This is a genomic window from Granulicella sp. S156 (genome assembly GCF_009766105.1).
In the GTDB taxonomy this organism is placed as follows: Bacteria; Acidobacteriota; Terriglobia; order Terriglobales; family Acidobacteriaceae; genus Granulicella.
The window spans coordinates 540,162-588,827 of the sequence record NZ_LMUH01000005.1; the positions used below are offsets into that span (position 1 = coordinate 540,162).

The 48,666-nt window shown below is 58.3% G+C and carries 50 protein-coding genes; 26 read left to right on the forward strand and 24 right to left on the reverse strand.

Translation table 11 applies throughout. The features are described from left to right. The 4 genes from GSQ91_RS04400 to GSQ91_RS04415 form a co-directional block, all read right to left on the reverse strand. The coding region (locus GSQ91_RS04400; RefSeq protein ID WP_158820026.1) for a dienelactone hydrolase family protein at nucleotides 1–699 on the reverse strand (699 nt) is incomplete at its 3' end. 239 nt (nucleotides 700–938) lie between these two features. After that, a complete protein-coding gene (locus GSQ91_RS25655) occupies nucleotides 939–1,379 on the reverse strand; it encodes a DUF4870 domain-containing protein (RefSeq protein WP_158820027.1) in 441 nt (146 codons plus the stop codon). Nucleotides 1,380–1,521: 142 nt separating this feature from the next. Further along, nucleotides 1,522–2,277 carry a TIGR00266 family protein gene (locus GSQ91_RS04410; protein WP_158820028.1) on the reverse strand — a complete coding sequence of 252 codons (756 nt, stop codon included), beginning with the start codon at nucleotides 2,275–2,277 and terminating at the stop codon, nucleotides 1,522–1,524. A 199-nt stretch (nucleotides 2,278–2,476) separates the two neighbouring features. After that, nucleotides 2,477–4,195, reverse strand: a complete 1,719-nt coding sequence (locus GSQ91_RS04415) for a coagulation factor 5/8 type domain-containing protein (protein ID WP_254064354.1) — start codon at nucleotides 4,193–4,195, stop codon at nucleotides 2,477–2,479. An 87-nt stretch (nucleotides 4,196–4,282) separates the two neighbouring features. On the opposite strand from GSQ91_RS04415, the gene pyrH reads away from it, so the two are divergent. Then, a complete protein-coding gene (pyrH, locus tag GSQ91_RS04420) occupies nucleotides 4,283–4,987 on the forward strand; it encodes a UMP kinase (RefSeq protein ID WP_158820029.1) in 705 nt (234 codons plus the stop codon). 5 nt (nucleotides 4,988–4,992) lie between these two features. On the opposite strand, the gene GSQ91_RS04425 is transcribed toward pyrH, so the two are convergent. From GSQ91_RS04425 to GSQ91_RS04435, 3 genes are all read right to left on the reverse strand, one after another. Continuing rightward, nucleotides 4,993–6,024: a hypothetical protein gene (locus GSQ91_RS04425; RefSeq protein ID WP_158820030.1), complete on the reverse strand. Its 1,032-nt coding sequence runs from the start codon at nucleotides 6,022–6,024 to the stop codon at nucleotides 4,993–4,995. 171 nt (nucleotides 6,025–6,195) lie between these two features. Further along, complete coding sequence (locus tag GSQ91_RS04430; protein ID WP_158820031.1) at nucleotides 6,196–7,446, reverse strand: acyltransferase; 1,251 nt, start codon at nucleotides 7,444–7,446, stop codon at nucleotides 6,196–6,198. Between the two features lie 110 nt (nucleotides 7,447–7,556). Next, nucleotides 7,557–8,210: a DUF4230 domain-containing protein gene (locus tag GSQ91_RS04435; RefSeq protein WP_158820032.1), complete on the reverse strand. Its 654-nt coding sequence runs from the start codon at nucleotides 8,208–8,210 to the stop codon at nucleotides 7,557–7,559. Between the two features lie 469 nt (nucleotides 8,211–8,679). Here GSQ91_RS04435 and GSQ91_RS04440 point away from each other — a divergent pair, with 469 nt between their 5' ends. After that, complete coding sequence (locus GSQ91_RS04440) at nucleotides 8,680–9,207, forward strand: hypothetical protein (protein ID WP_158820033.1); 528 nt, start codon at nucleotides 8,680–8,682, stop codon at nucleotides 9,205–9,207. A gap of 259 nt (nucleotides 9,208–9,466) precedes the next feature. Here the strand turns inward: GSQ91_RS04440 and GSQ91_RS04445 are convergent, their stop codons facing one another. Next, nucleotides 9,467–11,095 carry an inorganic phosphate transporter gene (locus GSQ91_RS04445; RefSeq protein ID WP_158820034.1) on the reverse strand — a complete coding sequence of 543 codons (1,629 nt, stop codon included), beginning with the start codon at nucleotides 11,093–11,095 and terminating at the stop codon, nucleotides 9,467–9,469. Nucleotides 11,096–11,277: 182 nt separating this feature from the next. On the opposite strand from GSQ91_RS04445, the gene GSQ91_RS04450 reads away from it, so the two are divergent. Beyond that, on the forward strand, nucleotides 11,278–11,784 hold the full coding sequence (locus tag GSQ91_RS04450; RefSeq protein WP_158820035.1) for an O-acetyl-ADP-ribose deacetylase: 507 nt from the start codon (nucleotides 11,278–11,280) through the stop codon (nucleotides 11,782–11,784). A 255-nt stretch (nucleotides 11,785–12,039) separates the two neighbouring features. Here GSQ91_RS04450 and GSQ91_RS04455 read toward each other — a convergent pair whose 3' ends face one another. Next, nucleotides 12,040–13,104, reverse strand: coding sequence for a purine nucleoside permease (locus GSQ91_RS04455; protein WP_254064355.1), 1,065 nt, complete (start codon nucleotides 13,102–13,104; stop codon nucleotides 12,040–12,042). A gap of 159 nt (nucleotides 13,105–13,263) precedes the next feature. Here GSQ91_RS04455 and GSQ91_RS04460 point away from each other — a divergent pair, with 159 nt between their 5' ends. The 4 genes from GSQ91_RS04460 to GSQ91_RS04475 all read left to right on the forward strand — a co-directional run bounded on the left by GSQ91_RS04460 (nucleotide 13,264) and on the right by GSQ91_RS04475 (nucleotide 16,894). After that, nucleotides 13,264–14,115, forward strand: coding sequence for an aldo/keto reductase (locus tag GSQ91_RS04460; protein ID WP_158820036.1), 852 nt, complete (start codon nucleotides 13,264–13,266; stop codon nucleotides 14,113–14,115). A gap of 378 nt (nucleotides 14,116–14,493) precedes the next feature. Beyond that, nucleotides 14,494–16,302 (forward strand): alpha-glucosidase, encoded by a 1,809-nt coding sequence (locus GSQ91_RS04465; RefSeq protein WP_158820037.1) that lies wholly within the window; start codon nucleotides 14,494–14,496, stop codon nucleotides 16,300–16,302. A gap of 45 nt (nucleotides 16,303–16,347) precedes the next feature. Next, nucleotides 16,348–16,569: a DUF4160 domain-containing protein gene (locus GSQ91_RS26175; RefSeq protein WP_371417084.1), complete on the forward strand. Its 222-nt coding sequence runs from the start codon at nucleotides 16,348–16,350 to the stop codon at nucleotides 16,567–16,569. Further along, nucleotides 16,547–16,894 (forward strand): DUF2442 domain-containing protein, encoded by a 348-nt coding sequence (locus tag GSQ91_RS04475; protein WP_158820039.1) that lies wholly within the window; start codon nucleotides 16,547–16,549, stop codon nucleotides 16,892–16,894. The genes GSQ91_RS26175 and GSQ91_RS04475 overlap by 23 nt, the downstream gene beginning before the upstream one ends. Here GSQ91_RS04475 and GSQ91_RS04480 read toward each other — a convergent pair whose 3' ends face one another. Genes GSQ91_RS04480 through GSQ91_RS04495 form a run of 4 tightly spaced genes read right to left on the reverse strand, consistent with a single transcriptional unit; the run spans nucleotide 16,895 to nucleotide 20,876 of the window. Then, a complete protein-coding gene (locus tag GSQ91_RS04480) occupies nucleotides 16,895–17,965 on the reverse strand; it encodes a ScpA family protein (RefSeq protein ID WP_158820040.1) in 1,071 nt (356 codons plus the stop codon). A 2-nt stretch (nucleotides 17,966–17,967) separates the two neighbouring features. Beyond that, on the reverse strand, nucleotides 17,968–19,149 hold the full coding sequence (trpS, locus tag GSQ91_RS04485; RefSeq protein ID WP_158820041.1) for a tryptophan--tRNA ligase: 1,182 nt from the start codon (nucleotides 19,147–19,149) through the stop codon (nucleotides 17,968–17,970). Between the two features lie 47 nt (nucleotides 19,150–19,196). Beyond that, a complete protein-coding gene (locus GSQ91_RS04490; protein WP_158820042.1) occupies nucleotides 19,197–19,865 on the reverse strand; it encodes an O-methyltransferase in 669 nt (222 codons plus the stop codon). A 48-nt stretch (nucleotides 19,866–19,913) separates the two neighbouring features. Beyond that, on the reverse strand, nucleotides 19,914–20,876 hold the full coding sequence (locus GSQ91_RS04495) for a sugar phosphate isomerase/epimerase (RefSeq protein WP_158820043.1): 963 nt from the start codon (nucleotides 20,874–20,876) through the stop codon (nucleotides 19,914–19,916). Nucleotides 20,877–21,067: 191 nt separating this feature from the next. Here GSQ91_RS04495 and GSQ91_RS04500 point away from each other — a divergent pair, with 191 nt between their 5' ends. Genes GSQ91_RS04500 through GSQ91_RS04510 form a run of 3 tightly spaced genes read left to right on the forward strand, consistent with a single transcriptional unit; the run spans nucleotide 21,068 to nucleotide 23,907 of the window. Further along, complete coding sequence (locus GSQ91_RS04500; RefSeq protein ID WP_158820044.1) at nucleotides 21,068–21,940, forward strand: sugar phosphate isomerase/epimerase; 873 nt, start codon at nucleotides 21,068–21,070, stop codon at nucleotides 21,938–21,940. Nucleotides 21,941–21,974: 34 nt separating this feature from the next. Next, nucleotides 21,975–22,916 (forward strand): VOC family protein, encoded by a 942-nt coding sequence (locus tag GSQ91_RS04505; RefSeq protein ID WP_158820045.1) that lies wholly within the window; start codon nucleotides 21,975–21,977, stop codon nucleotides 22,914–22,916. 10 nt (nucleotides 22,917–22,926) lie between these two features. After that, nucleotides 22,927–23,907, forward strand: a complete 981-nt coding sequence (locus GSQ91_RS04510) for a VOC family protein (RefSeq protein WP_158820046.1) — start codon at nucleotides 22,927–22,929, stop codon at nucleotides 23,905–23,907. Here the strand turns inward: GSQ91_RS04510 and GSQ91_RS04515 are convergent, their stop codons facing one another. Beyond that, on the reverse strand, nucleotides 23,908–24,606 hold the full coding sequence (locus GSQ91_RS04515; protein WP_158820047.1) for a site-2 protease family protein: 699 nt from the start codon (nucleotides 24,604–24,606) through the stop codon (nucleotides 23,908–23,910). An 87-nt stretch (nucleotides 24,607–24,693) separates the two neighbouring features. On the opposite strand from GSQ91_RS04515, the gene GSQ91_RS04520 reads away from it, so the two are divergent. Then, nucleotides 24,694–25,893 carry a tetratricopeptide repeat protein gene (locus GSQ91_RS04520; protein WP_158820048.1) on the forward strand — a complete coding sequence of 400 codons (1,200 nt, stop codon included), beginning with the start codon at nucleotides 24,694–24,696 and terminating at the stop codon, nucleotides 25,891–25,893. Nucleotides 25,894–25,935: 42 nt separating this feature from the next. Here the strand turns inward: GSQ91_RS04520 and GSQ91_RS04525 are convergent, their stop codons facing one another. The 3 genes from GSQ91_RS04525 to GSQ91_RS04535 form a co-directional block, all read right to left on the reverse strand. Next, a complete protein-coding gene (locus tag GSQ91_RS04525; RefSeq protein WP_158820049.1) occupies nucleotides 25,936–26,685 on the reverse strand; it encodes an acyltransferase in 750 nt (249 codons plus the stop codon). Nucleotides 26,686–26,783: 98 nt separating this feature from the next. Next, on the reverse strand, nucleotides 26,784–27,527 hold the full coding sequence (locus GSQ91_RS04530; protein ID WP_158820050.1) for an SIMPL domain-containing protein: 744 nt from the start codon (nucleotides 27,525–27,527) through the stop codon (nucleotides 26,784–26,786). Beyond that, nucleotides 27,524–27,709, reverse strand: coding sequence for a hypothetical protein (locus GSQ91_RS04535; RefSeq protein ID WP_158820051.1), 186 nt, complete (start codon nucleotides 27,707–27,709; stop codon nucleotides 27,524–27,526). The genes GSQ91_RS04530 and GSQ91_RS04535 overlap by 4 nt, the downstream gene beginning before the upstream one ends. A 128-nt stretch (nucleotides 27,710–27,837) precedes the next feature. Between GSQ91_RS04535 and GSQ91_RS04540 the strand changes: the two genes are divergently transcribed. The 3 genes from GSQ91_RS04540 to GSQ91_RS04550 all read left to right on the forward strand — a co-directional run bounded on the left by GSQ91_RS04540 (nucleotide 27,838) and on the right by GSQ91_RS04550 (nucleotide 30,705). Then, nucleotides 27,838–28,212 (forward strand): hypothetical protein, encoded by a 375-nt coding sequence (locus GSQ91_RS04540; RefSeq protein ID WP_254064356.1) that lies wholly within the window; start codon nucleotides 27,838–27,840, stop codon nucleotides 28,210–28,212. 153 nt (nucleotides 28,213–28,365) lie between these two features. Then, nucleotides 28,366–28,650 (forward strand): hypothetical protein, encoded by a 285-nt coding sequence (locus GSQ91_RS04545; protein ID WP_158820052.1) that lies wholly within the window; start codon nucleotides 28,366–28,368, stop codon nucleotides 28,648–28,650. A 114-nt stretch (nucleotides 28,651–28,764) separates the two neighbouring features. Continuing rightward, the gene (locus GSQ91_RS04550; protein ID WP_158820053.1) at nucleotides 28,765–30,705 is read left to right on the forward strand and encodes a (Fe-S)-binding protein; all 1,941 of its coding nucleotides are present in this window, start codon (nucleotides 28,765–28,767) and stop codon (nucleotides 30,703–30,705) included. Nucleotides 30,706–30,734: 29 nt separating this feature from the next. On the opposite strand, the gene GSQ91_RS04555 is transcribed toward GSQ91_RS04550, so the two are convergent. Further along, entirely contained in the window at nucleotides 30,735–31,634 is a 900-nt protein-coding gene (locus GSQ91_RS04555; RefSeq protein WP_158820054.1) for a LysR family transcriptional regulator, read from the reverse strand. Between the two features lie 86 nt (nucleotides 31,635–31,720). Between GSQ91_RS04555 and GSQ91_RS04560 the strand changes: the two genes are divergently transcribed. Next, complete coding sequence (locus GSQ91_RS04560) at nucleotides 31,721–33,301, forward strand: MFS transporter (protein ID WP_158820055.1); 1,581 nt, start codon at nucleotides 31,721–31,723, stop codon at nucleotides 33,299–33,301. Between the two features lie 6 nt (nucleotides 33,302–33,307). Here GSQ91_RS04560 and GSQ91_RS04565 read toward each other — a convergent pair whose 3' ends face one another. Both GSQ91_RS04565 and GSQ91_RS04570 read right to left on the reverse strand, forming a co-directional pair. Continuing rightward, the gene (locus GSQ91_RS04565) at nucleotides 33,308–34,021 is read right to left on the reverse strand and encodes a rhodanese-related sulfurtransferase (protein ID WP_158820056.1); all 714 of its coding nucleotides are present in this window, start codon (nucleotides 34,019–34,021) and stop codon (nucleotides 33,308–33,310) included. Nucleotides 34,022–34,104: 83 nt separating this feature from the next. Further along, nucleotides 34,105–34,989, reverse strand: coding sequence for an aldo/keto reductase family oxidoreductase (locus GSQ91_RS04570; RefSeq protein ID WP_158820057.1), 885 nt, complete (start codon nucleotides 34,987–34,989; stop codon nucleotides 34,105–34,107). A gap of 89 nt (nucleotides 34,990–35,078) precedes the next feature. Between GSQ91_RS04570 and GSQ91_RS04575 the strand changes: the two genes are divergently transcribed. The 5 genes from GSQ91_RS04575 to GSQ91_RS04595 all read left to right on the forward strand — a co-directional run bounded on the left by GSQ91_RS04575 (nucleotide 35,079) and on the right by GSQ91_RS04595 (nucleotide 38,633). After that, nucleotides 35,079–35,720, forward strand: coding sequence for a TetR/AcrR family transcriptional regulator (locus GSQ91_RS04575; RefSeq protein WP_158820058.1), 642 nt, complete (start codon nucleotides 35,079–35,081; stop codon nucleotides 35,718–35,720). Nucleotides 35,721–35,886: 166 nt separating this feature from the next. Then, nucleotides 35,887–36,453 carry an isochorismatase family protein gene (locus tag GSQ91_RS04580; RefSeq protein WP_158820059.1) on the forward strand — a complete coding sequence of 189 codons (567 nt, stop codon included), beginning with the start codon at nucleotides 35,887–35,889 and terminating at the stop codon, nucleotides 36,451–36,453. A 14-nt stretch (nucleotides 36,454–36,467) separates the two neighbouring features. Beyond that, nucleotides 36,468–37,457 carry a GlxA family transcriptional regulator gene (locus GSQ91_RS04585; protein ID WP_158820060.1) on the forward strand — a complete coding sequence of 330 codons (990 nt, stop codon included), beginning with the start codon at nucleotides 36,468–36,470 and terminating at the stop codon, nucleotides 37,455–37,457. Nucleotides 37,458–37,633: 176 nt separating this feature from the next. After that, complete coding sequence (locus GSQ91_RS04590) at nucleotides 37,634–38,221, forward strand: PD40 domain-containing protein (RefSeq protein ID WP_158820061.1); 588 nt, start codon at nucleotides 37,634–37,636, stop codon at nucleotides 38,219–38,221. Nucleotides 38,222–38,246: 25 nt separating this feature from the next. After that, complete coding sequence (locus GSQ91_RS04595; protein WP_158820062.1) at nucleotides 38,247–38,633, forward strand: PD40 domain-containing protein; 387 nt, start codon at nucleotides 38,247–38,249, stop codon at nucleotides 38,631–38,633. Between the two features lie 102 nt (nucleotides 38,634–38,735). On the opposite strand, the gene GSQ91_RS04600 is transcribed toward GSQ91_RS04595, so the two are convergent. From GSQ91_RS04600 to GSQ91_RS04610, 3 genes are read right to left on the reverse strand one after another with little or no spacing between them, the layout of a single operon-like run. Then, a complete protein-coding gene (locus GSQ91_RS04600) occupies nucleotides 38,736–39,728 on the reverse strand; it encodes a GtrA family protein (protein ID WP_158820063.1) in 993 nt (330 codons plus the stop codon). Beyond that, nucleotides 39,725–40,423 (reverse strand): CDP-alcohol phosphatidyltransferase family protein, encoded by a 699-nt coding sequence (locus GSQ91_RS04605; RefSeq protein WP_158820064.1) that lies wholly within the window; start codon nucleotides 40,421–40,423, stop codon nucleotides 39,725–39,727. The genes GSQ91_RS04600 and GSQ91_RS04605 overlap by 4 nt, the downstream gene beginning before the upstream one ends. A 45-nt stretch (nucleotides 40,424–40,468) precedes the next feature. After that, nucleotides 40,469–41,302: a hypothetical protein gene (locus tag GSQ91_RS04610; protein ID WP_158820065.1), complete on the reverse strand. Its 834-nt coding sequence runs from the start codon at nucleotides 41,300–41,302 to the stop codon at nucleotides 40,469–40,471. 167 nt (nucleotides 41,303–41,469) lie between these two features. Here GSQ91_RS04610 and GSQ91_RS04615 point away from each other — a divergent pair, with 167 nt between their 5' ends. The 4 genes from GSQ91_RS04615 to GSQ91_RS04630 all read left to right on the forward strand — a co-directional run bounded on the left by GSQ91_RS04615 (nucleotide 41,470) and on the right by GSQ91_RS04630 (nucleotide 45,202). Continuing rightward, nucleotides 41,470–42,393 carry a winged helix-turn-helix domain-containing protein gene (locus tag GSQ91_RS04615; RefSeq protein ID WP_158820066.1) on the forward strand — a complete coding sequence of 308 codons (924 nt, stop codon included), beginning with the start codon at nucleotides 41,470–41,472 and terminating at the stop codon, nucleotides 42,391–42,393. 104 nt (nucleotides 42,394–42,497) lie between these two features. After that, entirely contained in the window at nucleotides 42,498–43,415 is a 918-nt protein-coding gene (locus GSQ91_RS04620) for a DMT family transporter (protein ID WP_158820067.1), read from the forward strand. Between the two features lie 33 nt (nucleotides 43,416–43,448). Then, entirely contained in the window at nucleotides 43,449–44,228 is a 780-nt protein-coding gene (locus GSQ91_RS04625; protein ID WP_158820068.1) for an electron transfer flavoprotein subunit beta/FixA family protein, read from the forward strand. Next, nucleotides 44,225–45,202, forward strand: a complete 978-nt coding sequence (locus GSQ91_RS04630) for an electron transfer flavoprotein subunit alpha/FixB family protein (RefSeq protein WP_254064357.1) — start codon at nucleotides 44,225–44,227, stop codon at nucleotides 45,200–45,202. Before GSQ91_RS04625 ends, GSQ91_RS04630 begins: the two co-directional genes overlap by 4 nt. Here the strand turns inward: GSQ91_RS04630 and GSQ91_RS04635 are convergent. Continuing rightward, nucleotides 45,173–45,841, reverse strand: a complete 669-nt coding sequence (locus GSQ91_RS04635; RefSeq protein ID WP_158820069.1) for a hypothetical protein — start codon at nucleotides 45,839–45,841, stop codon at nucleotides 45,173–45,175. The two genes, GSQ91_RS04630 and GSQ91_RS04635, sit on opposite strands and share 30 nt — an antisense overlap. Before the next feature lie 237 nt (nucleotides 45,842–46,078). Here GSQ91_RS04635 and GSQ91_RS04640 point away from each other — a divergent pair, with 237 nt between their 5' ends. Continuing rightward, entirely contained in the window at nucleotides 46,079–46,393 is a 315-nt protein-coding gene (locus GSQ91_RS04640) for a hypothetical protein (RefSeq protein WP_158820070.1), read from the forward strand. A 169-nt stretch (nucleotides 46,394–46,562) separates the two neighbouring features. Beyond that, nucleotides 46,563–48,666: TonB-dependent receptor (locus tag GSQ91_RS04645; RefSeq protein ID WP_158820071.1), on the forward strand; the 2,104-nt coding region annotated here is incomplete at its 3' end.

A 48,666-nucleotide genomic window follows, 5' to 3' on the forward strand; every position in this document is an offset into this window, starting at 1 on the left:
GGCCGGAGGCGGGGGGCCATAGAACACGAACGCCGCGTTCAGGTCTTTGCGATGGGTGGCAAATAGAAAGGTCTTGCCGCCGCCCCAGCAAAATCCCGCGACATACAATTTGCCGTTCGCCGAGGGCAGCTTCTTGCCGTAGTCCGCGGCGGCATCGAGGTCTCCCGTGACGACACTGGCATCCAGTGACGATACTGCTTTTACAACGGCATCCTGGTTGGGAAACGCCGCCGTGCCGCCGGGCGACATTGCCATATAGGCCGCGCCGGTTGTTGGCGCGGACATGTTCATGTGCGCGTGGTCTTCCGGCGTCGCCGTGCTGTTCGTGTCTGCGGCCTTTGGTTTCGTTGCGTCGCCTGGCAGCCCCGTCATCGGCGGCCCAAAGCCGCTTAGCAGATCTGGTTCGACCACGATGTAGCCGGCACCCGCGAGTTCATCGGCCATCTCTTTGGCCCAGTCGCTCTGGCCGAAGATCTCGTGGATCAGCACTACCACCGGGGCTTTGTCTTTGACCTCGGGGTATACGACGAACGCCTGCAGCGCGCGTCCACTCGGCTCTTTGATGGTGATGTACTCACCGTGCCGTGGGCTTTTGGAGAGCATCTGTTTGGCCCAGTCCTGGGCCACGCACGGAATAAGACATGTGCCCAACAGAGCGGCCGTTACAACAGCAGAGAAGGAGCGAAGGAGTCGTGTCATGCCAGCGAGTCTACTTGGCAAGTGCTTGCGGCTGCAATGCCGGGGCTGCATGCTGCGGGCGTTGCAAAAGCTTTGACGCAACGAGCGCGGCGGTCCGCAAAGGAACGCGACGGCATTTGTGTTTGGGAAAATGCTTCCCTAAGCACTACAGCCGTCGCGTATCGTAGCGAAACGTTGCGTCAAGATTCTTGTGGCACACCGCAGCAGAACGATGGCAGAACATGTCTTTGCAAGATCAGCTAGATCTGATAGCCGGACTGCTGTGCCGCGAAGTTTCCGATGACCGGTAGTTTGAACGCGCTACCCTGCGAAGCCTTGACGATGCAGAGGATCCAGGTCACCAGCAGAGCCAGAGAGCCGAGACCAAAGACGAGCCATCCCAGGATGGGAATGATGCCGATCACACCCAGGCAGAACCAGACAACGACTAACCCAATGCACTGGAAGGCATGGAACTTGATAAAGGGCTTCTGATTGTACGGCGCCATGACCAGGAAGATGATCGCCGGAATGATGGTGACATATGCCAGCGCGCCGGCAGCGTTATCACTCAGCCCTTCCCCCGAAGCCTGCGCCGGAGGAGGATATTGTGACGGTGGCGGCGGGTAGCTGGGGTTGGGGGTGCCCCAGGATGGGTCTGTGCCGGGCTGCTGTGGCTGGCCGTTCGGTGTCTCGTCCATGAACATTCTCCTCTGTAAGTTGCGCTAAATCTGTTTGCGAAGTAGGAGAGATTTGTACCACAATCAATTCTCAAAATTCGCGGTAATTCAGAACAATTCACAAATTCGAACAATTTTTCAGCCGAGCCCGAACGGCCCGCTTTTATCGGTCCAGCAGAGATCCAACGATTCCGCCAACAACTCCTGCAGTGCCCACGCGTTGGGAGCTGCCTTCGCTGGAGAGATAGGGTTGCAGGGCGTGGGCCATGTTGGCGAGTGGAAGAGTCTGCAGCCAGATGCGTCCCGGTCCGGTGAGTGCTGCGAGGAAGATGCCATCGCCCCCGAAGAACATGTTGCGAATGCCCTGGATGCGCGTGATTTGGAAGCTCACCGATGCCTGAAACGCACCGACGTGGCCCGGATGTACGCGCAGCGTCTCGCCGGGTTGCAGGTCGCGTATGACGACTTCGCCGCTCAACTCCAGCCAAGCTGTGCCATAACCCGAAACCTTCTGCAGCAGGAATCCGTCGCCGCCAAAGATACCCGCGCCCAGCGACTGTTGAAAGCCGACACCTAGCTGAATCTGCGGCGTAGCGCATAGAAACCCATGCCGATGGATCATGAACTCGTGCCCGGGGCCGACCTCGATGGGTACGATGTGCCCAGGGATCTTGGTTGCGAAGGCGACCTCGCCAGGATAGCCCTGCGCGGTGTACTCGGTCATGAACAGCGACCCGCCACCGGCCATGCGTTTGATTGCGCCGAAGAACCCGCCACCGCCCGCCATCTGCGTGTGCGTCGTCATCGCGATGGTCGCGGTCATCCAGCTCAGCTCGCCGGCTTCGGAGATAAGTGCCTCGCCTGGCTGCAGCAATGCCTCCAGCACTGGCATCGTGGTTCCTACAATTCTGCTTTGCATCTACGAATCCTTCCTTGCGACTGATTTTGGATGTTGCACAACATCGTACACTTGTGGCGCTTGCAAAAAAACGGGCTTGAGTTCTTTCTTAGCTGGTCCTACTTCCAGGGCTAAGTCCACGAATAGTAGTGTGAGGTATGGGTGGGATCGAAAAGAGCTACTTCACACGATTTGTGGAATTACCCCAAATCCGCCGACGCTATGGATAGTTTGTAACCTTAGGTGTTACTCGCGGGTCTGTCGCTGTTGCTCCGCCGGTTTTGTTGATGACGTTGCTGATCTCGCCCAGCTTGCCTAGAGCTACCGTAATCATGTGGTGAAATCGTACGCCGGGCTTCTCCGGCACCTCAATCGCGTGGCTCAATGTGACAGAGGGCTTTGTAAAGACGCTATAGATGCCGAGCCCCCACGCTTCATGCGCCGTCACGTTATCGGCAACCTTGTAGGAAGCCCACCCATTTACGCCTGGCGCGCTCGTATAGCTTGTCTGATTCGGCGGATCGTACGGAATCTCCGACTGATAGAAGTAGGTCCGTCCACGATTCCCATTCCACAGCACCTGGTACTCCTGGTGGTGTTCCACGAACAGTCCGTATACGGTCACATCGTTGCCATTCACGATGAGGCCGTTCGCGCTGAGATTCTTGTCCCAACCGACGCCTGTGCCGTGATCCGCGCGCCATATCCATGTGTGGTCGACGATAGTGTCGTTGCTGTTGATCGTGAGGTTGCTGTCTGTACGTCCCACCGCTGCGCCGCCCACACGAAAGAACACATCATGCAGCGAGATCGGGTTGTTACGGTGTCTCGTCTTGCTGCCTGCCGGTCCCACCTCCAGAAGAACAGGAGACTTTGTGGCTCCCGCATCGAAGAGCAGCCCCGCGATGATGATGCCGTCGGCATCCGCAGTCGTCATCGCCGCATTGCCTTGTGTTGGCCGGAGTGTTGCGAATCCCAGCCCCATCACCACGGTATCCGCCCGCGTTACGTGCAGAGCCTCGCTCAACTCGTAAATACCCGGCGTCAGCAATAGATGTTTGCCCTTCGCTAGTTGGGCATTGATGGTGGCTGCGGTATCGCGGTCTGCACGCGCGATATAAAACTCGTTCAGCGGAATCGTCTTTCCCGGCGTTACACCTGCGCGCCATGTGATGCCTTCACTGTTCCTGCGCAGCTGCGGCACGCGCACACTGTAGTTGCCCTTCGCATCCACCTGAAGAAATGGCTTCTCTCGAACCACCGGCGTCTGCGCGATCTTTGTAAACGGAGGCTTGGGCCATTCTCCCTCCGGAGCCCCGACCAGGCCGACGAACACCATGTTCCAGTTCGATCCGGTCCACTTCTGCCACTCGCTATTCCGTGCAATCCACTGTTGTTGTGGTCCGGCGTTCACGGTGCCGTCGATCAGGTCATCGGACATCCACCCACCACTGGCCCAGCCGCCATTCTTATGCAGCACCATGTCGCCGTGGATGTGCATTCGCCGGAAGGGGGCAGCCTGAGATACAGCCCAGCGCATGGTGCCGCCAGCCGGAGTCACGCTAAAACCTTCGGCTGTTCGCCAGAATGTTACCGTCGCGTTGGTCCCGCGTACGGGCTCGGCATGCACATCGCCTGCAATCCGGACATCGTCGGGCGACGCTCCCAACCCGATCGCCTCGGTATAAAACCCAATGGGTACGTCTACCTTGTATTCGCCAGGCAGGAAGAGAAGGGCATTGCGCTCCGGACCGAACTCATTCCTCTGCTGCACGGCGTACACCTTATCGATCTGCGCCTGAATATCCTTTGGCAGCATGGATGGGCTGAACACCTGGACGTTCGGCCCGAAATCGGGCGTCGGCTGCTGTGCGATCACCGACACACTGACCCCTGCGAACATCCCCAGAAGGAGCCCGACTCCAGTCAATTTACTCATGGTCATAAATTACCCTTCGCGCCTACTATATCTCGTAGGCGATGGGCTCTTGCGACCGCGTCAACATGCGATACTGACCAATAGCATATGTATAAACGTATCCTCCTCAAGCTCTCCGGAGAAGCCCTGGCCGCAGGCCGTGGTTTCGGCGTCGACGCTGTCTTTGTAAACGCGATTGCCAATGAGATCGCCGAGGTCGCCCGCACTGGCTGTCAGATTGCCATTGTCGTGGGCGGCGGTAACTTCTTCCGCGGTGTTGCCGAGCAGGCCGTGCACATGGATCGCGTCGCCGCGGACCACATGGGCATGTTGTCTACGGTCATCAATGCGATTGCCTTGCAGGACGCTATCGAAAAGACCGGCCTCTTCTGTCGTGTGATGAGCGCGATTGCGATGCACCAGGTCGCAGAGCCTTACATTCGTCGCCGCGCGATTCGGCATCTGGAGAAGGGCCGTATCATCATCTTCGCCGCAGGTACCGGCAATCCCTACTTTTCGACGGACACCGCGGCCAGCCTGCGGGCGATGGAGATCGGTGCCGAGGTTCTGCTCAAGGCCACCAGCGTTGACGGCATCTACACTGCCGATCCCAAGACGAATCCTGATGCCGTTAAGTTCGAAGAGATCACCTACATGGACATCCTCAAACTTGGCCTCAAGGTCATGGATACGACGGCGGTGTCACTGTGCAAGGACAACAGCCTGCCGATGATCATCTTCAGCATGCGCGAGAAGGGCAATATCGCACGCGTGGTGCAGGGCGAAAAGCTGGGCTCGCTGGTGACTGCGTAGAGCGGCTATTTTTTTACGCCAGTAGCTGCAGGTTCTTTCGCCAGAAAGCCCGTGTTGTGGGCGTATCCGTCGAATAGCGCAGAGAACGTTTCGTTCGATGCGGCGTTCGTCAGCACATAGTGTCCAGAGTCGGTTGTGGTGGACCACGTGTCCGCACCCGTGGCCGCATCTACTGTCAGTGTTCCCGGCGCGCTCTGTGTGAAGTAGGTTGTTCCCTCATAGGCCAGGCCTCGCGCCGCGAACAGTGCGGAGAGCATGTCCCACATCGGACGCTGGTCGGTTTCGGCAAGCTGCAGTGCGTAGCGTGTGGGATTGACTGTGGGAGACGCTGTGGCTGGAGCTCCTGCCAGTATGTAAAGTCCATTCGCAAAGCCGTTCAGATAGACAGGCGGATAGCCGTTCTGTCGCGTCCACTGTGCAAAGAGCTTGTGGAAGCCAGGCGCATCGCACTCGAAGTTCCATTCGGTGCCGGTTGGATATTTACCGCCCATTACGGAGAGCATCTTTACCTTCTGCTTAACTAGCTCCGCGCCGCTCAAAGGGCTGGTTGCATCGGCGGGGCTTGCGAGTAACTGATTGAGGCATGTCGCGAAGCCGGTCTCCACGATAGCTACGCTATGCTTCGGCTGCTGTGCCAGTGCACTGCGATAGACTGCAACGCAGTTGGGGTAATGGGAGCGCGTGTCGCCGGGATCGAAGCGAGCTACTAGCTTTTCGGTCCACTTACTTTCGTTGCAGGCGTCCTTCTTGCAGAGTGCATTTGCGGGTTCGCTGCTCTGGTTGGCACCGATTGGTGTTTGCGGATGTCCGGCGTAGTTGGCGAAGAGTTTTAGTGTGGGAGCCGAAAGCGGATTGGCTGAGTTGGCGACCATCGCGAGAATTCTGATCTCGCCGCGATCGGCGAGTGCGTGCAGGATGGGCAACGTCGCCACGCAATCGACGTCCTGAGAACAATCGTCGTCGTAGATGAGCCGCTGCTGGGCCGAGGCCGAGGCATGGAACAGCAGGAGAAAACAGAGGACGATCCAAACACGCATAGACATTCTCCGGGACGGTTTTACGGTAACACCAAGACTCTTAGTGTACGGAACCGTGAGCGGAAGTTGGAGCTTCTTCTGGAACGCGCTTCGCGCTATGCCTGCATAGTGTTCAGAGGTTAAATCAACCGACTACTATTTCATTCTTCGACGAACTAACGAGCCAGGACACTAACCTATCGCCACGGCTGCGCGTTCTTTTTGTGCTGCGCGTTTCTTCTTCCACCAAGCCCCAATCGCCACCTGTGCTGGATGCTCCACGAACTTTCTCGCGGCAAGGGCCAGCAGCACGACGAAGACATACGAGATCCATGGATCGAAGCGTTGTACGTGCAGACGCTCCGGTATGTGGTTCAGGTGCAGCAGAAGAAATACGTTGAAGTGCAACAGGTAGAGGCAGTAGGTCGAAGCGCCAATGGTTACCAGCGGTCGAATTGAAAATACTCGTGCCAGCGGGCTGGGGCCGGCGAGTCCGAGGATAATCGCACCGAAGATCGGTGTCAGCAGGCCGCCGTGGATCATGATGTAGGGCAGCCGTGTTACGAGGTGATAGGTCACAAACCATGCTGCCGTGAAGCCGCACAGGCCAAGAATCATGCGTCCGCGCACGCCTAGTTTTGCGGCCTCATGCAGACGTCCCAGCGTCAACCCTGCGAGGAAGGTGCAGACGTAGGGCAGCGGTGTGTACTTCAGCGTGTTGATCCAGAACCCATCGCTGTAGCGGTCGGCCATGTGTCCGAGGTGATCGGGATCGTGCAGGACATAGATCGAGTGCGGAATCAGTCCGATGACCCACAGCACAGCGAGCATGGCCAGCAGTTTGCCCCAGCTTCGCGGCCAGCGCAGGCGCATGAGCCAGGGGAATGCGATATAGAGCATCACCTCGCACGAGAGCGTCCACGTGACGGTGTTCCAGAACGTGGCCAGGCGCGGGAAGCAGCCCTGCAGCAACAGCGGTGTCAGGATCGCGCCCTCGTAGAACTGGGTGTGCGAACGAACGTGCCACTCTCCGATGAGCATGGGAATGGAGATGATGAGGGTTAACACGTAGACCGGGTACAGCCGCGAAAAACGCGCCATCCAAAAATCGACGGCGTTCAGCGGTGTGGGACGGTCCGCATAGTTGTAGGCGAGGATGAAGCCGGAGATCAAAAAGAAGAAGCTGACGAAGACATAGCCGATATCGATGAGCGGATACAGCGACAGCCAGGGGTGAGCCTCCCAGCGCAGGCCTGACGGCGTGAAGTGGAAGAGCAGGATCGTCAACGCCAGCAGCGTGCGGACGCCTGTGAGCGCTGGCAGCGCTGGCTTGCGCTCGCTGCGGACCTGAGCGGGTTGCAGGGCTGCAGCGGCTTCTCCCGTGGAGGTGGGAGCGGCTGGGAAGGTCGTTGGAGCGATCGGGGCCGGGGCTAGCTGATTCATGCAATGCATCCCGCAGGATGTTGGGGGTACGCTTCTGTGTCAGGCAAAGTTTCTAGGGCGTGTGGCGCGGTTTCGGAGAGGCGCCGGTCGATTGGGGTGATTCGCACTCGCTACTTCACCTCGACGTGCTCAAAGCCGAGGCCTTCAAGCATGGCTGTTACGGTTGTCCGCGCGTTCTTCGACGCTGTGTCGAGAATGCCGTCGGAGAGTGCTGCTGTCTGCAACTGTTGCTGTGCCTTGGCGCGCGTCTGGCTTTCGAGGTTGGGGTCGGCTGGAACCAGCAGGCCTGTGTCGCGTGAATACACTCGCGTATGGGCGTTGTCGATGGTGGTAAGAAATACCTGCGAAGGCGGCAGCGTCAGCTTGATCGAACGCTCGCCGGTGCCTTCGGTAATCTGTACGTCCTCTGGTTTCATCTGGCTCAAGTCGACGCCTGCGATCGTTTGCCCTTGCACGATCATCAGGATGCGGTCTCCTGCCAGCGCGTCGGGAAGAATCGGGTTTGACTTGTCTCCTTCCACTACCGTGTCCAGCGAATAGATGACGCTCTCCAGGCGGTTTAACCGCTGAATTCTTTCAATCACCATCGGAGCGGAGACGATGTTCAACGGCCTGCCGGTGATGAGGGACGCCAGCTTGCCGGGGAAGCCCTGCCGGGCATGATGGACGAACATCCCCAGTGCCACAGCGCCAAGTATGAGCGCCAGTACCAGGGCAGAAAAGATCCCGGGGCCGCGCCGGCCATAGTCGTACTGCGTCGTCATTCAGTCTCCCGAACTGTTGCTTTCATCATCGCAATAGTATCGTGTTGAATCGATTTTTCTGTTCGTCCTTTCCGATTTCCGTTCCGTACGACTAATGGACGATATAAGTGAGATGCAGGTTCCAGCTGTCGGTGCACTTATTGCAGACTTCGCAATGGGTGTTTCACGCAATTTACCTCAGCGCCGTCATTCTGAGAGTGGCATCTCGCGTTTTTGCGAGATGCTCAGGGGCCAGACTAAGGAGTCGATCCTGAAAAACCAACAAGGTCCCTATAAAACCTGATGAAAAGGGGTATTTGTTGATCTAGAATTTCCCCAAAGTCGTAGCAGAATGTGCTGGAAACTGGTAGAAAAACGATGCGGCCCAAGGGCGAACCAGATCAGCCACAGTGTGAGATGCAGGCAACGAGCACCATTGTTCACATCGGTGTCTCACACGCACTGGTGCCGAAGTTAGCTAGGTGTAGCCATGATTGATCTGGTCGATTACAAGATACTGGCCCATACTTCGCGACTGCTCGTCGTGGAAACTCCCACTTCGTACCAGTATCTGGCAATGATCTACCTGTTCCTTGTTCCCGTGCTCGCCGGTGGCGCCCTCTTTCTTTATTTCCGCGGGATCAACAGTCCCTCCGTCTCGCAGCGCCTTCGCCTCTTCATTTGCGTCGGCGTACCTGTCTTGTGTCTGCTTCCCGGCCTGGTGCTGGCGGATGTGACTCACCGCATGACACTCTCACGAGACACTGGCTCCGGTGTCTTCGTGACGCGGCTTGTCGGCCTTACCCTTCATACGCGAACAGTGAAGTTGTCGGACATCGATAGTTGCGTTGTGGCGTATGACCGCGGTGTCCCTGTCCTTAGACTCGTGCTCACCAATGGCCTCACAATGCGGCCGCTTGCCTTCGGTTCCGACCCAACTGTCGGAATCCAGCAAGTGCAATCCGTGATTTCGAAGTTTCTTGCGCAGGAATCAGAGACATCTCAGGAGTCCCCTTAGAACTCGGTGACCAAGCAATATTCAACAGGCATCCGCGCCGCTGTAATGATCGTGGCAACAGCGATCCTGTGCTCTCTGACTCAACCCGAAGATCCCTTTGCAGGCTGGACCAAATCTATGGACTCCAACATACTTTCAAATACGTCCCGGCATCTAATCTAAGGAGTTTTGCACCCCAGCATCTCCTTTGACGCGGCAGGCCCTCGTTAAAGAAAACTGCGGTAGCCGAGGCTACCGCAGTTCGCGATTGCAGCTGAGATTAGCCAGCGATCTTGTTGAACAGGAAGAAGAGGCAACCCGAGAGTGTCGCTGCTGCGGGAAGGGTAAAGACCCAGGCAAGGGCGATGTCGCGAACCGTCGACATCTGCAGGCCGCTGCCGCTGGATGCCATCGTTCCGGCGATGCCGGAGCTAAGCACATGAGTTGTGCTTACCGGTGCCCCGTAGGTGTCGGCAAGCCAAATGGTGATCATGGCGGTAATCTCAGCGGCAGCGCCCTGTGCGTAAGTCAGGTGCGTCTTGCCGATCTTCTCGCCGACGGTGACGACGATGCGCTTCCAGCCGATCATGGTGCCGAGGCCGAGGGCCAGAGCGACGGCAACCTTCACCCAGGTCGGAATGAACTTGGTCGACTTGTCGAGGAACTTCTTATAGTTGGCGAGGACCGCAGTGTCGCCGGCCGAGAGCTTGGGGCCGAACTTGGGCAGCAGGGTGAGGGTCGCGCTGGTCAAGTACATCTGGTTGCGGACGTTGGCCTGCATCTCGGCGGGTACGTTGCTGAGCGAACCGTAGCCGGTGGCTTCGTTGCGGATGTCGGTGACCATCTGCTCGAGGGCGAGCGTGGTCTCCGGCTGATACTTGTGATCGGTGACAAAGCGCTCGAGTTCGGCCTGTGCGTCGCCAACAACGGCGTTGGGGTCTTCGTAGTTGTGGAGCGCGCCGGCTACCTGGGTGGAGACAGCGGCGAAGGTTTGTACTTCGCCCTTGCCGACGGTGTGGTTGAGCGCGTAGGCCGTGGGAACGGTGCCGACGAGGATGAGCATGATGAGGCCCATGCCCTTCTGGCCGTCGTTGGATCCGTGGAAGTAGCTGACGCCGCCGCAGGTGAGGATGAGCAGTGCGCGGATGTAGAACGGTGGCGGCGCGGTGCCTTCAGGCGCCTTGTAGAGGCGCGGATCGCGGGCGACCAGCTTGAAGAGGAAGAAGAGCGCGGCGGCCATGGCAAAGCCGACGAGCGGAGAGACCAGCAGAGCCTTGAAGACCTTGGTGACCTGATCCATATCCACGCCGCTGACGCCGGACCGGCCATGAATGAGCTGGTTGGCAACGCCGACGCCGATGACCGATCCGATCATGGTGTGTGAGCTGGAGGCGGGCAAGCCTCTCCACCAGGTGGCGAGGTTCCAGAGGATGGCTGCAACCAGCAGGGCGAAGACCATCGCAAAGCCCGAGCCCTTGCTGACCTTCAGAATCAGTTCAACGGGCAGCAGTTGAACGATGGCATAGGCCACGGTGCCTGAGCTCAGAAGTACACCGATGAAGTTGAGGATGCCGGAGTAGACCACGGCGATGTGAGGCTCTAGCGAGTGCGTGTAGATGCAGGTGGCGACGGCGTTCGCTGTGTCGTGGAAGCCGTTGACGAACTCAAAGCCAAGCGCGATGAAGAGCGCGATACCCAACAGGATGAACGGAAATACTGACGCGGAGTGGACGACCGAAAGGTCCGAGCTCAAATGCGTTCCGATGTAGATCAAGCCTGCGACCAGCATGATGCCGAAGATGATTGCGCCCCACTTTCCGGGGGACGACTTCGACAGTTTGGCATCGAGCATGGAGCCTTGCGCGGAGCTTGAGGCTAGAACGGAAGCTTCGGATACGGGAGTTGCCATGTTGGGTCGCCTTGCGAAGTTCTGTCGAGGATAGATGCTAGTTGTCTCCAGCCTAGACCGCCGATTGGGCCTATAAATGAAAACCACGTTAACTTTTGATGAGTGGATGAGCTTACCAGTGAGTGTGGAAATCGCGTCCGGATAGGGGGCGGCATCTCAGTTCGGGAGTGCAGGGGGGTGCGATGGCCGAATTGAAGGTCAAAAGAGGAGACATTACCAAGCTTCAAGTGGACGCTATCGTCAATGCTGCCAACAGTTCGCTGCTTGGTGGAGGGGGTGTGGACGGGGCGATCCACCGTGCGGCGGGTCCGGATCTGGTGGAGGCCTGCCGAAGGCTGCATGGCTGCAAGACCGGAGATGCGAAGGCGACGCCGGGGTTTCGGCTGCCGGCCAGATGGGTTTTCCACGCAGTAGGGCCGGTTTGGAACGGCGGCGGCCTGGGCGAGCCGGAGAAGCTGGCCAGCTGCTATCGGCGGTGTCTTGAACTGGCCCGAGAGCATGGTGTGCGGACGATGGCGTTCCCGGCGATCTCGACTGGGATCTATCGGTATCCGAAAGAGCTGGCCGCGGATATTGCCGTGCGGGTGTGTCGGGAGCTGGCAGAGGCGTGCGGTGTGGAGAGGGTAGAGTTTTGTTGCTTTGGCGAGGAGATGGCTGAGGTGTATGAGCGGGTGTTGGGTGGGATTTAAAGCATCTTCTCGGATAGTTTAGCGAGGTCTTCTTCGGATCTATTCCTACTTTGTCATCTCGACCGGAGCATGATGGTTTTATCGTCATGCGTAGCGGAGAGACCTGCAGCTTGCTCGTATCAGCACGATTGCCTATTCCAGCAAACTGCAGGTCTCTCCACTGCGGCGGCAAAGGACGCCTCCTCCGGTCGAGATGACAGATTTAGGGTAGGTCAAAAAAAGCTTGCTTTTCATCGCACTCATCGTGAAGCCGCTTTAATTCCCTGGAATGTGGCTGTAGGTCGTATCCCAGTGCGCGAGGAGGTTGTGCAGCACCGTGCTGCCGCAGAGCCAGGCGGACTCCAAGGCGAGCTTGGTGCCGATGTAAGGCGCGGTGACTGACTCGACGGCATCGTGGCCGGGCCGCTGCATAGAGTAGTTGCTGCCTGTGCGCAGCACCATCACGCGGTTCGGGTCGACACGGTGCATGGGAGCGAGGCGTTCGATCGCGTTCATGAAGCCGGAGTCTTCCATCTCGGTCATCACGAAGGTGCCCTTGCCGCCGGTGTAGAGCTTGACCCAGTCCTCGGCGTACTGGGTCATGATCTTGCCGTGCCAGTAGTAGTCGGAGGCGAAGGTGTCGCCGATGAGGACGAAGGGCGGCCGCTGAGCGTTTGGATAACCGGTGAAGCCCTTGCGGAACTCCGCGACGGTGGGGTCATCGCCAAGGCTGAGGTCCTTGGTCTGAGCGAAGGCCCAGGCGGCGAGCTTAGGGTTCAGCGGGTAGAGATTCGAGTGCATCCACGTGGCTGCAGGCACAGTGGCTGGTTTCGGAGCGTGTGCTCCGTTGGGAAAGATGCCGTAGGGCCAGTCGGCGGGGGCCTCGCGCGGGTCGATCTCGCGGGCGACGTCGTTGACGACGTAGTTGGCCCAGGCGGCTGAGCCGATCGAAGCGCTGTTGGGGTCGACGCCCGCGATGCCGTTGATCAGGATGTAGGCGTGGCTGAGATCGAAGCGCGGATCGAGGCCCAGCGCCATCATGGAGGCGCTGGAGTTTACCAGCGTCGTTCCGCTGACCATGCCGAGGATAGTGTGTTCGGGATTGGTGCGCAGCGGGTGCACGCCGCCGGGGAAGTCGATGACCTCGGTCAGGTGTTCGCGTTCGACCCAGAACTGAAATTCGCCGGGGAAGTCGCCGGTGTCGTTGCCGACCTCAAAGGTAGCGATGACGACGGCGCGAATCGGCCAGGGCTTGGCTTCAGATTTGGCCTGGGCCGCAGGAGTGAGAAGCATCGCAAAAAGAAAGAGGACAACCGAGACACGAAGGGCGTGTGCGCGCAAGCGGGGCTCCTGAGGGAGGGAATGGCGTTTATGTGTTCAGACTAATGCATTTGCTTTCTTGAAGGAGCCGCTAATCGATAGCCGGAGAAGAAAGGCTGGCATCGAGTGACGCCCGGAAAGCATCAGAAAGTGGCAACAGAGTGTTGCCTGGAGAAGACAATGAGCACAGTGCAGAAGACGTTCAAGATTGGTGGCGACCTGGAAGTGAACCGCCTCGGCTATGGGGCGATGCGGCTGACCGGCAAGGGTATCTGGGGTGAGCCTGTGGATGCGGAAGAGGCTAAGCGCGTTCTGAAGCGCGCGGTAGCGCTGGGTGTGAACTTCTTTGATACGGCTGATAGCTACGGGCCGGACGTAAGCGAACGCCTGATCGGTGAGGCCCTCTCCCCCTATGCCAAGGGCGTAGTGGTTGCGACCAAGGCCGGTTTGACCAGGCAGGGGCCCGACCAGTGGCTGCCTGTGGGGCGTCCCGAGTATCTGACGCAGCAGGTTGAGATGAGCCTGCGTCGGCTGAAGACCGACACCATCGATCTATGGCAGTTGCATAGGATCGATGCGAAGGTGCCGGTAGAGGAGTCTCTGGGAGAGATTGCCAAGCTGCAGAAGGCAGGCAAGATTCGGCACATCGGCTTGAGCGAGGTGAAGCCGAAGGAGATTGAGCAGGCACGCAAGGTAGTCGAGATCGTCAGCGTGCAGAACATGTACAACGTCGGCGACAGGCAGCACGAGGACGTGCTCGAGTACTGCGAAAAAGAAGGCCTGGCTTTCATTCCGTGGTTCCCAGTGGCTGCCGGGAAGCTGGCTCAGCCAGGCGGCAAGCTGGATGAGTTGGCGAAGAAGCATGGAGCGACTGTGTCGCAGATCTCGCTGGCATGGCTGTTGCATCGCAGCCCGGTGATGCTGCCAATCCCTGGAACATCGTCGGTTGCGCACCTTGAAGAGAACCTGAAGGCTGCGGAGATCTCGCTGTCGGATGACGAGCTGAAAGAGATCGAGACGGCGGCGAAGTAATCTAAGGCTCGTTGAGATGCGATGTGTATGGGCCGCGGTAAACGTGGCCTATGCACTTCGCAAGATTTTTGATTTAGATCCCACACATACTGTGTCATCTCGACCGAAGGCGGCGTTCTTTGCCGCCGTAGTGGAGAGACCTGCAGCTTGTTCGTACCGGCACTATCGCCTGCGCGGACAAGCTGCAGGTCTCTCCACTACGCATGACGATAAAACCATCATGCTCCGGTCGAGATGACAGTTCTGTGGTGGTTCATCTACACACCACACCTGCGGTAGTTCATTCCTACAACACACTATTCGTGAAAATGCTCTAAGGTATCGGCAACTATTTCCTTCGCATGGTAAGGTTTCCTTCTAACAGGGACCTTCATGGAAATGCGACACCTTCTGCTTCGAACACGAAATCTCCTTCCTCTTCTTATCGCTCCGATGCTGTTCTGCGGATCCATCTCCGCACAAACACCCACCGCTGATGCCGGTGCTGTGAAGGCTGCTGCCACGCCTTCGAGTGACGAGACGTGGTGGAAACATGCTGTGATCTATGAGATCTATCCGCGGTCGTTTCAGGATTCCAATGGCGATGGTATCGGCGACCTGAACGGCATTACGCAGCGGCTGGATTATCTGCAGAAGCTTGGCATCGACGCGATCTGGATCTCTCCGATGTACCCATCGCCGCAGGTGGACTTTGGCTACGACATCTCGAACTACGAGAACGTCGACCCGCAGTACGGCACGCTGGCCGACTTCGATCACCTGGTGGCTGAGGCGAAGAAGCGCAATATTCGCATCGTGCTCGATATGGTGCTGAACCATACTTCGGACAAGCATCCGTGGTTCATCGAGTCGGCGAGTTCGCGTGGCAATCCGAAGCATGACTGGTATGTGTGGAATGACGGCGTACCGGGCACAGGCAAGAACGCGCACGAAGGACTGCACGGCAGTGTTGTGCCGCCGAATAACTGGATTTCAGGATTTGGTGGCTCAGCGTGGGAGTGGGTCCCGCAGGTCAAACAGTTCTACTATCACAACTTTTATAAGCAGCAGCCGGATTTGAACTGGCGCAATCCTCAGGTGGAGAAAGCCATGTTTGCATCTATGCAGTTCTGGCTTGATCGCGGCGTTGCGGGCTATCGTCTGGATGCGATTCCTTCCCTTTTTGAAGACCCGCAGTTGCGCAACAACCCGGAGACCGGGGGCACCAACGCGCAGGGCGACCCGAATGTGGAGTCCCTCTATACCGATAACCTGCCGGAGGTGCATGGGACGATTCGCCGCATGCGCGCGATGGTGGCGAAGTATCCTGGCAATCGCGTGCTGATTGGGGAGACCTATCTGCCGAACACCGCCGAACTCGACAAATGGTATGGCGGCGCGGCTCACAATGAGTTGCAACTGCCAATGGATATGATCGTCGGGTTTTCCGATAAGTTAAGCGCTTCGAACTTTCGTGATCGGATTGAAGAGGTCGAAACACAGGTGCACGGTTCACAGCCGTTGCTGGTCTTCGACAACCACGATAATGCGCGCAGCTGGGACCGCTACGGTGATGGCGTGCACAACGTGCAGATCGCCAAGCTGCTGGCGACGATGCTGTTTACCTCTCGCTCGACGGCGCTGATGTACTACGGCGAAGAGCTGGGCATGGTCACCTCAACGCCAACGCGCGTAGAGGACGTAAAGGACCCCATTGGCATTACCGGCTGGCCCAAGGAAAAGGGCCGTGACGGTGAACGCACTCCTATGCAGTGGAATGGTTCTACGGACGCCGGTTTCAGCACAGCTTCTACGACATGGCTGCCTGTGGCTTCGAACTACAGGACGATCAATGTGGAGGCCGAGGGCTCCGATCCCAACTCGCTGTTGAACTGGCACAAGGAACTGATTCGTCTGCGGCGCGATCTTCCCGCGCTGCACGACGGCGGTGTTGTGATGCTCGACCGCGCGAATGAGAACGTGCTGTCTTATGTGCGTACAGCGCCTGCAGGTGCGACCGCTGTCGTGGTGATGTTGAATATGTCGGCGCAGCCACAGACCGTCTCGCTTGACCTTTCGGAAGCAGGCGTGAAAGGCAACCGAGTAAAGACGATTCTGACGGATGAACCTTCGCTCAAGGGTGCGTCGTCGTTGACGAACGTCACGCTGCCGCCGTTCAGTTCGTGGGTTGGGTCGGTGGAGAGGTAGACAGGGCACGTGCCGACTATTTTGAGATTTCGCGGTTTTAGCGTCATGATCTTCACAGACGATCACGAACCGGCGCATGTACACGCTCGTGGGAGGGGCGTGCAGGCCGTTTTTCTTTTGAATTGTAGCGGTGGCCCAGTTGTCCTTCAAAGAAGCGAAGGAACGACAGCTGCCGAAGAGACCGCACTGGCTCGATTTATTACTGAAAATAGAGCTATTCTGTGTGGAGCATGGGAGGAGTTGCATGGTCACACAGGAAGAGCATGATCTTGCGGCAGAGCGCGGTCGCAAGATCAAAGAGAGCGGTCTTTACGCAGTCGCTGCTCGCTTTGATGCTGCGACTGGGCTGATGCATGTCACCTTGAAGAAGGGCTTCACTGTTTCCTTCCCGAAAGAGCGTTCGCAGGTAATGGCGAACGCGACTAACGAGGACTTGAGTGAGGTAGAGGTTTCAGGAGCAGGCTGGTATGTCATCTTCCCTAAGCTCGACGACGGCTTCACCGTTGAAGGCATGCTGGCGGGTCGCTTTGGCAATGATCACTGGGAACGTGAATGGGCCGAAAAGCATCCTGGCCATGTACTGGCAGCCTGATTAGCTCCAGTCGTCCCGTACCTGTGCCTGATCGGCGAAGACCTGTTCGAACTGGTCGGTCTTCTTGATGAGGATGTCGCCCAATTGCTCAGACTGGCGGAGCAGGATTGCCTGTAGTCTCACAAGTTCCAGCATGGCAAGGAACGTGCAGATCAGTGCGCGCTCAGAGTGCGTGCTGTGCAGCATGCGACGCAGGCTTACGGGTTTGTCTTCCATCAACAGGCGGCGCTTCACGTAGTCGATCATCTGCGCTACGGTGACGGAGTCCTCGTTGATGGAGTGCACCGGACGTTCGCGTAGACGCTGCAGAATGTCCTGAAACACGCGTACGAGGTCGACTGTATCGGCAGCGATCTCGCGTTCGCCGTCGACGGAATCCACGCCTTCATCGTGCAGAAAGGCCTTCAGGCCGGGCTTCGACCAGGTGGCTTCTTCGATCTGTTGTTTCTGCATCAGCATCTGCGCGGCGGCTTTGAAGCGTTCGTGTTCCAGCAGACGCTCAACCAGTTCGCGGCGGGGGTCTTCATCGATGCCCGCGGCAACTGCCAGCGGATCGCGTGGCAGCAGCGTCTTCGATTTGATGTGGATGAGCAGTGAGGCCACGTAGATAAACTCACCGGCGGCATCGACGTCGGTCTGCTTCAGGTGGTGCGTGTACTCCAGAAACTGCGCGGTGATACGCGCGATGGGGATGTCGTAGATGTCGATGTTCTGCTTGCGGATGAGATCGAGCAGAAGGTCGAGCGGACCGTCGTAGACCTGGCCGACGGTGACCGAGAAGGGCGACTGCGAGGCCTCCTCTTTGTCTTTGTCCTTCTGCGTCTGCTTCCTGGGTTCAGGCGGTGGAGGCGGTGTGGGAGGGTGCTCGAGCGCGAAGGGTTCAGAGGGCGCGATGACGTCATCGGACGCGGCAGCGGCTTTGCTGGTTGGAGCGGCATCCTCGGCCGGCGCCGCTGTTTCGGCATCCTGAGTCTCGGCGGTCTCGGCAACGATCTCCGGAGCATCCTGTTTGTGGGTGCTGATCTCTTCGCCTGCCTCGGTCGTTTGTTCGTCCTTCTGCTCTTCGCTCATCGTTATGCCAGCCCCATCGCCAACTGCACCTCGTGCAGCGTCTCCTGCGCGCGCTTGGCGGCGCGGGCGCCACCGTTGGCGAGTACGTCCTTGATGACGCCGGGACGCTTTTCCAGATCGCGGCGGTGCGCCTGAATCGGCGCAATGGTGGTGACGATCGCATCCGCAACCCAGCTCTTGCATTCGATGCAACCGATGCCTGCTGTGCGGCAGCCTTCGGCGGCTTCGGCCTGCACGGTTTCACTGGAGAAGACCTTGTGCAGATCGAAGACCGGGCAGATGTCTGGATTGCCGGGGTCGGTGCGGCGAATGCGCGCGGGGTCGGTGACCATTGTCTTCAGCTTCTCGCGCAGATCGGCTTCGGGCTCGGAGAGCATGATCGTGTTGCCGTAGCTCTTCGACATCTTGCGGCCATCGAGCCCCGGCAGTTTCGGCGAGGGCGTCAGCAACACCTTGGGCTCGGGCAGAATTTCACCGCGGCCAAAGCTGCCGATCTTCTTCGTCTGCCCCGCAGCTTCAAAGAGCTGGTGAGGGCTGAAGTCGGTGCGCGTCGAGTTCTTGGGCTCGCCCGCGAGCTTGCGGGCCTTCTCGAGAATGGCCTGCATCTCCCAGGGAGCGGCGTCGGGCGCGAGATAGAAGTCGCCGGGATAGAGCTGGTTGAAGCGCCGTGCGACCTCGCGCGTGAGCTCGACGTGAGCCACCTGGTCCGCGCCGACGGGCACGAAGTCCGGCTTATAGAGCAGGATGTCAGCGGCCTGCAGCAGCGGATAGCCGAGGAACCCGTAGGTGCTCAGGTCCTTGCTCGAAAGCTGCTGCTGCTGGTCCTTGTAGGTAGGTACGCGCTCCAGCCAGCCCAGCGGGGTGAACATGCTGAACAGGGTGAAGAGCTGGGCGTGCTGCAGCACATCGCTCTGCCGGAAGATAACGCAGCGGCCGGGATCGAGGCCGGCGGAGAGAAAGTCCAGCGTGATCTCGAGGATGTTGTTCTGTACGTTGCCCGGATCGGCGTAGTCGGTGGTCAGGGCGTGCAGGTCGGCGATGAAGAAGTAGCAGTCGTACTCCTGCTGCAGGCGCACCCAGTTGTAGAGGGCGCCCATGTAGTTGCCGAGGTGCAGCCTGCCGGTGGGGCGCATGCCGCTGAGAACGCGCGGGCGCGGTATCGATCGTGAAGATGAAAGGCTCATTGTTTCCGAGGTTAAGGATACATGGCTGGAGGCCCAGCCCCTATTTACTACCCTAGAACCAATGCCATGGCAAAACCGTCATAGCCTTTGCTGCCCACCGTCTGCAGGGCGGTGGCGGAAAGACGGGGCTCCGCCGCCATCAGTTCGAGAAAACGCCGCTGTCCCTGCACATTGGGATCGGTGCTGGATGGGTCAGCGACCTCGCCCTCGCGCACGATGTTGTCGCCGATGAGGAGCGTTCCGGGGCGTGAGAACTTGAGCGCCCAGGGCAGATAGTTGGGGTTATTCGGCTTGTCGGCGTCGATAAAGATCAGGTCGAAGGGCTCGGTGCCCTCTTTTTCCATGTTGGCGAGGGTCTCCAGCGCCGGACCGACCCGGATCTCGACGATCTTCTGCAGTCCTGCGCGCGCGATATTGGCGCGGGCGACTTCGGCGTGTTTGGGGCTGAACTCCAGCGTCGTAAGGTGGCCGTCCGCAGGCAGCGCACGCGCCATCCAGATGCTGCTGTAGCCGCCAAGGGTGCCGATCTCGAGAATCCTGCGTGCGCCCCGCAGCTGCACCAGCAACTGCAGGAACTTGCCCTGATTCGGGGCGACGTCGATGGCGGGCAGGCCAGCCTTGGTATTGGCCTGCAAGGCGGCGTCGAGCACTGGATCTGAGGGCACAAGCGTTTCGGAAAAATAGCGGTCTACGGCGGTCCATTGCTTCTGTGACATCGTTACTCCTTTAAGCATTGTTCTCGCAATTCTCGGTTTATGCCTGCTCTAGGCCCACCACGCTTCTGCGGCGGGTTCGCGGGGAAGAATCTTCTTCAGCAGGTCGACAGCGAATCTGACTCCTTCATCAACCGACAGGAGAGGGTCTTCATGTTCGATGCTAATAGCGCCGTCGTACTGGACGGTGCGCAGGGCGCTGAGAATCTCGCGCCACTCCTGCTCGCCATGGCCGAAACCGACAGTGCGGAAGTTCCAGGAGCGCTCTGCCACGTTGCGATAACTCTTAGCGTCGAGCACGCCATTGCGGCTGAGTGTGTGCTGCTGGAAGGCAAGATCTTTGGCATGAACATGGAAGATCGAGTCACCCAGTGCGGCGATTGCCGTAGGAATGTGGACGCCCTGCCAGAACAGGTGGCTGGGATCGAAGTTGATCCCGAGGTTGTCTCCCACGGCGGCGCGCAGACGGAGCAGCGTCTCCGGGTTGTAGACCAGGAAGCCAGGGTGAGCTTCCAGCGCGACACGGACGCCATGCGAACGGGAGAACTCTGCCGCTTCGCGCCAGTAGGGAATCGCGACTTCTTCCCATTGCCAGGCGAGCAGCTCAGAGAACTCCGGCGGCCACGGAGTTACAACCCAGTTGGGCACTTTGGAACCTGCGCGGTCGCCGGGACAGCCGGAGAAAGTGACGACTGTCTTTACGTTCAGCCGTTCCGCAAGCAGCACGGTCCGGCGAAAGGTGGCATCGTCGCGTTCGGCGAGGTCGCGGTCCGGATGCAGAGGATTGCCGTGGCAGGAGAGCGCGCTTATGCTCATTCCGTTGTCGGCAAGGTGGCGGACGAAGGCCTGCGCTCGCGAAGGATTGGCCAGCAACTCGTCGACGGGCAGATGCGGATTTCCCGGAAATCCACCGGCTCCCAGTTCGAGCGCCTCGATGCCGAGAGCGGCCGTTTTCTCGATCATCTTGTCTACGGATAGGCTGCCGTACACGGCGGTGAAAAGTCCTAACTTCATCCCATCATCCTCGCTAGGCAATCATCCTACATCTGTGAAGTGACATGCTTGTCCGTCAACGAAAGCCAGGAACCTGCGCTCCTCTCGAGGTATTCGAACTTCTATGTGGCGACTTTGTCTTCGCCAGTCAACCGGATTGACAGCAGAACCGGCGGAGTGGTCTCCTTGTGCCGCAGAGGCGCAACGCGACTATGACATCCATCTCTTCCTGTAATCGACGTGTCTTTCTCCAATCACTCTCCGCGACCGCGCTGCTGGCGGCAACTCGTCCGGTGTGGGGCGAGGCGGTTCCGGCCATTGGCGCGCAACTCTATACGCTACGTAAGGAAGTGGTGAAGGACCTGCCGGGAACGCTGGCAGCAGTTCGCAAGATCGGCATTACACAGGTCGAGGCGTTCCCCACGGTTTATACCCATCCTGCTGCGGAACTGAAGAGAATCATCGAAGACGCAGGGCTTACCTGCCCCAGCGGCCACTTCGACTACGACAAGCTCGATGAGGGGCTGGACTATGCGAAGGCACTGGGCCTTTCGTATATGGTCTGTCCGATGCTGCCGAATTCCATGTGGAATGCCGAGGGCTTTGCGCAGGCTGCGGAACGGTACAACAGGATTGGCGCGAAGGCGCATAGCCTGGGGATGAGGTTCGCGTTCCACAATCACAACTATGAGTTTCGCCCGATAAGCCGTCCCGGCCAGGCCGACACCAATGGTCTATCGGTGCTGCTGGAGCGTACAGATCCGAAGCTCGTCTTCTGGGAAGAAGACTGCTATTGGGTTACGCAGTCCGGTAACAATGCGCTCACCTTGTTGAAGCAACATGTGGACCGCGTGCGCCTGCTGCACCTCAAGGATCGCCAGCCTCAGGCGAAGGCGAGCTTCGACATGTCCAAGGATTCGGCGTTCTTTACCGAGGTGGGAACGGGCACGATTGCGTGGCCACCCATCCTGAAGATAGCGCGAGAGACGGGCGCGCTGTTGTTTATCGAGCAGGATCAGACGACGCTACCGCCGCTCGAAAGCCTGGCAATTAGCTATCGCAATCTGCGCAAGTATCTTGCCTAGTAAACCGCACACAATGACAAAGGTGATGAGAAATATGACTGGAAAGAAAGCCGCTGTTTTCGGCCTGGCACTTGCCTGTGGTCTTACGTTTGCGCAGAGCGTGGAGGCGCAGAATAAGCCGGTACGCCCGGCCATCACGGGTATCGCGCACCTTGTAGTGCTCGACGAGAACCTGGCAGCAACGAAGCATTTTTACGGCGATGTGATTGGATGGCCGGCCAGCAAGCCTCTCGATCCCGCGGATGCCGTGCACTATCAGGTGGGGCTGAAGCAGTACATCGAGGTAAAGACCGCGCCTGCACATAACCCGCCCGACCGCGTAGCACTCCTGGCCTTGGAAACAACCGATGTGCGAGCACTGCGTGCGTATCTGGCCGCGAACGGTGTGAGTGTGCCGCCGAAGGTCGAGCGCCACGCCAACGGTTCGCTTGCGTTCGATATGACCGACCCCGACGGGTATCGCATCGAGTTCACGCAGGGAGGGAAGTTTCCTCAGCCGTCGGCTAATGCGATCAGCACTCATATCATCCATGCAGGCTTCACTGTTCACAATGTGGATGCGGTGAAGCATTTCTATCTGGATGTTCTCGGCTTCAGGCCCTACTGGCATGGCTGGCAAACAGACGCAGGCCATGTGGATGGCATGGACGACTACATGGCCGTTCAGGTTCCCGACGGCTCCGATTGGGTCGAGTTCATGCTCTCCGATGGCCGCAACATTCCTGCCGGAAGTCCAACCCATAATCCGCATCACTTTGCGCCGGGCGTCGTGAGCGTGGCGGCTGCGTATGCGATTGTGCAGCAACGCGACCCAGCTCTCGCGGCCAAGGTTCACCCCCAGCAGGGACGCGATGGCAAAGGACAACTGAACCTCTTCGATCCCGACCACACGCGGGTTGAGTTCATGGACTTCCAGCCGCACGAAAAACCCTGCTGCTCCGACTTCACCGCTTCATCGCCACAGCCGCAACCCTAAGGACGCTTACGTGAATCTTCGCCGGGCTTTCAAGTTGCCTCTCTATGCCGGCCTTCTTCCAGGCATTTTGTGCATGGCTCTTTGCGCGAATGCGCAGAGTGTGACTCCGCAGCGTCCGCGGATTACCGGCATCTCGCATGTCGGATATTTCGTTTCCAATCTGCCCGCCTCCATTGCGTTCTGGCATGACTTTCTTGGCTTCGATGAAGCCTATGACTTGAAGAAGCCGGGCAGCGACGAAACTCGCATCGCCTTTATCAAGATCAACGATCATCAGCACGTCGAACTCTTCAACGAGGCTCCCGCCGATCCGCGCAATAGGATGAGCCACATCTGCTTCACGGTGGACAACGTGGAGCAGATGCGCGCCTATCTGCGTTCGCAGGGCTTCGAGGTGAAGCCGGGCAACGGCGGCAAGACGCGCACGGGCGACCATGCGTTCGAGATCAAAGACCCGGATGGAACGCTCGTTGAGTTCGTCCAGAGCCTGCCTGATGGGCTCGAGATGAAGGCTGCGGGCAAGTTCCTTCCGGATACCCGCATTTCGACGAAGATCTACCACGCGGGATTTCTCGTTGGAAACAGCCAGCGGTCTCTGGATTTCTATGGCAAGGTTCTGGGCTTCAAAGAGACGTGGCGTGGAGGCGGTAACCCAGCGGAGTTGAGCTGGATCAACATGCGCGTTCCCGACGGCGATGACTACGTGGAGTTCATGCTCTACCGCAAGCTCCCGACTGATTCGTGGGGTGGTAAGAACCATCTTTCGCTCGAGGTGCCGGATGTCGCCAAGGCTGTCGAGATTCTGGAGTCGCGGCCTGCGTTCAAGAGGTACGGCAAGCCGTTGACCGTCGCTACCGGTATCAACCGCAAGCATCAGGTCAACATCTTCGATCCGGATGGCACCCGAGTAGAGCTTATGGAACCACGCACCATCGATGGCAAGCCAGCGCCGCCGTCGACTGCGCCGCCACCACCGTCGTCGCACGACTAGCTACAAGGTAAAGAGCAGGCCATTGAAGATGGCGAGCAAGGGGCCGAAGATCCTCATGATGATGCCGAAGCCGAGAAACATGAAGCCGAACATCAGATAGAGCCCGATGCTCTGGTAGGTCTGTGCTGCGTTGTAGGGCAGATAGTGCATCAGGATCTTGCCGCCATCCAGAAACGGCAGCGGAATCAGGTTGAAGACGAAGAGCAGCAGATTGACCAGGATGCAGAAGTAGAGAAACAGGACCAGCGGAAAGATCGACGGCAGGCCTTCGGTAGGAACTCCGAGATGGCGAAGCCCGAGCGCTACTGCGGTGGCGAGTGAAGCGTTCGCATCGGGGTTGATGTGACGGAAGATGATCAGTACAACCAGCGCGACAATTGCCGCGATCAGTTGCGCGACCGGGCCTGCGAGCGTCGCGATCATCTCGTCCCGCGAAGGGCGACGGAAGTTGCGCGGAGTCATAGGGACGGGCTTACCCCAGCCCAGGATCAAGGGGCTGCGGAAGATATAAATCAGCGGCCAGAGCGCCATGCCGAAGGGGTCGAAGTGCTTCGCCGGGTTCATCGTCATGCGGCCCATCATCCGTGCCGTCGGGTCGCCGAGGCGGTTGGCCATCCAGGCTTGCGCGCAGTCGTGCAGGGAGATGGCGAGCACCATCACAAGAAGTTCGAAGATTACCAATGCGACGATTAACGGCATGGAGATAGCTTACCGGAGGACGATTTCACGGGTTCTTTAGGTGCGCGATTAGGATGGGCCATGCCGTAGACATCCCTGGAGGGTACGATGCGAACGACGAAGTTCATTCTGGCCATGGGTTTGATGTTGGTAGTGGTCTCTGCGCGCTCGCAGGCCCCAGCCGAAAAAACCGACGCAGAGATCAAAGCGGAGGGTGAGCAGGCGCGGGCGCTGTACGAAAAGCAGAACTTCCTGGAGGCGCTGCCGCTCTATGAGGACTTGCACACGCGCCGTCCGCAGAACCTGCTTTACCAGGAACGGCTAGCCATGACGCTGCTGGCAAAGGCCAGCCAACAATCTCCAGAGGACGCGCAGGCTACCCGGCGACGCTCCAGGGAGTTATTGCTCCAGGCCAAGGCCGCCGGAGACAACAGCAATCTGATACAGATTCTGCTGGAAAAACTGCAGGACGCCGATCAACCGGCCAAGGCTGAGCCGGTTGGTCATGAGTGGATGCAGAAAGGTGAAACTGCTTTTTCCAGCGGCGATCTTCAGGCAGCGGTGGGCTTCTACAAGCAGGCGCTCGATGCCAATCCGCAGTACTACGTGGCCGCGCTCTTTGCCGGTGATGCGGAGTACAAGCTGAATCATCCGGCCGAGGCGGGCAAGTGGTTTGCCCGTGCTATCGAGATCAATCCGGATGTCGAGACGGCTTACCGCTACTGGGGCGATTGCCTGGAGAAGGCCGGCGACCACACGCAGGCCGAAGCGAAGTTTATCGGTGGGATCGTAGCGGAGCCTTATTCGCGAGCGCCACGTCTTGGGTTGAAGCAATGGGCCGACCGCAATCACGCTATGGTCGTGGCGCCTCCTATCAAGCTGCCCGCAAGAGCGACGACAGGTAAAGATGGCCATATCAACATCACTATGTCCATGCCGGCGGCAGCGGATAAAGATAACAAGGAAAGTGCTCTGGCACTGTCGTATTCGATGGAGTCCGCACTCTGGCAGGGCGATGAGTTCAGGAAGCACTTTCCAAACGAAAAGACTTACCGCCACTCCTTGCTTGAAGAGGCTACCAGTGTGCGGCTGATGCTATCGGTGGTCCGCGAGCAGAAGATCCCAGAGAACACGTTGAGTGCTTCCACCAAGTTGCTGCTGGAGCTGGACAACGCGGGCATGCTGGAGTGCTGGATCTTGCTCGATGATCCGGACCAGGGCATTGCGCAGGACTATGCCGCCTATCGCAAGGACCATCGCGAGTTACTGGCCAAGTACATCGCACAGTATGACGTACATCCTATGTAGAGCGCCCACTGTCGCGCTATTCCGCGGGCAAGAGTCGATGTATCACTTCTGCAGTTTGACTTTGGCTGGGATGCCAAGGGCAACGGTGTGCGCAGGCACATCGCGGGTAGCGACGCCGAGCGCGCCAAGCATGGCATCCTCGCCGATGCGCCTGCCGGCAAGCACCGTCGCGTGGTAGGTGATACGGGCTCGCGGGCCGATCTCGGTGCGATGGTTCGTTACATCCTTAGAGTCCTGCAGGTCGTGGCTGTGCGAATAGATGTTCGCGTAGTCGCTGATGCTGGAACCCTCATGAATGGTGATGCCGCCGCGGTCGTCAAGCAGCACATGGCGGTGGATCCAGCAGTCGTCGCCGAGGGAGAGGTTGTAGCCGAAGCTGAATTCGACGTGCTGGAAGATGCGCACACGCTCCCCCATGTGGGCGAAGATGTGGCGGCCGAGCATCTGCCGCAGGCGCTCGCCGAGCCATTGGTTTGCGCCGAGCGGAGAGGCGTCGAACTGCAGCCACAGCCAGATGAGCGGCTTGCGGGGGTAGTAGCGCTTGGGGTCCATGTCCCCGTAGTACTCAGGCTCCAGCGTAATGTTGCGCGGGTCGAGATGCGCCAGCGCCAACGCATTGGGGGAAGACGTCAGCGGGTAGAGCATCATGCGCAACGCCGAACGTACGATCTCGCTGCGGGCCTCATAGCCCGGGTTTGCAGTGAAGGCTTCATCCAATGACTCGAGCCATTGGGTATAGGTCTGCGCGGCCTCGGGCGTGGGCTGCAAGTCGCGGTAGGGAAGTACGGGCATGGTGAGGTTCTCTCGTGAAGTTGTGTGATCGAAGCGCGGCAGACAAAGAGTTCGTCAGCGACAACAACGCAGGGAGAGACGGGTTGCGGATCTCATGGTTACTCGATGGCGTAAATGATCTGCACGGTTGCCGTGCTCTGTACGCGCTGTGCTTCGATAGCGAGTGGAGCGGGAGCATTTGCTTCCGAACTCTTCATGTAACTATTCATCATCATGGGGCGTGGACCGATGAAGTTGGAAGTCACACTGTTGGTCGCATACAGGGGTTTGCCGAGCGTGACGTCCAGGCCCTTAGCCAGCTCCGCTGCGAGGGCGTGGGCGTGCTCGGTGGCGATGCGGACGGCTTCGCCGTCCAGCGTGATGCGGTCCCTCATACGCCAGTTGATGTCACCGCTCTGGTTGGCGCCAGCCTGTACGGCGGCGTCGAGGATGAGTGCGGCGTTCTTCGGATCGACGCTGACGGTCCAGCTCTGCTCGACGCTGAACTTCATCCCCTTCTGGGTCTTGATCTCGTAGTCGGTCAGGCGAGAGACGCGCTGGCTCTGGCTCTGGATCTGGATATCGGAGCGTGTGGCTCCGGCGTCGAGCATGGCCTTGGTGATGCCGTTGGAGCTCTCGGAAGCAGCTTTATAGGCTTCCTGAAGCGTAGGGCCGTAGACCGTGAAGCCGACGTGGAGGTCGGCGACTTCAGGGTCGGCCTCGGCGTGGTCCGTGGCGGAGATCGAAATGGTGCGATTGTCCTTGTTGATTTGAATGGACGGGTTTTCAGCAGTCTGTGCGATCGTGGCCACGGGCAGTGTGGCGGCAAAGAGTACGAGAGCGCCGAGGTAGAGGGTCTTCATCGCAGTCCATCCTTATCGCCGCTCAACAAGTCGGCGAGTGTCTCTTTATGTTTGGGTTTGGCAGCGGCTTTTGCCTTGGGGTCGGGTAGTATGCGCTCCGCCGGAGGCGAGCCGAGGCGTTCGCGAGCGTTGGCCTTTACGGCCTTCGTCACGGAAAAGACTTTCTTCTTCGGTTTGGCCAACGGGTGCTGCCTCCTCTGCGTTTTCCAGCGTACTCCAATTGGACGTTCAGTCAGGCGAGAGGGCTGTCTGCGTGGCATGCTTCGTGATGCCTCGCGCAGGGGTAGCATAGGAGTTGGAGAGGTCTGGCGTGGAACAGCGCGCCGGAGGTGCAGAGATGGAAGAGCGCGACTTTTTTGACGAGCGGCCCGAGGAGCGGACGCATACGATGATCTGTCCGCACTGTGGGCAGGCGGGCGAGTACCAGCTGAACTGGCTGGTGCGGCGCAAGAAGCAGCAGATTCCCCGCGGAGCCGACGAGCGCGACCGCGCACGCTTTGCCAAGGCCCAGAGCTACATGGTTCGCCGCGACGATCTGGTCGGGTGCAAGAATATCCGTTGCCGTAAACGCTTTGAAGTCACAGGGATACAGTCGGTGGCGGACTTGCAGGAGGCTGTCACAGGTCCAGCCGAAAATCGTGCCGAACGCATCAAGGCGGCCTTCGGCAGGCGCAATCTGGGGTGAACTTAGGGGGAACCACAGGAGTTAACCCCGGGTTCAAGTTCTGGTTGAAGTGTTACCTATTCGGCAATGGCCTTTGTGGTTCACAGGGCCGGTTGTGATTTAATGACATTGCAGCGCTGTAGCAGCGCGACAAGATTTGCAGGAGATTGAACGATGGCCAACGTGCTAGTACCCGTAGAAGAACGCAACCTGTCCCCCGACGAGGTCGCGCACCTGGATCGCCGCCGTCGCCGTGGACACCTGTTTCTGGTGATGGGCTTTCAGTTTCTGCTGGTCAGCATCTTCGTTCTGCTCTGGAGCGGACAGGATGCCACCTACTCGCCCGGCTGGACTCACCCGATGCTCTATTGGGACATCCTGGTGTTCACGCTTGCAGTGACCTTCCTGGTCAAGGGCATTAGCCTGCGCCGTGGTCTCAACGAGTTCTTCTCGTACTAGAGGTTTCTTTTTAGGATCATGAACGGCGGGCTTCGGCTCGCCGTTTTGTTTGCCCCGAGCAGTCGGTCTCCACATCTGCTATCGTGACAGGTTCGCTCTTGAGCGGAGGCGCAAGTGGCTGCTGTTGGTTTCGGGATGAGAGCGTTGGCGGGTATAACCCTCGCTGAACCGCTGGGTTTTTCGGTCGTCGAGATAGTGGTGGTGCTGCTGCTGTGCGCAGCTTCGGCGGCGATGTTTCTGTGGCGGCTGCGGCCGATTGCGAGCAACATCTGGCGTTCGAAGAAGGATACGGACTTCTCGCTTAGGCCGGTCGGAAAGCGCGTCTGGGTCTTCTTCTGGGAGGTCCTCTGCCAGGCAAAAGTCATCCGGCAGCGGCCTGTGCCGGGCATGGCGCATGCCTTTGTGTTCTGGGGATTTCTGGCGTTTGCGCTGGTCAGCCTCAACCATCTTGCAACCGGACTGCACCTCGGGTTCCTGCAGCATGTGGGGTTTGTCGGGACGTTCTACTTCGGCTTCGCGGGCATCTGGGCAGTGCTGGTTGCGGTGTCGATTGCCGGGCTGTTCTGGCGGCGTTTTGTGACGAGGCCGAAGTGGCTGGGCGAGAAGGTCTCGGTTGAGTCGGGCGTCATCGCCGGCTTGATCTTCGTGCTGATGGTCAGCTACCTCGCTGCATTCTTCGTGGCGGACAATGGCTTGGCTGTGCAGTTTTTGTGGTGGATTCATACGCTGGCGCTGTTGATCTTCCTGCCGCTGATTCCGCACACCAAGCACCTGCATCTCGTTCTCAGTCCGCTGACGGTCTTTCTCAAACGCAATGAGTTCTCGCAGATTCCCAAGCTGGAAGGTGATGAGGATTTCGGTCTGGTCGCTGGTAAGGACCTCACGCAAATCATCTCGCTGCAGGCGTATAGCTGCGTGGAGTGCGGTCGCTGCACCGAGCACTGCCCCGCATCGACGACGGGCAAGGTGCTCAACCCGAAGGAGATTGTGCTGGGGGTCCGGAGCTATCTCAACAGCTTCGGCCCGGCCAGCGAGACACCGCTGTTGAATGAGATGCGAGAAGAGTCCGCGAACGCGTCGCCGGATAATCCCATAGCGAACTACCTCAGCATGGAAGCCGCGTTTGAATGTACGACCTGCGGCGCGTGCGAGTACCAGTGCCCGGTCGGCGTGGAGCATCTGCCGATTATGGTGGGCCTGCGGCGCGGTGCCGTGAACACCGGAGCGTGGGAAGACCGCTACGGCACCAAGCTCTTTCTCGCGCTCGAAAAGCAGGGCAATGCGCTGGGGCTGAGTGCGCTGGAGCGCGATAAGTTCATTGCCAAGCAGGAGTTTCCAATCTTCGATGGCTCGCAGGAGTACTGTCTGTGGCTAGGCTGCATGGGTGGCTACGACCCCAAGGGCCGCGAGATCATCGCCGATTTCGCACGCGTGATGCGGTATCTCGGCACAAGCTTCGGTGTGCTGAAGAAAGAAAAATGTACGGGGGACCCTGCGCGCCGTCTGGGCAACGACCTCGTCTTTGGCTCGCTGGCGGAGACCGGTTTGAAGGCCTTTGAGCAGGCGAAGGTGAAGAAGATCGTCGCCATTTGCCCGCACTGCGTCCGCACGATTGCAACCGATTGGCGCGAGTATGGCATCGCGCCGGAGATCGAACACCACTCCGAGTTCATGGCTCGCTATGCGGACAGACTACCGAAGCAGAACGGCGAGAGCATCGTCTATCACGACCCCTGTTACCTGGGCCGCTATCGCGATGTCTACGAAGAGCCACGTGTGGTGGTCGCGGCTGCGGGCGAGCTCGTCGAAGCCGAACGCAATCATGAACGATCGTTCTGCTGCGGCGCGGGTGGAGGTCTGGCGTTTCTCGGGGAAGAGACGGGTGACCGCGTGAGCCATGTGCGCGCGAAGGAACTTGTCGCCACAGGAGCACAGACGATCGGCACAGCCTGCCCGTTCTGCAACACGATGTTCCGTGATGCGCTGGGAGCTGTCGGTGGCGAACAGCCGCCGCAGTTGCTGGATATCGCGCAGTTGACGGCGCGGGCGTTGTAGATGTGTCGCAAAACCCCGTAGGAAACGCATCAGGGATGAATCCGCTTGGACCGTGGATTCGCTAGTTTTGTTCCGCGTCGAGGCGACTCAGACATACTCGCGAGGAGTTGGCCGAACTCCAGAGAGGCCGCCGTCTTGCCGCCAGCGCTCCAGGCCAGCACGAAGTCAGCCTTGGGCAAAGGTGGCAGGTCGAACTGATCGCCAACCACCTTCATTCCTGGTTCCAGTTCTTCGCGCGTCAACACGGTAACGCCGAGGCCAGCCAGCATGGCGGCACGGAGTCCTTGCTGACTGGGCGACGTGAAGACGATGTGCCACTCGATGGAGGTGCCCTCCAGGGCTGTGATGCCAATCTGGCGATTGACACAGGGCGCGGGCGACAAGGCGAGCGGCAGCGAGGAACCTTGTGGCCGCTCGAAGGTCTCGGCGGCGGCCCAGACGAATTGCGATCTGCGCAACACCGTACCCTCCGGCTTGCCGGACATCGACATCACCACCGCGAGGTCCAGTTCCCCGGCGTTGACCATCGCTTGCAGATCAAGATAATTACTGACGCTCACGTCGAGACGAACCGCAGGGAAGGCCCGGGCAAACTGGCATAGGAGTGGAGGCAGTCGATCGCCCAGGAACGTCTCTGGCACGCCAACGCGTATGACGCCCGAGACCGGAGACGGCTGGAAGCGTTGGGTCAACGCATCGAGCGAGGTCAAAATCTGTTCCGCATAGCGCAGAAACTCGTTGCCCTCCTCGGTGAGGGTCAGGCTCCGCGTAGTGCGGTGCAGCAGCGGCCTGCCAACCTGCTCTTCGAGACGCTTGATCTGGTGACTGATGGCAGACTGGGTGAGGTTCAGCCGCAGCCCTGCGCGCGTGAAACCGCCCGTCTCCTTGACGGCCAAAAGCGCACGCAATAGGGCGGGATCGAAATCCATGACTCCAATATAGATGATGGTTATTCATGAATTGAAGTAAATAAATTCATTTCCCTCATGGGCGATGACTCTCTAGGATGAGTCCCATGGTTGATTTCCGCATCCGCAAGAACACGATCGCACTGGCCGCCGTTTGCCTGGCTTCCCTGATGTTCGGCCTGGAGATCTCCAGTGTGCCGACGGCACTACCGGTTCTGGCAAAGGTACTTTACGGCAACTTCCAACAAATGCAATGGATCATGAATGCCTACACGATCTCCTGTACAACGGTGCTGATGGCAGCGGGAACCCTGGCGGACCGTTTTGGACGGAAACGTCTCTTCATCGTCAGCCTGTTTTTATTCGGCATCACTTCTTTGATCTGCGGTTTAGCGCGTGACGCGTCTGTGCTGATCGTCAGCCGGTTTCTGCAAGGTATGAGCGGCGGTACGATGCTGATCAGCCATATTGCTGTGCTCTCGCATCAGTTTCGCGAAGGGCGGGAACGCAGCAGGGCGTTCGGCTGGTGGGGCGTTATCTTCGGATTTGGTCTGGGTTTTGGGCCCATCATTGGAGGCGTGATCGTCGCTGTGCTCAACTGGCGATGGGTCTTTCTGATCCATGTTCCGATTGCGGTCCTTACCCTGGCTCTCGTCTTAAGTGGCGTGCAGGAGTCGAAAGATCCGCAGGCAAAGAAGCTGGACATCCTGGGTATCGTTACGCTCTCTCTGGCAATCTTTGGTTTTACTTATTTCATTACCCAAGGGCCAGATCTTGGTTTTAGCAGCCTTGCAGCTCTTGGCGTGTTAGCTGCGTCAGTTCTGAGCTTCCTCATTTTTATTTGGGTGGAAAAGACCAATCCTCATCCGATGTTTGACTTCTCCGTCTTCCGGATTCGCAACTTCTCGGGCGCCATCTTTGGCTCCATCGGCATGAACTTCAGCTTTTGGCCATTCATGATCTACTTGCCGATCTACTTTCAGAGCGGTCTTGGCTACGGCAGTGTCACAGCCGGCTTGTCGCTCCTGGCCTATACCCTTCCGACGCTGGTCATTCCTCCGCTGGGAGAGCGTCTTTCCCTTCGGTATCATGCCGGTACGGTGATTCCTCTGGGACTGTTTACGATCGGCCTCGGTCTTCTCCTGATGAAGTATGGCAGCGCTGCGGCTCACGCCAGTTGGCTCACGATGCTACCGGGTTCGCTGTTGGCGGGTGTGGGGCTCGGCCTAACTAATACGCCTGTAACGAACACAACCACTGGCTCGGTTTCGAGTGCGCGCTCCGGGATGGCTTCGGGCATCGACATGAGTGCCAGGCTGATCACGCTTGCCATCAATATCGCCATGATGGGATTCATCCTGGTAGAGGGAATCTCGTCTTCTTTGAAGAGTGCTTTTCCTGGAGCTTTGCAGGCTCCGCAGTTGCACACCCTGGCGGAAGCCATAGCCGCTGGCAATGCTGCTTCCCTTAGGGAGACGTCGCCTGAGTTGTCTTCTTTGGCTTCATCCGGAGCCGTATTTCATGCGGCGCTGGTGCATGGTTTCGGTTTGGTGATGCTCTACGGTGGGATTGGCGTATGGATCTTAGCCGCGCTGAGTTTTGTGGTCTTTGGATCGAGGAAGGAATCCTTCGATACGACCGACGTAGCGATTCATGACGCTCAGGAGCCGGAGCTCACGCATTGCTAAAGGGAATCAGCCTTCAAAATCTCCATGCCCTACCGAGGTCCGGCGATCGAACACGAAGCACGTGCCTTTCCATTGGCTGGCCTGCTCCGGCACGTCCTCAAGATACTTCAGGATGCCGCCCTTAAGGTGATAGACGTCGCTGAAACCTTCCTGCAGCATGAAGGCCGAAGCTTTCTCGCAACGTATGCCGCCGGTGCAGAACATTGCTACCTTACGATGTTTCGCTGGATCGAGGTTCTCGCGCACATAGGTGGCGAAGTCCGAGAACGTCTCGATGCCGGGATCGGTTGCGCCGGTGAAGGTGCCTAGCTCAACCTCATAGTGATTGCGGGTGTCCAGCAGCAGTACCTCGGGATCGGCGATCAGCGCATTCCATTCCTGCGGTTCCACATACGTCCCAGCTTGCGTCGGATCGACCTTAGCTTTGCGGAAGGCGAGGATCTCGCGTTTGACCAGAAACTTCAATCGTCCGAATGGCCGCTCTTCTGCCGACGCGAACTTTACCTCCGCCCGCTCCAGCCCTACCTTCTCTGCCAGCATGTCCAGCAGGCGGTCGATAGTCTCACTCGATCCTGCGAGCGTGCCGTTCACGCCTTCGCCGGCGATCAGCAGGGTACCGCATAGATCATCCACGCTGAACGCGGCACGCAACTCGTCGCGCAGAGCCGCCGGATCAGGCAGGGAGACGAAGCGGTAGAAGGCTGCAATCGTGAAAGTCATTACCCTTCCATGATAGATCGACAGGGGTGCCGTCGAGCAATGGAGACCACTCTCCCGCACCCCTGCTATGGTTTCCCCTCCTGCTACTGCTTAGGACCTCCACCGATGGCGTCAAGAGCGGCGATGGTTTCGGAAGGAAGCTGTAGCGTTGCAGCCTTGAGGTTTTCCCGAAGATGCCCGATGGAAGAGGTGCCGGGTATCAGCAGGATGTTGGGCGAGCGCTGCAGCAGCCACGCGAGCGCGACCTGCATGGGCGTGGACTGCAGCGACGCTGCTGCCGCATCGAGTGCCGACGACTGTAGAGGCGTGAATCCCCCCAGCGGAAAGAATGGCACGTACGCTATGCCCTGCTTCGCGAGGTCCTGGATGAAGCTGTCATCGTTTCGGAGCGCGACGTTGTACAGGTTCTGAATGCAGACGATCTCTGTGATGGTCTGAGCTTCCGCCAGCTGCTTGGGGGTGACGTTGCTCAGGCCGAGATGACGGATCAATCCCTGACGCTTGAGTTCGGCAAGCACGGTCAGCGGTCCTTCGATGGATCCTTCCGCCAGCTCCGCGATTCCTCCAACCCGGAGATTGACGACATCCAGCGCGTCGAGCCCGAGATTGCGGAGATTGTCATGAACGGCATCGATGATCTCTTGACGGGAAAGAGCGTGGATCCACGACTTGTCGTCACCACGGCGAGCCCCTACCTTGGTGACGATGACAAGATCGTCCCGGTAAGGATGAAGCGCCTGCTTAATGATCTGATTGGTCACATGGGGACCGTAAAAGTCGCTGGTGTCGATGTGGTTCACGCCAACGGCAACTGCCTCGCGCAGAACAGCAACGGCACCGTCCACGTCGCGCGGCGGTCCCCACACCTGGGGACCCGCAAGCTGCATCGCGCCATAGCCCATGCGGTTCACGGTGATCGAAGTGCCAGGAAGTGTGAAGTTGCCGCCAAGATCTGTCTGTTTCGTCATGCTGTTTCTCCTCTAGTTCGTTCAGCGCTCGTAGTAAATCGCATCTACCTATGCTTAGATGAAGAAAGCTTCAGGTTAGGAGTTCGCATTTGCCCCAGCGTGCACAAGTCGTCTTAGAGCCCCGTAAATCGCCCGTTCAGGCGCGCTCGGCTGCTAGTGTGGACGCCATTCTCGAAGCCACCATTCAGGTTTTGCTCAGTATTGGGAAGGAACAGCTGACTACGACCAAGGTGGCCTTGCGGGCCGGTGTGTCGGTCGGAACCCTATACCAATACTTTCCGAACAAGAGTTCTCTCCTGCAGGCCGTCTTAAGGCGTCACCTCACCGAGGTTGGTGACGCTGTCGAACGCGTCTGCAAGGAACAGAAGGGTAGAACACTTCGGCAGATGGCGACCGCTCTCATCACCGCATTTATGCACGCCAAGATGAGGGATGCGAAGACGAGTGTCGCTCTCTACTCCGTGAGCTCCGATGTAGACGGAACGAAGATCGTGCAACAGATGGGGGCCCGGTTTCATAAGGCAGTCGCCCGCATGCTAACGACCTCCTGTGAGCCGCTCACATCCGATCCACAGCTGGTTGCTTCTATGCTTCAGGGGGCAATGGTTGGGATAAGTCGGCGGATACTGGAATCGGGTGTCGCCGAAGGTCAGCGCGAAGTTTTGCAGCAGGAACTGATCTTTGTGGCGTGCGCCTACGTGGATGCGTGTTCTGCGCGGCCACGCATTTAGTTGCATGGCCGCATGACAAGCCAGAAATGCAAAAGACAAGTGCTGGTCGGAGATCGATGTCCTTTTTCGTCCGGTATTAGGCTGTAAGATGTCTTTCAATGCGTGAGGGTGCCACCTAGGATTGATCCATTGACGACACAAGGTCGTCTTACAAAGGAGCAATTCGATGTCCGATTCCAATACCGTACTGGTTGTCATTGATGCTCAGGAGTCTTTTCGTCATCGCCCTTACTGGAGCAGCGACGATGTTGGGAAGTTCACTGCACGGCTTCAACGATTGATTGACGGGGCAAAGGCTCAGGGAATTCCAGTGGTACAGGTCTTTCACGTAGAAGGGGATGGAGTCTTCTCCCTGGCATCGGGCCATGTCAGGACCCTGACAGGGCTATCGATTGCACCCGACGCAGTCTTCCAGAAACATAGCCATAGCGCTCTTGTTGGCAGCGGCCTGGATGTATGGCTGGTACAGCATGGGATACGAAGGCTCATCGTGTCCGGCATCCGTACGGAGCAGTGCTGCGAGACCACCACTCGACATGCTTCTGACATTGGCTACGACGTGGACTATGTAACCGAGGCTACCTTGACGTTTGCCATGACGGATCGGCGCGGACGCGTGTGGAGCCCACAGGAGCTCAAGGAGCGAACGGAGCTTGTCCTGGAGGATCGGTTCGCTCGCATTGTTACGGTGGAAGAGGCTCTGGAGGGTGCGAAGCTGGAGCTTGTCGCTTGAGGTAAACAAAAAAGATGAAGCTTATCCCCGTATACGTTGTGCTCCTTCAGCGGACACTGCTGCTTGATGTGGCGGGTCCGTTGGAGGTGCTGCGCGCGGCCAACAGGGATCAACAAGAGGTTCGGTTCGTAGTGCGCTACATCGGTCCCGAGGCCACGATCGTCAGTTCGATAGGAGTTACTCTGGCGAAGATTGAACCTCTGCCCAGGAGCCTGCCAGACGACGCCATGGTGATACTTTCCGGCGGCGTGGATTACGTGATGATGCCGGGGACACAGACCGTTCCCAGGAAAGATGGCTATAGCGAGACGGCGGTTGTGAAGTGGCTGCGCGCGGTGGTCCGGCCAGGGCATAAGGTGGTGTCGATTTGTTCCGGCGCGATGTTGGCGGGCCGGGCCGGGCTTTTCGACGGGTATGCCTGTACAACGCACCATAGCGTTTGCGCAGAGCTTGCTGAGGTGGCTCCTGAGGCAAGGGTGCTGGAGAACCGGCTGTTTGTCGAGGACGGAGAGCGTTACTCTAGCGCCGGTGTGACAGCGGGCGTGGACCTTATGCTGCATATTGTGGCGCAGCTCGCCGGTCTTCCGCTGGCGGTTTCTATCGCACGATACATGGTGGTGTATCTGCGCCGCAGCGGAGCCGATCCGCAGCTTTCGCCCTGGCTGGAGGGGCGCAACCATATTCATCCGGCTGTACATCGGGTGCAGGATGCGATAACAGCCGACCCTGCCAAGTCCTGGACGTTGCGGGCCCTGGCGAGGATTGCAGGCGCAAGCAGCAGACATCTCACGCGGCTCTTTCAGGAGTATGCGGGGATGAGCATTACGGACTATAAAAACAATCTGCGCGTGGCGCTGGCTCGTGAGTTGATTACCCAGACGAGTCTGGATATGGAGCAGGTGGCGGAACGTGCGGGGTTTGGGTCGACGCGGCAACTAAGGCGGGCCTGGGGCAGGCTGCATGATTCGGCGCCAAGTGAGGCGCGGAACCATGCATTGGGATGACTCGGATGGTAGTGTCGGAACGCGTGAATACCGACCGTGAACCAGAAGCTGGCCGTGCTCTGTAGCGTAAGAGATTCCTTGGATTGCCGAGGTTAGGGTGACTTGACCTGGAGCACTGCGTCTATCCAATGGCTACACGCAAATACATTGGTGCGGAATTCAGCAAGGGAGAGTCCATGTTTCGGAAGACATACTCACGGTCATTCACGGCATTCGCAATTCTTTTTCTCGCAGCTTGTTGTATCAGGAGAACAGCATCTGCGGCGGAGCCAAAGTCGCCAGCGCTCTTTGCTCCAGGCGTGATCTCCGGGGCGGCGAATGATCTATCACCAGCTTTTAGCCCGGATGGCCGCACCGTGTTCTTCACCCGTTCGAATACTTCCTACTCCTTCGTTCTTGTCTCGCATCGAAATGGGGATCACTGGTCAGCTCCCGAGGTAGCCACGTTTTCTGGCCAGTGGAAAGATCTGGAGGCCACTATGTCACCTGATGGTTCCTTCCTGATCTTTGCTTCTAATCGTCCTGCTACTGAGGGCAAGGGGCCGCTCGACGGCGTATACAACGGAAAAACTTATCCGGGCGGTGGCGGCAATCTGTGGCGCGTTGACCGGCATGGCGACAGCTGGGGCGCGCCTGTCCGCCTTCCGGACTCTATCAATAGCAGTAGAGCCGTTTTCTCTCCCAGCATCGCAGCGGACGGCAGTCTTTATTTCATGCAGGCCGATCCGTCGAGCGGGACCTTTCATCTCTTTCGATCTTCCTAGTCGAGCAGGCACCTATCAAACTTCCGTGAAGATGGCTCTAGGGGATGCAACAACAGAAGAAGTCGATCCAGCTGTGGCGCCGGACGAATCCTTCATCGTCTACAGCTCACGGCATCCCCAGCAGCATGACAAGAATCGGCTTCATATCGCCTTCCATCAGGCGAGTGGATGGAGTGATCCCGTGGATCTCGGTGACATCGTGAATGAACAGGGCAGCAACATTGAAGCACGTCTTGGCCCGGATCATCGCACTCTCTACTTCAGTACAAATACAGTGTCGCCGGCATTGCCGGCACTGACGCATGCAGAGGCGTTGAAGGTATTGCAAGAGATGCAAGTGTGGGCCAACGACAACGAAAATATCTGGTACGTCTCTCTGGCTCCGTGGCTGGATGAACACCGTGGCTACTAGAGCGTTTAGTGTCCGAATTGTTAGCGATCGGAGGTGCTCTACCGCTCGAGTACTGAAAATAGGATAAAGAACAGATTTGTTCGCATGCTCGATGTCCTCCGTTCAGTCGGGGATGAACTTCCCAAACCCTATACGCAGGCCAACGATATGCTGCTGCGGGCCGGTGAAAAGGTAGTAGTCTCGAAGCTCGATGCGGACAAGCCTTTTTTCTTCGTTCCTGCCGAAGTCGATTCCCAAACCAAAGTTGACGGCGTTTCCCGTGGCAAACATGCGGGTATAGCCTCCGGTGAGAAAGGGATAGAGGCTGTGATGAGGAACCTTATTCGCAAACATGACGTCGAAGCTGGCTAGACCGTCGAGTGGATAGCCGCCCGGCAATGGCCCTACGATGCCAAGCTCAAACTGTGGGGAGGCATTGATACCTTTGCCAAGCGTCCTCGCGAAGTATTGGCCGAATGTGACGCCGCCGGTAAAGGTAGATCTGGTGATGTTCCCGCCTGTAGAAGCGGCTGGGCTCGCGAAGATGTTCGCGTAGGCGCAATCTGTGCCTAGCCCTTGGGTGTATGGATCGGGATGGGTCGTAGTAGATTGAGTTTGGGCGTGCGACATCGTACCGGTCGTGAGCAAAAACAGGAAAGACAGCGTGAGGGAATAGGGGGACACGGGATGCGACGCTTCGGAATTGGATGAAGCTTCTGCTTTACGCGCTTCTGCAAACGCCCAATTGTTCCCAAGACAGAAGTTCGCCATCGAACAGCAAAGAATCGCGACAAGGTTCGAGACAAGCAGCGGCAGCCGCGCTTCATGGACCAACAGTCTCATCAAGGCAAGGTTTCCCAACATCGAAACCAAACCGTTGGAGAGATGAAACCGCACGAACTGACGGAGTCGTGGCGCGCCGTCGCGGCGGTCGCGCCACGTGTAATGGCAATGCCACATGAAGTTGTGCAACAGCGTGATCTCGATGGCCGCAGCCGAGGCATATAGGTAATGGCCAGCTGTCCAGCGATTGAAGAGAACGAGCGCGGCAAGCTGTAACCCCATGCCCATCACTCCCACCAGATTGAACTTCGCCCAGCGAATAAATGTGCTCATGGCAGCGGCTCCTCACGATAGAGTTGAGCCGTATGACGTACGGTAAGAAGGATCACGGTGGCAAACATGCAGATCGATGCGATTGCTCCCCCTAGATCGAACAGCAGCATCCTGTATCCGAACACGGTTGAGTATTCACTGTGTAGCAACGCCAGGTTCCCAAGGATCAGCAGAATGCGAATCTCCGTGGGACCAAAGAAGCCCTGCGAGAGTTGAAAGCGGGATAAGGTGTAGGTGGCCAGGTAGCTTTCACTCGACAAAAGCAGAAATGCGATCAACATCGCGATCGCCGTTTGCCGGTGCACGAAGCCGGAGAGCCCGAGTCCGTACATCAACGCGACAGACCCGAAGATGTCCACCATGTGATCGACATAGAAGCCATAGCGCGGGCGTTGCTGGCCACGTATGCGGGCTAGCGTGCCATCCATGCTGTCTCCAAACCAATTCACCACCAGGCACAGACTCACCAGTAGCAGAGCGTAGCGGTTATAGCGCGATAAGGCATAGCCAACTCCCGCTCCAATCTGAGCGCAGAGCCCGAGCACTGTGAGCTGGTCGGAGCTGAGCCAGCTTGGCATGCGGTAGGCCATCCATTGCAGAGCGCGTTTCTCGAGCGAAGCGGTCAGAGCCTGATTGACTCGACGTGCCGGTGTAAAGGTCATTTCGTTTTTCGTTATGGCTGCGTGGGTATTCATCTTTGGATCCTTTCCAAATATCGCGATGTGCGTTGTGACCATTTCCTATTTCCGAAGCGCGTTGCATGCAGCGTGGAGAGTGAATTCCAGTGATTCGCGTGGAATGCTCGCCACGTATGGCCGAATAGCCCAACCGAGGCCGCTCGGAATGGAGCGGGTGAGCGAGACGGCCTCGATCTGTAGGTAAAGCCCTCCGTCCCGCTCCTCGTAACTCCAATAGGTGTTCAGCCGCCATAAAAAGCCGTGTTCTTCGTTGTCATTCAAGGGGCGCTCAGCAGCGGTGCCAGCCGCATCGATCTCGGTAATCCGCTCGCTCCGAGAGACGCTGTAGCCGTGTCGTACATCCAGTTGGCCGAAGGTAATGTCGTAGCTCGTGTCCAGCACTACTGTGATGACGTGCCGCTGGCGAACGCGCATCCATGCTTGCATGCGGCTTCCGTCTCGCGTGAGCACCTTGGCCTGAAGCACCTGAGGAGAGAAATGTTGCGGATAAGCGTTGAAGTCCTGCATCAATCGCTCGAAGTCAGCGGCTTTGGCTCCGGGAGCAAAGGCTGTGCCCCGCCAATGATGCAGCAGCGCTCCGGAGAGCTTGGCGTTTGCGGAAGGCGTGAGCCGCTCTTTGATTTGTTCGATGATTAACTCTCCCTGGCGCAGGCGCGTCTCTGTGCTTTTAGGATCGGAAGTCGCAGAAGCGAGGAAAGCACTCGGTGACCGATGCTGTTGCACAAGCCGGGACTCAACTGCTTTGCTGTAAGAGTTGAAGGCGAAAATGGCGGCGGGAGTGGGCTCTCCTATCAGAAGGAGTGGTGTGTCCAGAAAGAGCAAGAGGCCGCAGACTACGGATATTTTTCGAGAGCGCTTGAATAGGTGTCGCTTCATGTATCGCATCCTGCCCGGCCGCGAGCGGGGAAGCAATGCATGGAACCTCACACGGTGAAGATTGTTCATCACGGCGCAAGTCATAGCAACTATTCGGCTTCTGAAGATTCCTCGCTGGCGCAATCGCCTTGAATCATCCGTTGCATTCGATACACTGAAGAGCAGACATGACAGACGCACGGCCAGCCAGGCGCTATCGCTTCGGAGTCTTCGAAGTGGACTCGACTACAGGAGAGCTGCGCCGGAAGGGTGTGCGTGTCAAATTGCATTCGCAACCGTGCCAAGTGCTTTTCATGCTGCTGGAACGGCCCGGTGAGATGCTGACGCGTGAAGAGATCTGCCGGGAGCTGTGGCCCGACGGAATGTTCGTAGACTATGAACATGGTGTGAACTCGGCAGTGAATCGCCTCCGTGAAGCTCTTGGGGACAAAGCGAGCAACCCGAGATTCGTTGAAACGTTGGCTCGTCGTGGCTATCGCTTTCTGGTCCCGGTAGAACGAATCGTGATCGACCGAGTCGAGCGAACCGCTCTGGAGCCAGCTGCTTCAGCTGCAGACCCCGCGATCCCGATTCTTGAAGATTCGTTCGGACTACCGGCAACTCCGGTAAGCACGAGAGCCAAACTTTTCGACCGGTTATTAACGACCCCAGAGGATCTGCCGAAGAGTTCGCATTCCGTGGTGCAGACGCTCTTCGTGCTGCTCCAGATCATGTATCTGGGTTTTTATGTGGGGGCACTGGCCAACCTGGCGGAGATCAACGAGCTTTTCTCAGTGCTACCGTTTGCCACGCAGGCATTTACCGTCATGATCGTGACCGCCGCTGTTCTGATCCCTGTCCGCGTCTTTCTGATTTGCGCGGTGCTCTTTCATGCGCCTGGAATGCGTAGAAAATTCTTGAAGATTTGGTGGTTTCTTCTACCGCTCGATGGGCTGTGGTCTCTCGCTCCCTTCCTGCTGTTGCATCACATCAATTATGGGCTGGCACTAGCGTGTATGACGCCACTCATCTATTCACCCTTTGCACAACGCTCACTTGTCCTGATGGGTGCGGGTGGGACGAGCCATGAAATCACCGCCGCTGCCCGATGACTCCTTAGACAGCCGATTCATGCTGAAAAGCGCCTTGGCGATTAGTTGGGAATGTAGACACAACGTTGATAGGGCGTAGCTCACGGCGCAGGTAGTATTCCTAGATGGCGAAAGGAAGAACGGTTAGCACCTATGGTGTGCTTGCGGTGGGTGTAATCTCCATCGCCTGGTCGGCGATTTTTGTCCGCTGGACGCATATGCCCGGAGTCGCCTCCGCCTTCTATCGCATGTTCTTTGCGTCGATGGTGCTCTGTTGTGTTCTGGTGTTCTCCAGGGTGACGCTTGCAAGCGTTGATCGATCTACGATCGGTGTAGCCGTTCTGAGCGGAGTGTTTTTTGCAGGAGATGTCGGGCTGTTCAATACGGCTGTTCTTCATACCTCTGCGGGAAGCGCAACCTTTCTGGCCAACAATGCACCTGTGCTCGTCGGTCTACTCACCTGGGCGATTACGCGACGTTTACCTTCGCGGCGCTTCTGGACGGCGCTTGCCATCGCCCTTGTGGGCGCATGGTTGATCGTCGCGGCTGACGCGCGGCATGCCGGCAGGGAGTGGTCTGCCGACTTGCTGGCCGTGATGGCCTCTGTTTGTTTCGCGCTGTATCTGTTGACCACCGAACGTCTGCGAAAGGACTTCGATACTCGCATTCTTGTAACTCTTTCGACGACGTCGAGTGCAGTTGCGCTTTTGCTCATCTCTGCCTTAGCCCATGTCTCGCTCGCCGTGCCGAATGCGCGTGCTCTCGCCGCGTTGCTGGGACTGGGCTTGATCTGCCAACTCACGGGTTACTTCTGTCTCACCTATGCTCTTGGTCATCTGCCGGCAACCGTAACATCCGTGGTTCTGCTTGCGGTTGCCCCGATCACGGCCTTGTTTGCGTTCGGACTCTTCGGAGAGCGCATGACGATACTTCAAGGTACCGGCGGCGTCCTTGTAATCCTCGGAGTTTGGATTGTAAGCAGAGCACATCAGGGATCTTCGCGGGATTCGAGAGACAGCGGTGCCTTCGATGCGGTAGGCTAAGCGGTTGCGTCTAATGGCTGGTGAGGGTTGCTGATGAAGATCGTGGTAGCAGTGAAGCAGGTTCCAGAGCGTGATGCCGCAGTGCGCGTTGCAGCGGATGGCCGCAGCGTCGACGAAAGCGACGTGGCATGGATGATGAATGAGCCCGATGCCTATGCGCTGGAAGAGGCGCTGCAGTTGAAGGAGCGCGACGGCGAAGGCGAAGTGATTGTGCTGTGTGCCGGACCGGATCGCGTGACGAGTACGCTGCGCGAAGCGCTGGCGAAAGGCGCGGATCGCGCGATCCATGTTGTCACCACGGATGAAGGCGAGGGATCACTGGCCGCGCGCGACACGCTGGGCGTGGCGAAGCTGCTGGCCGAGGCGATTAAGACAGAGTCGCCCGACCTGGTACTGACGGGCTTGCAGTCCGACGACCTTGGCGCGGGGCAGACGGGGGTTGTCGTTGCAGAACTGCTCGGCGTGCCACACGCAACTCTGGTGCTGCAGGTGGAGCGCGCTGATGCAGGAATCAAGGTCAAGCGAGAGCTCGAAGATGGCTGGTTCCAGCATATCGAGATGCCGCTGCCCGCGCTGTTGACGATTCAGTCTGGCGGCAACAAGCTGCGCTACGCCACGCTGATGGGCATTAAGAAAGCCAAATCGAAGGAGACGCGCGAACTTGCAGCTGTGGCAGCCGGTGCACGCGTCGATGAAGTGGTGAAGGTTGCACTTCCGGAGCGCGTGAAGCGGACAGAGATGCTGACTGGATCGGCTGATGAGGTCGCGACGAAGATCGTCGAAAAGTTGAAATTCGAGGTAAAGATCCTGTGAGCAAAGTTCTTGTAGTGATGGAACAGAAGGGCGATGCCGGATGGCACCGCATCAGTCTGGAAGCGCTGGCCGCGGGCCAAAAGCTCGCAGCGGAGCTTGGCGTGACGTGCTCAGCCGTGGTCCTCGGCGAGAGCGCTGCGATTGGGCCGTTGGCCTCCGAGCTTGCGACGAAGAAGCTAGATACCGCATGGTCTGTAGACCATGCGCTGCTTGCGAACTATACGGCGGACGGTTGGGTTGCCGTGCTGCAACAGCTCATTGCCCAAGAGCAGCCTCAGTATGTCGTGTTCCCGCACACCTACCAGGTGCGCGACTACGCGCCTGCGCTCGCCACGCGGCTGGGGCAGGTGCTCATCAGTGATGTCACGGCTATTCATGCAGGCCCCGTGTTCGTGCGGCAATGGATGCAGGGCAAGCTGAACGCGGAGTATGCGCATAAGGGAGCGGGCGTCTGTCTGGTCTCGGTGCAGGCTGGGAGCTTCCGCGCTGATGCGGTAGAAGCAGGTTCCTCCGAGGTGAAGACCTTTGCCCCTCAGATCGATGCTGCACAGATTCGCACGAAGCCGAGCGAGCCCTTCCGCGAGGCCGCGCAGACGGTCGATCTTTCCGCTGCTCAGGTAATCGTTAGTGTGGGGCGCGGCATCGGGGAGCAGGAAAATCTCGGGCTTGTCGAAGAGCTGGCTGCCGCGCTGGGCGCGGAACTCGCGGCTTCGCGGCCGATCTGCGACGCAGGCTGGCTGCCTATGGAGCGTCAGGTCGGAAGCTCCGGCCAGACGGTTGCGCCGAAGCTGTATCTGGCGGTCGGCATCTCGGGTGCGATTCAACATCTCGTCGGCATGAAGGGCGCTAAGACGGTGATTGCGATCAATAAAGACGCTGACGCTCCGATCTTCGAGATCGCCGATATCGGGGTGGTGGGAGATCTATTTGAGGTCGTTCCGGCGTTAACGAAGGCGATCAGAGGCGCGGTATAAGACGCGATCCTGACTATTGCCGGTGGCTATGTATGCATCACTCGATGCACACATACAGAGGGTGCTTCCGGGTGTTGGTGGATGGCCTATGTTTAGGACGTCTGTAGTGGCCTTGAAAGAACTGCTGAGCAGCGGAATTATGAAAAATGCCCAGAGAATAAGAAGAATGGAGAGCAGTATGTCGAGCACTGTGGCCCTCCCTCCCTTTATCCACACCGTAAATGGAGCCGCTATAAGCGCTGCGATGAGAGAACCCAGGCACAGGACAAAAAGTGGAGCCGGTATCGGTTTCCATATCCAGTTGAAAAAACTCAGGCCGAAGGCGAAGATCAACACATGCAGCACAACGGCTATGCGAAAAATATAGGAAGGCTGCCTCACGGTTTTTTCCCGCTGTTGCAGTAAGTGCTGCACATCGCTGTGGGATGCGTTCAGTACAGGCCGATTGTCGACGGAAGAGGTCGTCGCATTCTGTGCGTCCATCTCCATGGTTTCCTCCGTGTCTTCCAGCTTCGGCATATCCTCTCTTGCGGTTGCGGATGGTGAGGTTCCATCTGCAGGATGGAAGATATTGGCTAGCCTGCGCAGGTCGTTACGTAAATCGGCAACCAACTGCTCCAACCATCTTTGTGCAGGCATGGGCCCTCGCTCGTAGCAGCCTACACTGCCGGGTGACTTTACCGTCGCATGAACGGTTATCAAGAATCAAAACGCATTTAGTTGGTCTCAGGGAGTCCATAAAGACCTCAGGGAGTCCATAATGGCCTCTTTTGCGTCATACTAGATGAAGCAGTGCCTTGCGCCGCTGTTCAGCAACCCTTGACGAAACGAATCAAACGCGGAGCTAACGCCCCCGCGCATCCAATTTGGATGCGCATGCTGGCTCTCGTGTGCCTGTTGGTCGTTGGCTTTGCGAGCTCCGCACAGGCAGCACACGTTCACGGCGAGTGGTTGCCGCATCAGGCGGCACAACTCGGCTCCGCGGCCGATAGCTCGCAGCTTCCCGGCGGTGAGATCAACTGCCCGCTTTGCGTGGCGATGCACCTATCGTTACCGATGTCGGAGCAACTTGCTTCAATCGGCCTGGTGCTGGTGGAGTGCAAGCTCGCAACGGTCGTTGAGCATGTGCCGAGCGCCCAGTGGCACTTTGCGATGTTCAGCAGGCCTCCGCCTGCCATGGAAACCCTCTAGCTAGCTTCATTTCGAGGATGGTTGCGCTCCAAAGGGGCGTAGCCCACGCGCCTTTAGCGCGATCTTCATTCAGGGCCTTCTCTCATGTCAACCCGCATGGCAGAAGGCCACGGACCGCATTCCAGCGATGTCCGGTGTCTGCGTTTCAACAGACAGGAGTTCGTTTCCTATGCAAAGATTTCCATTTTCTCGATTGCTCGCCATCACGTTCGCGCTATGGCTGCTACTGGCCTTTGCCGCTGGTGCGGCATTCGCTCAGGGCACATCCGGTACCGTCACTGGCGCCGTCACCGATACGACCGGCGCTGCCATTCCCGGTGCCACGGTCGTTCTGGCTAACCCGGTAAGCGGTTATAGCCGCACCGCAACGACGGATGCGACCGGGCAGTTTCGTTTCGTCAACGTGCCATTCAACCCATATCGCTTCGCTGTGACGAGCAGTGGGTTCCAAACATTCAACAAAGTTGTTCAGGTGAGCTCGGTGGTGCAGATCGCGGTCCCTGTGAAGTTGCAGGTCGCGACCTCAACGACCAGCATTACGGTGGAAGCTCCCTCCGATCTGGTGGAGAACGATGCGACGGCCCACACCGACATCGACCGCTCTCTGATCGACCATATGCCGCTGGAAAGTGCCTCATCCGAGCTGAGTTCGATTGTGACACTGGCTTCACCGGGTGTGGCGGCAGACTCCAACGGCCTGATGCACGGCCTCGGAGACCATGCGGAGAACTCGTTCAACATCGATGGACAACCGATCACGGATCAGCAGAGCAAGGTGTTCTCCAATCAGGTTCCAGCGGCGGCGGTGCAGTCGCTGGAGGTGATCGAAGGCGCTCCACCTGCTGAATATGGTGACAAGACCAGTCTCGTGGTGAAGGCTACTACGCGCTCAGGCCAGGGTGTGACGAAGCCGACTGGCACGATCACTCTGTCCTATGGCACGTTCGGCTCTGGCAACCTTGCCTTTGACACTTCCTACGGCGGCAAGAACTGGGGCAACTTCATCGCGGCCAACGGCCTTGAGTCAGGACGCTTTCTCGATGCGCCGGAGTTTGCGGTCTATCACGACAAGGGTAACGAGGAGAACTTCTTCGATCGCGTCGACTATCAGCTCAGCAATGTGAGCTCGATCCACACGAACGTGCAGTACACACGTTCCTGGTTCCAGACGCCGAATAGTTACGACTCAGAGTTTGGTTTCGTGCAGAGTGGCGAGGACCCTTCGCAGACGGACCAGCGTTCGAAGATTGAGACCCTGGATTTTGCACCCACCTACACGCGCACCATCGGTACGAACAGCGTGTTCAACTTTGGCCCGTACATCCGTCGCGATTCGTACAACTACTATCCAAGCAACAACCCGCTGTCGGACCTTGGGCCTGCAAACTTGCAGCAGGAGAGCGTGGCGCAACAGCGCTCGCTGACCAACGCCGGTGTTCATGCTGACTGGTCGTATGTGCAGGGCATTAACAACGTGAAAATCGGCGGCATGTATGCGCAGACCTTCCTGCGCGAGAACGATCAACTCGCCCTGGTCGATCCAGGCTTGAACGCACCGTGTCTGGATGCGAGCGGCAATCCGCTTCCCGGCGATCCGACCCCGTGCGCAAATCCGAATCCGAACTTCAACCCTGTGCTTTTGTCAGTTGACCTGACGCGTGGCGGTGTTTTCTACGCTTGGCACGGACAGACAGACGTAAAGCAGCTTGCGCTCTATGCGCAGGACCAGATCACCTTCGGCAACTGGCTGTTCAACGCCGGCATTCGCGGTGACTTCTACAACGGTCTGAGCATTCAGCGGCAGGCTGAGCCGCGGGTGGGAACGTCTTACAACATCAAGAAGACGAATACGGTGCTGCGCGCGTCCTACGCGCGTACGCAGGAGACGCCCTTCAACGAGAACCTTGTGCTTTCCAGCAATGGATGTCTCGATCCTGTGCTCAATGGCATCTTCACGAAGCAGTATGGTTCATGCAGCGCCGTGCCATTCAACCCCGGCTTCCGCAACGAGTTCCATGTCGGTCTGCAGCAGGGCATTGGGCGGCACTTTGTGCTGAGCGGCGAATACATCTGGAAGTACACGCACAATGCGTATGACTTCAGTGTGCTCGGCGCGACGCCGATTACGTTTCCCATCGAGTGGCACAACTCGAAGATTCCCGGTGTCGCGGTCAGCGGAACGCTTACCGAGATCAAGGGCTTCTCGGCGCGCGTGACGATGTCGTCCGTGGCGGCGCGCTTCTTCACCCCGCAGCTTGGCGGCGTAGGAGCCG

Bases quoted from the DNA above. Each gene is read 5' to 3' on its own strand.
- GSQ91_RS25655 (WP_158820027.1), bottom strand. From the start codon at position 1,379: ATGGACGAGACACCGAACGGCCAGCCACAGCAGCCCGGCACAGACCCA.
- GSQ91_RS04410 (WP_158820028.1), bottom strand. From the start codon at position 2,277: ATGCAAAGCAGAATTGTAGGAACCACGATGCCAGTGCTGGAGGCATTG.
- GSQ91_RS04415 (WP_254064354.1), bottom strand. From the start codon at position 4,195: ATGAGTAAATTGACTGGAGTCGGGCTCCTTCTGGGGATGTTCGCAGGG.
- pyrH (WP_158820029.1), top strand. From the start codon at position 4,283: ATGTATAAACGTATCCTCCTCAAGCTCTCCGGAGAAGCCCTGGCCGCA.
- GSQ91_RS04425 (WP_158820030.1), bottom strand. From the start codon at position 6,024: ATGCGTGTTTGGATCGTCCTCTGTTTTCTCCTGCTGTTCCATGCCTCG.
- GSQ91_RS04430 (WP_158820031.1), bottom strand. From the start codon at position 7,446: ATGAATCAGCTAGCCCCGGCCCCGATCGCTCCAACGACCTTCCCAGCC.
- GSQ91_RS04435 (WP_158820032.1), bottom strand. From the start codon at position 8,210: ATGACGACGCAGTACGACTATGGCCGGCGCGGCCCCGGGATCTTTTCT.
- GSQ91_RS04440 (WP_158820033.1), top strand. From the start codon at position 8,680: ATGATTGATCTGGTCGATTACAAGATACTGGCCCATACTTCGCGACTG.
- GSQ91_RS04445 (WP_158820034.1), bottom strand. From the start codon at position 11,095: ATGGCAACTCCCGTATCCGAAGCTTCCGTTCTAGCCTCAAGCTCCGCG.
- GSQ91_RS04450 (WP_158820035.1), top strand. From the start codon at position 11,278: ATGGCCGAATTGAAGGTCAAAAGAGGAGACATTACCAAGCTTCAAGTG.
- GSQ91_RS04460 (WP_158820036.1), top strand. From the start codon at position 13,264: ATGAGCACAGTGCAGAAGACGTTCAAGATTGGTGGCGACCTGGAAGTG.
- GSQ91_RS04465 (WP_158820037.1), top strand. From the start codon at position 14,494: ATGCGACACCTTCTGCTTCGAACACGAAATCTCCTTCCTCTTCTTATC.
- GSQ91_RS26175 (WP_371417084.1), top strand. From the start codon at position 16,348: ATGATCTTCACAGACGATCACGAACCGGCGCATGTACACGCTCGTGGG.
- GSQ91_RS04475 (WP_158820039.1), top strand. From the start codon at position 16,547: ATGGTCACACAGGAAGAGCATGATCTTGCGGCAGAGCGCGGTCGCAAG.
- GSQ91_RS04480 (WP_158820040.1), bottom strand. From the start codon at position 17,965: ATGAGCGAAGAGCAGAAGGACGAACAAACGACCGAGGCAGGCGAAGAG.
- trpS (WP_158820041.1), bottom strand. From the start codon at position 19,149: ATGAGCCTTTCATCTTCACGATCGATACCGCGCCCGCGCGTTCTCAGC.
- GSQ91_RS04490 (WP_158820042.1), bottom strand. From the start codon at position 19,865: ATGTCACAGAAGCAATGGACCGCCGTAGACCGCTATTTTTCCGAAACG.
- GSQ91_RS04495 (WP_158820043.1), bottom strand. From the start codon at position 20,876: ATGAAGTTAGGACTTTTCACCGCCGTGTACGGCAGCCTATCCGTAGAC.
- GSQ91_RS04500 (WP_158820044.1), top strand. From the start codon at position 21,068: ATGACATCCATCTCTTCCTGTAATCGACGTGTCTTTCTCCAATCACTC.
- GSQ91_RS04505 (WP_158820045.1), top strand. From the start codon at position 21,975: ATGACTGGAAAGAAAGCCGCTGTTTTCGGCCTGGCACTTGCCTGTGGT.
- GSQ91_RS04515 (WP_158820047.1), bottom strand. From the start codon at position 24,606: ATGCCGTTAATCGTCGCATTGGTAATCTTCGAACTTCTTGTGATGGTG.
- GSQ91_RS04520 (WP_158820048.1), top strand. From the start codon at position 24,694: ATGCGAACGACGAAGTTCATTCTGGCCATGGGTTTGATGTTGGTAGTG.
- GSQ91_RS04525 (WP_158820049.1), bottom strand. From the start codon at position 26,685: ATGCCCGTACTTCCCTACCGCGACTTGCAGCCCACGCCCGAGGCCGCG.
- GSQ91_RS04530 (WP_158820050.1), bottom strand. From the start codon at position 27,527: ATGAAGACCCTCTACCTCGGCGCTCTCGTACTCTTTGCCGCCACACTG.
- GSQ91_RS04545 (WP_158820052.1), top strand. From the start codon at position 28,366: ATGGCCAACGTGCTAGTACCCGTAGAAGAACGCAACCTGTCCCCCGAC.
- GSQ91_RS04555 (WP_158820054.1), bottom strand. From the start codon at position 31,634: ATGGATTTCGATCCCGCCCTATTGCGTGCGCTTTTGGCCGTCAAGGAG.
- GSQ91_RS04560 (WP_158820055.1), top strand. From the start codon at position 31,721: ATGGTTGATTTCCGCATCCGCAAGAACACGATCGCACTGGCCGCCGTT.
- GSQ91_RS04565 (WP_158820056.1), bottom strand. From the start codon at position 34,021: ATGACTTTCACGATTGCAGCCTTCTACCGCTTCGTCTCCCTGCCTGAT.
- GSQ91_RS04570 (WP_158820057.1), bottom strand. From the start codon at position 34,989: ATGACGAAACAGACAGATCTTGGCGGCAACTTCACACTTCCTGGCACT.
- GSQ91_RS04580 (WP_158820059.1), top strand. From the start codon at position 35,887: ATGTCCGATTCCAATACCGTACTGGTTGTCATTGATGCTCAGGAGTCT.
- GSQ91_RS04585 (WP_158820060.1), top strand. From the start codon at position 36,468: ATGAAGCTTATCCCCGTATACGTTGTGCTCCTTCAGCGGACACTGCTG.
- GSQ91_RS04590 (WP_158820061.1), top strand. From the start codon at position 37,634: ATGTTTCGGAAGACATACTCACGGTCATTCACGGCATTCGCAATTCTT.
- GSQ91_RS04600 (WP_158820063.1), bottom strand. From the start codon at position 39,728: ATGAGCACATTTATTCGCTGGGCGAAGTTCAATCTGGTGGGAGTGATG.
- GSQ91_RS04605 (WP_158820064.1), bottom strand. From the start codon at position 40,423: ATGAATACCCACGCAGCCATAACGAAAAACGAAATGACCTTTACACCG.
- GSQ91_RS04610 (WP_158820065.1), bottom strand. From the start codon at position 41,302: ATGAAGCGACACCTATTCAAGCGCTCTCGAAAAATATCCGTAGTCTGC.
- GSQ91_RS04615 (WP_158820066.1), top strand. From the start codon at position 41,470: ATGACAGACGCACGGCCAGCCAGGCGCTATCGCTTCGGAGTCTTCGAA.
- GSQ91_RS04620 (WP_158820067.1), top strand. From the start codon at position 42,498: ATGGCGAAAGGAAGAACGGTTAGCACCTATGGTGTGCTTGCGGTGGGT.
- GSQ91_RS04625 (WP_158820068.1), top strand. From the start codon at position 43,449: ATGAAGATCGTGGTAGCAGTGAAGCAGGTTCCAGAGCGTGATGCCGCA.
- GSQ91_RS04635 (WP_158820069.1), bottom strand. From the start codon at position 45,841: ATGCCTGCACAAAGATGGTTGGAGCAGTTGGTTGCCGATTTACGTAAC.
- GSQ91_RS04640 (WP_158820070.1), top strand. From the start codon at position 46,079: ATGCTGGCTCTCGTGTGCCTGTTGGTCGTTGGCTTTGCGAGCTCCGCA.